Origin of the sequence: Loktanella sp. 3ANDIMAR09, from assembly GCF_001420005.1 — a bacterium.
Taxonomy (GTDB): domain Bacteria; phylum Pseudomonadota; class Alphaproteobacteria; order Rhodobacterales; family Rhodobacteraceae; genus Loktanella.
On record NZ_LJAK01000001.1, the window covers coordinates 509,443 to 551,427 of the forward strand.

The following is a 41,985-nucleotide window of genomic DNA, read 5'->3' on the forward strand; positions in this document are numbered from 1 at the left end:
TGCAGGAAGATGTACCACCAGTTCATCGCGAGGATCGGCGTTCACGATGCATCACCGGATTTGCTGTCTTGCGCCTTGAGCTGTTCGAGAAGCTGTTTGAAACGGTCAGGCAATTCAGCTTCTTCCTGAGCCTGAAAAACGCGCTTGAGATTCTCATCGATCTGCTGTCGCGCTTTTTCGCTGCTTGGGTCGTTGGACATTGGTTAGACCGTCTTTATGTTTGGTTTCTGCAATTGCTTGCGGAACCCAAACGCGCCACAGCGCGTTAGGTTCCCACGAACAGGGACAAGATTGGAATAATATATGGCGAGCGCGTCTGCCAACCAGGATATCACAACGGCAATTGGGACGTACCTCCCGTATCTGCGGCGCTACGCGCGGGCACTGACCGGATCGCAATCGAGTGGTGACGCCTATGCGGCTGCCACGCTCGAGGCCATTCTGGAAGATCGCAGCATTTTCGACATGCAGATTTCTGCCAAATCGGCGTTGTTCAAGACGCTGCACATGATGTGGTCCAGCACGGACCTGTCCGGCCCGGGCGAAAGCCCTGTCGGCATCGAAGGTGCAGCCCTGCGGCATCTGGCAAAGCTGACGACCAACACGCGCGAGGCGCTGTTGCTCAATACCATCGAAGAATTTTCCTTTGCCGAAATCGCCGACATCATGTCGATCGACGAGGCCGAGGCGGAACATCTGGTCAGCGTCGCGCATCGCGAAATGGCTGACAGCATCGCAGGCCGCATCCTGATCATCGAGGACGAGGCAATCATTGCCATGGATCTCGAGGCGTTGGTGTCCGACATGGGCCACAAGGTCACGGGCATCGCCCGCACCCATGAGGGCGCTGTCAAACTGGGCACGTCGGAAAAACCGGACCTGATCCTTGCGGATATTCAGCTGGCAGACAATTCCTCTGGCATCGACGCTGTGAACGAGCTGTTGCAGACGTTTGGTGACATGCCTGTGATTTTCATCACGGCCTTCCCGGAACGACTGCTGACGGGCGACAAGCCAGAGCCTGCCTTCCTGATCGCCAAGCCCTACACCGAAGAACAGGTCCGTTCAGCGGTCGCACAGGCGATGTTCTTTTCGTCGACCGAGACGCTGAACGCAGGCTGATCAGATCGGCAGGGCTGTCGTTGATCTGACGGTCCGCAACGCGAAACTCGACTGCATCTGCGCGACGCCGGGAAGGCGCGCCAGATGCCGTCTGTGGATACGGGCGAAATCCTCGGTGTCGCGCGCAACCACTTTCAGCAGATAATCCGCTGATCCTGCCATCAAATGGCATTCCAGCACATCCGGAATCAGACGCACGGCCCGTTCGAATGCGTCCAGCAGTTCGTCGGCCTGTCCGGACAGTGTGATTTCGACAAAGACCGTGGTCGACAGGCCGATGTTGCGCGCATTCACGATTGCGACGTATCCGCCGATCACCCCCAGTTTTTCCAGACGCTGCACCCTGCGATGGCAGGCCGAGGCGGACAGGTGCACCTTGTCCGCCAGTTCCGCGTTCGTCATGCGGCCGTCGCGCTGCAATGCCGCCATCAGCCGGAGATCTGTCGCGTCTAAATCCGTCATGCGCAAAAATGTCCCGAAATAATGCGACTAGACGCATGATTTTTCAAATGTGATCGCTATCAGCGGTAATGAATTCGACAAATTTTCGCAAGGGCGGCGCGACAGTGGTGCAAACGCAAACAGTGGAGTCCCCCATGCACATCGGCTGCCCCAAAGAAATAAAACCCCAAGAGTTTCGCGTCGGCCTGACGCCGAATGCCGCGCACGAGGCGGTGTTGCACGGTCACACGGTCACCGTCGAAACAGAGGCAGGTGTCGGGGCGGGTTTCAGCGACGCTGACTACATCGCGGCAGGTGTCCGGATCGCCGCAAACGCAGCCGATGTCTTTGCCGAAGCGAATATGATCGTAAAGGTAAAGGAACCCCAGCCGATCGAACGCCAGATGTTGCGCGAGGGGCAGATCCTGTTCACCTACCTGCATCTTGCGCCTGATGCGGCACAGACGCAGGACCTGATCGCCTCTGGTGCGACCTGCATCGCCTATGAAACCGTCACGGATCGCAACGGCGGCTTGCCGCTGCTGGCCCCCATGTCCGAAGTCGCCGGTCGGTTGGCCCCGCAGGTCGGTGCCTGGACCCTGCAAAAGGCGAATGGCGGTCGGGGTGTTCTGATGGGTGGCGTGCCGGGTGTCGGACCCGCGCGCGTTGCCGTCATCGGTGGCGGGGTCGTCGGGACGCAGGCCGCGCGGATCGCCGCTGGCATGGGCGCGGATGTGACGGTGCTGGACCGGTCGTTGCCGCGTCTGCGCTATCTCGATGACACCTTTGGCGGGGTGTTCAAGACCGGCTTTGCCAGCGCAGGCAACACGATCGAACTGGCGATGCAGGCGGATATGATTATCGGTGCCGTCCTCATTCCCGGTGCGGCCGCGCCCAAGCTCATCAGTCGCGCGCAGCTTTCTGATCTCAAGCCGGGTGCGGCTCTGGTCGACGTGGCGATCGATCAGGGCGGTTGCTTTGAAACATCGCGGGCAACGACACATCAGGATCCGATCTATGATGTGGATGGGATCATGCACTATTGCGTGGCCAACATGCCGGGTGCGGTTGCCCGCACCAGCACCATCGCCTTGGGAAATGCCACGATGCCATTCATGCTGGCGCTGGCAGACAAGGGGTGGCGGCAGGCTTGCAGTGACGATCCGCATCTGCTGGCGGGCCTGAACGTGCACGCAGGTCAGGTCACCTATGCCGCCGTAGGCGCTGCACTGGGGATCGACACCATCGACCCGCAGGATGCGCTTAGACAGTAATATCTTCTTCCGGCTGGTCGAGCGTTTCGACCAGCCGCTCCAGCCGATGTCGCTGGGCGTGGTCGGATGGCATCCGTTGGATCAGTGACTGGGCAAGGTCGCGGTGCCGCAAACGCGCCATGCGGTCCGTGACCGTATAGGGGGCCGCGCGTTCGAACGGCCCCAGAAGGTCGCCGAAATCGGTGTGATGGATCGCGACCCGCTGTGGCGTGATCGGGTGAAGTCCGCCTTTGTACAGCAGCCCGTCCATCAGTCCTGCATGCAGCCAGTTCAGGCAGTTCATCGCCGTGAACGGATCGTTGAACCCCGGCGACAGCGCGCGCGCAATCATCTCGCACAGCTGATCGCCGATAAATGGCGTCGCCTGATCCTCGGTGCGGGCATTTCCCGTCGCAAAGGCGTCGCGCAGCCCCTTGATTTGCGAATCCGTCAGCGCCTTGGACGATTTGACCGACGCTACCGATACATGGGGGCTGATAAAGCTACCGGGGGTGTGCATCACGTCGATCAGCCAGTCATGCCGTCGCGCCTGTTCGTTCAGCGCAGCCACATCCATCTGTTGGATGTAACCGGCTGTTTTCAGGTGCAGATCGGTCGTGATCTGGTCGGTGCGCGGTGAAATCTGTTCGATCTCGATGGTCGGGCGGGTCTCGATCAGCTGGCGAATGTCACGGCCGAAACGATGCCCCAGGTCGGACGCGATGTTCGATACGTTGATCGTCTCGGGGACATGGTGGACGTAGTATATCATTGTAAAGATGGCGATCACCATCAGCACCATTGCAACGACCATTGCATATTGCGCAACGAACGGTGCCTGACCGTCTATCGGCCCTTTCATCGCGCGCAGGATGAACATGTTGTAGGTAAAGACGCCCAACAGCAGGCCGAAGCTGATCTGCGTCCCGCGATCGCGCATGAAATTTCCGATCAACCGCGGTCCAAAGGTATCGGCAGCAAAGCTGACGGCGACCAGCGTCATTGAAAACATGACCCCGGCCACACCGATGACCGCGGTCGCCATGGTGGCAAGGGTCTGGCGGGCCCCGTCGCCTTGCGTGTCAATCCACGCATCGGGTAGCCCGAATGGCAGGTCTTGTGCGTTGCGGTCGATCCATTCCATGCCGAATGCGAGGATCAATGACGCGATGACGAAGCCCGATGGCACAGCCCAGTAGCTGGCGCGCACGTCATCCAGCAGCTTGCGCACCAAGGCGCGTCCCGGCACGGCGGACATCTAGCCCTGCGCCTTATTGGGTTGTGCTGTCGCAATCTGTTCGATCTGGAGGGGCTCGTTGAACGTCAGCGTCTGGTAGGTGAACGGAATCTCGATGCCGGCATCGTCCAGCGCGCGTTTGACTGCGCCGACGACCTGATCACGGCTGGTGCGAATGTCGATGGGCCGCGATCCGGTCCACCAGGTCACTTCGAAATCAATGGACGACGCCCCAAAGGCCTGCGCGAAAATCTGGACATCTTTGACGTCGTCACGCACCGATTCCACGTTCTTGACCGCCTGTGTAATGACGCTGCGCGCCTCGTCCACGTCAGCATCATAGGCCACGCCGCACATCACCGTCGTGCGGCGCAGATCCCGATTGGTGCGCACGGTCACGGGGTTTGAAAACAGCGTATGGTTCGGCATCACGATCAACTGGCCATCGGTCATGCGCACGCGGCTGTCCCGGATCGTGATGTCCTCGATCCGGCCTTCATGCCCGTCGACCTCGATGTAGTCGCCAATGCTGAAAGGTTCGCGCAGCAGGATCAGGATACCGGCGAGAAAGTTCTCGAATGTATCCTTGAACGCGAAACCGATCGCCACGGACCCAAGGCCCAGTGTCGTCAATGCCTTGCCGGGGGTGATGGACGGAAAAACAACGGCAAGCGCAATCAGGATGCCGATCAGCCAGATGGCAGTCGACGCGACGAGGGCGAACACGTCCTTGAGGTTCTGACGCAAATGCAGTCTGCGGCCGACCTTGCCGATCAGCAGCCGGACGATGGCGACAGCGCACCACGTCAGCAAGATCAGCACCAGCGCAAGTCCGATCCGGGGCGATGCCGCGATCAGCCCGTTGATGTAATTGCCCAAGGTTGCAAAGAGCGTTTCAGTCACGTCGATGTTATTCATGACAGCCAACGCGCCCTGACCCTGCTCGGTTCCGATGGTGCAAAACCAGCCTGCAGAAAAAACCTGACATTTTTTGGGAACCAAGCGTGGGGTCTGGTGTTCATGTCATATCAAGGCAGCGTCCCCTGTCTTGATAAAATGCGGCCGGTCCGGGTTCTCCTCCCCGATTATTGCCGGTTCGGCTGCTGCATTCCTCCCTCCGACGTTTCGTCGACTGATCCGGAACCCTCGTGGTTCCGGATCTTTGGGCGGTGACCACAGGAGAACATGACCATGTCAAACATCACCGAAGGCGACAAAGTGCAGTGGAACTGGGGCAATGGCACCGGCACCGGTACTGTGACCAAGGTTTATACACAAAAAAGAACCCTCAAGATCGACGGTGCCGAAGTGACGCGCGACGCCACCGAGGATGAACCCTCATTCTACATCGAACAGGAGGACGGAAGCGCTGTGTTCAAGTCCGTCACAGAGGTAGAGCGCGCCTGATGTCATTCGCGGACCTGCAAGGTCAGACAGACCTGATCTATTATCCTGACAGTGAACCGGGCATTCGTCGCAGGCGCGCGGGACGTGGATTCAGCTACCTTGCCCCCGACGGAACCCGCATTGATGACCGGGCAGAGCGCGCCCGGATCGGTGCCTTAGGCGTTCCGCCTGCCTATGATGATGTCTGGATCTGCCCGCTCACGCTTGGGCATCTTCAGGCGACAGGGTTCGACGAAAAGGGCCGCAAGCAATATCGCTATCATGCTGATTGGACTGAACTGCATGCGCGCCTGAAATTCGACCGCCTGACTGAACTGGCAGACAGGCTTCCTGCCTTGCGGCGCTGGATCGAAACACGGTTGCGCGGCGATGTCGGGAATTTCGAAACGGCGCTTGCCGCGACGCTGGCCCTGATTGATCGCGCATCGATGCGCGTCGGTCACAGCACCTATTCAACCGAAAACGGCAGCTACGGGGCAACGACGCTCTTGCCGGAGCACCTGGCGGTCGAGGATGGCCACCTGCGGCTGGACTATGCTGCGAAAGGCGGCAAACAGGTCGAAAAGGATCTGTATGCCCCGCGTCTGGCCGCGGTCCTCGAGGATTGTCAGGACCTGCCGGGGGCGACGGTGATCAGCTATCTGGACGATAGCGGTGCCGCCCATCCCATCCGATCAGAGCATATCAACGCATTGCTGCACGACATCTGCGGCGAGGACGTGACGGCCAAGACGCTGCGGACCTGGAACGGAACCCATGCTGCGTTTTGTGCGGCACAAGGCAACGATACCGTCACGATCAAGGCGATGAGCGAGGCTGCGGGCGCGCGATTGCACAATACGACGACCGTGGCGCGCAACAGCTACATTCATCCAGCGGTGATCGCATTGACCGAAATCACACCCGAGGCCCGGCAGAAACTGTTCGCGCGTCTGGATGATACGCCTTTGGTTGACGGGTTGCGTGCGGGCGAGGCCGCATTGGCGACATACCTGCGTAGCGGGTGATCACATCAGCGGGCGGCGCGGCACCAGATCGGTTTCCACACCGGCGACAGCCGCCAGTTTTTCCGTGTCGTTGATTGTCAGCTGACCGTCGGACCAGTTCACCAGCTGGCTTTCGCGCAGATGGCCCAGCGTCTTGTTGGTGTGAACCAGGGACAGGCCCAGTGCATCGGCGATATCCTGTTGCCTGAACGGCAGATCCATCGCGCGGTTGCGCACCAGCCCGATCATCCGGCCACGTTCGAAGATCCGCAGCAGCGCCCATGCCAGTGATTGTTTTGCCGTCCGTTGACCGACGGTCGTCAGGGCTTCGCCCAGGAAGTGTTCCTCGACTGCGGCGAGCCACGTGATGTCAAAGGCGCGTTCGGGGTGGGACTTGAAGAAACTGAACAGCTCTGACCGGTTGAACACGCATAATGTCATTTTCGACCGGGCCTCGACCGAATGTGACATTTCGTTCATCAGCCCGGATTGCAGACCGATGAAATCCCCCGGAAAAACAAAGTTCACGACCTGGCGCCGCCCGTCTGCCGTCGTTTTGTAGCGGATTGCCATGCCGCGCAGCGCCGTGAACAGCTGCGGACTGTTCGAGCCTTCGATCAGAAGGGGCGTACCGGGATCGACGGTCAATTCACCCACCTTGAATTTCTGCATTGTCTGCACGTCGCTGTCGGTCATGCCGACGAACAGCGCCTGTTTGCGCAGCGGGCAGTTTTCGCAAAGTGTCGCCATCGCCCGTCTCCTCGGTCACCGGTGCTGTTGTCACGGCGGGCCGTGCTGTCATGCGTATTGTGAGGACGCGGTGGGGCTTGTCCATGAAAAAACCCCCGCCCGTTGCCGGGCGGAGGTCAGTGCGTTCAGTCGAAAAAGGGGATGCCTTACAGCAAACCTTCGCGCTGGGCCTTTTTCCGTGCCAGCTTGCGCTGACGGCGGATCGCTTCGGCCTTCTCGCGTGCCTTCTTGACGGAGGGCTTCTCGAAATGTTGCTTGAGCTTCATTTCACGAAACACACCTTCACGCTGAAGTTTTTTCTTCAGAGCACGGAGCGCCTGATCGACGTTGTTATCACGAACACTAACCTGCATGTGGTTTTCACCACCTTTCTAGTCAGATTTGCATAAATTGCAGGAATTGGTCCTATAGCCGCGCTGCACTAACTTGTCTAGTCTGCTGACAGGCAAGGAGAACCGATGATGTATACCGATCCCGCCAAGCGCGCGCTACTTGACGCGATACTGCCGCATGTCGCCTTTGATGGCTGGTCCGAAGATGCGTTCAAGGCCGCCATCGCAGCGTCTGATGTGACGCCGGACCGTGCCCGGTCGCTGTGCCCGCGCGGTGCAACCGACCTTGCCGTGCTGTTTCACACCGAGGGCGATCGCAAGATGAAAGAGGCGCTGGCCGAGGCTGATCTGGCCGATCTGCGGTTTCGCGACCGGGTCGCCCGTGCATTGCGCATCCGCCTTGACGTGACAGAAGACAAGGAGGCGGTGCGCCGTGGCACGACGCTGTTTGCGTTGCCGCATCTGGCCCTCGAAGGTGCCAAACTGATGTGGGGCACGGCCGATGCGATCTGGACCGCGCTGGGCGATACATCCGACGACGTGAACTGGTACACGAAACGCGCGACGCTGTCGGGGGTCTGGGCGTCGGTTGTGCTGTACTGGCTGGGCGATCAGTCTGTGGATCATACGGCAACGGATGATTTCATTGACCGCCGCATCGATGAGGTCATGCAGATCGAAAAACTGAAGGCCAAGGTAAATGCCAACCCGTTGCTGAAACCGCTGACCGGCCCGTTGGGCCGGCTGGCCGGCATGGTCCGTGCGCCAGCGGCTCGGCGGGATTTCAAGGTGCCGGGCATGTGGCGCAAGGCCGGACCACGATGATGCAGGCCGTTGAAATCGCCAAACCCGGTGGCCCGGAGGTTTTGACCCTGACCGACCGCCCCGTGCCGGTGGCCGGGGCAGGGCAGGTGGTGATCAAGGTGGCCTACGCAGGCGTGAACCGCCCCGACGCCCTGCAACGCGCCGGGGCCTATGACCCGCCGCCCGGCGCATCCGACCTGCCGGGTCTGGAATGCGCGGGCGAGGTTTACAGCGTCGGGCCCAGTGTGACCGGGCTGTCGGTTGGTGATGCGGTTTGCGCGCTGTTGCCCGGCGGTGGCTATGCCGAATATGTCGCAACCCCCGCGGCACATTGCCTGCCCGTCCCAAAGGGGCTGAGCCTGAAACAGGCGGCCTGCCTGCCAGAGACTTTCTTTACCGTGTGGTCCAACGTGTTCATGCGCGGTGGGCTGCGGGCCGGTGAACGGCTGTTGGTACACGGCGGATCATCGGGCATCGGAACCACGGCCATTCAATTGGCCCATGCGTTCGGGGCGCGGGTGTTCACCACGGCCAGCACCACGGCCAAACTGGATGCCTGTCGTGACCTTGGGGCAGAGGTTCTGATCAATTACCGCGACGAGGATTTCGTCAAGATCGTGCGCCAGCACGGCGGGGCCGATGTCATTCTGGACATGGTGGGCGGTGCCCATATCCAGCGCAACATCAACGCGCTGGCTGATGATGGACGTCTGGTGCAGATCGCCTTCTTGGGTGGTGTAAAGGCCGATGTGAATTTCGTGCAGATGATGACCCGGCGATTGACCCTGACGGGCAGCACCCTGCGACCGCAAAGCGATCTGGCCAAGGCACGGATTGCCAGCGACCTGCGCGAACAGGTCTGGCCGTTGCTGGCGGCAGGCCGGATCGGTCCCGTGATGGACCAGGAATTTGACCTCGCAGACGCCCATGCGGCGCATGCCCGGATGGAAGCGGGCGACCACATCGGCAAGATCGTGTTGCGGGTCGGCTAGACGACGCGCGTGCATCGGGCTGCGCCCGGCACGACGCCCCGCCCGCCGTCCCCTATTGGCGGGGCGGAAAACCCTTGTAGACAGGCAGACGCCACCCCAGCGTGATGCTGCCAGCCCGCAGGGCGAAGGTCGTCATTGCGCAGACGAGCAATGGTGCAGCCCCATTCAGGCCGAACGCCTGACAGGTCACCGCAGCCCCCGCCCCCGCGAGGGCGCAGGTCACGTATAGCTCTCCTTGTTTCAGAACCAGCGGCACTTCGTTGCAGACAACGTCGCGCATCAGGCCCCCGAAACACCCCGTAGCGATGCCCATGATCAATACGATTGGCCAGTCCATGCCCATAGCGCGCGCGACGCCGACGCCTGCGGGCACGGCCACCGCCAGTGCCAGGGCATCGAACCAGACGATCCCGGCATAGCGGCTTTCGAGTCGGTGGGCCGTGAAGAAGACGATGATGGCCGCAATCCCCGCGACGGCGATATAGGTCGGATCCGCGATCCAGAACACCATGTCGCGGTTCAGCAAGACATCGCGAAGCGTGCCCCCGCCGGTCGCCGTCAATGCTGCAACAAAAACAAAACCCACCACGTCCAGCTGCGCGCGGCTGGCGACCAACGCACCGGTAATCGCAAAGATGAACACAGATGCATAGTCGAGTGCGACCAGAATCGGCATCAGGTCGGGCAGGTCTACCGCGATCATGGTTTGAAGGGTGCCATGCCGGCCCGCGCAAGCGCATCGGCGCGTTCGTTTTCAGGATGGCCCGCGTGCCCCTTGACCCATTCCCAGCTGACGTCATGGGATTGCGTGGCGGCATCAAGCCGTTTCCACAGCTCTTCGTTCTTGACGGGTTTTTTCGCGGCGGTTTGCCAGCCGCGTTTTTTCCAGCCGTGGATCCAGGTCGTGATCCCATCCTTGACGTACGAACTATCGGTTACGATCGTGATCGCACTTCGTTTCGTCAGGGACTCCAATGCGCTGATCGCGGCCAGCAGTTCCATCTGGTTATTGGTCGTCTTGGCGGCACCGCCCTGCAATTCGCGTTCCTTGATCACGGTGTCGCCTTCGCGTGCGATCAGCAGGCAGCCCCATCCGCCGGGGCCGGGATTTCCGGAACAGGCACCATCTGTATAGGCAAAAAGCTTGGTCATGGATCAGGTCTTTCGGCGGGTAAAGCTGCGCCTCTCATCACGGGATGTGGTCGCGGTGTCCAGTCCCGTGCGCGTTGCGTTACAGGATCAGCGGCAGGAAACTGATCACGACGATGCCCGTCAGCAGGCCGCGCAGTTTCATCCACCACGGTGGGGCCAATCCGGCCTGTGCGAATTGCCAGTCCAGCAGCAGCAGGCCGACGAAACCCGCAACAAGGTTCATCGCGGCCGTGGTCGGCCCACCACCGACCATGAAGAACGCCCAGAGCGCGGGGATGACTGACAACGCATAGGGCAACCAGCGGTCCTGTCGCGTGGCAAAGCCCCACAGGACACCGGACATGAACGACAGGATCACACTGCCGTATGACAGCTGCACAAAGGGTGCGGTGAATCGTCCGCCCAGCGTCAGAAGGGCCCAGTCGCCCAGTGCCGGCACCATTGCCGTCAACGCGCCCCAAAGAAACGGCAAAAGCCCGGCAAGGCCCAGAACAAGTGGTCCGGTCGGAATGCGAAACATCGGTGTCGGCCTTCGTGCTTGGTTTGGTCAGATGCGCTGGTGATAGATGATGTGCCGGGCTTTGCACAACGCGACACGTCGCTTTGTGGCCTTTGGTGTCGGAAATAGTGCGGACATGGCGATGAAACGCGATCCAAATGCCTGTGAGGATGAACCAGCGAGGAGGCGTTGGCATGGATTTTCTGACACAGGCGGTTGCGACCGTGGCAAATGCCGATCACGCACCGCTCGAGGCTTTTGATGACCCCCGGCACGGCACCGTGCAGTGGCGGACGTTGTTTTCCGGTGACCGGACCCAGACATCCAGCCTGACGCTGGGGGTGGCGGAATTCGGACCGGCAGGGACATTGCATTCGCACCGCCATTCGCCCTGCGAGTTCTACTTTTGTCTGTCGGGGCAGGGGATCGTAACGATCGACGGAATTGACCACGATCTGCGACCGGGCGTTGCCCTGTACATACCCGCCGATGCCGAACACTGCGTCGTGGCCGGAGAGGACGGGTTGCGGTTCCTGTATGGTTTTCCACAGGATCGGTTTTCAGACGTCGACTACCGCTTTTCCGCAGAGGCCGATCCGGTTCTGCAGGCGGCTGTCGCGATCTGATGAGGACGCGCCTCAGGCGGGTTCGCGCAGAACGCGTGGCACCTTGAATTCGACGTTCTCGACTGCGGTTTCGACCATTTCGACGGTCACCTCGTAACGATCCTTGAAGGCCTGAATCACCTCTTCGATCAGAGCCTCCGGGGCGGATGCCCCGGCGGTGATGCCCATAGACGTGATTCCGTCCAACGCGCGCCAGTCGATATCCGCCGCGCGCTGGACCAGTTGGGAATAGGGGCAACCGGCCTTGGTGCCGACCTCGACGAGGCGTTTGGAATTGGACGAATTCGGCGCACCGACAACCAGCATGGCGTCGCACTTCGGGGCCATCGCCTTGACCGCCTCCTGGCGGTTCGTCGTGGCGTAGCAGATGTCTTCCTTGTGGGGGCCGACGATTGCCGGGAATCGGGTTTTCAGCGCCTCGACGATATCGATGGTGTCGTCCACCGACAGCGTGGTCTGGGTGACGAATGCCAGCCTTTCGGGGTCGCGCACGTTGACCTGCGCTACGTCCTCGACCGTTTCGACCAGCAACACGTCGCCCTCTGGCAATTGTCCCATGGTGCCGATTGTTTCGGGGTGCCCCGCGTGGCCGATCATGATCATCTGCAACCCGTTGTCAGCGTGGCGCTGCGCCTCGATATGGACCTTGCTGACCAAGGGACAGGTGGCGTCCACATAGACCATCTCGCGTTTGGCGGCAGCGGCGGGGACCGCCTTGGGCACACCATGCGCCGAAAAGATGACGGGCCGGTCATCGGGGCATTCGTCCAGCGTTTCGACAAATACCGCACCCTTGTCGCGCAAGCCGTCGACCACGAATTTGTTGTGCACGATCTCGTGCCGGACGAAAACGGGCGCACCCCATTTGTCCAACGCCATTTCCACGATCTTGATCGCGCGGTCGACACCGGCGCAGAACCCGCGCGGCGCGGCCAGGTAGAGTGTCAGGGGCATCTTTGACATGGGGTGCCTTTCGGTCCGTGTGCCGTCTAGATAGGCGGGCAGATGCGGCAGGTCCAGTGTGCGGTTTTACCCAGACAAAAGGCCCGCAGGATCATGCTGCGGGCCTTGCATCGGTTATTCAGTCTGCGCGGGGCAATCCGTGTGTCATTCCACGTTTTCGTCTGCCTGGACGCGTGGCTCGCGCGCTGGACGTCCGATCACATCACGCAGTTCGTCCAGTTCGATGAAGTTATCGCACTGCCGGCGCAATTCGTCTGCGACCATCGGCGGTTGGCTGCGAATGGTCGAAACCACGGAAACGCGCACTCCCTTGCGTTGGAGCGCTTCGACAAGCGGGCGAAAATCACCGTCACCGGAAAACAGCACGATGTGATCGACATGCGGGGCCAGTTCCATCGCATCGACGGTCAGTTCGATGTCCATGTTGCCCTTGATCTTGCGACGGCCCATGGAGTCCGTGAATTCCTTGGCCGGCTTGGTCACCATGTTGAAACCGTTGTAGTTCAACCAGTCGACCAGCGGACGGATCGGAGAGAAGTCGTCGTTTTCCAAAAGCGCCGTGTAATAGAATGCGCGCAACAGTTTGCCGCGCCGCATGAATTCCGCGCGCAGCAGTTTGTAGTCGATATCAAAGCCGAGCGCCTTGGCTGCAGCATATAGATTCGCCCCGTCGATGAAGAGAGCCAACCTTTCGTCGCGATAAAACATCACATCGCCTTTTTGAAAGCCGTTTTAAATTTTCAGAAACAGAGGCTAGCACTTGCCAAAGTAATGAACAGACCGGCGCTATATGAGAACGGGTAATGAGGTTGCAAGCAGACCGTGACGGCACCAAGCAGAATCGCGCTTGTCGCATTGGGGGGCAATGGGTCTGACGCGCCGGGTGAGCGTCAGCAGGCTGTTTCAATTGCTGCGAGAGCCGTCGCTGCTGAATTGGCGGGGGATTCTGACGTGCGGCTGTCTGCGCTATATGACACGGAGGCCTATCCCGTTGGAATTGGTTCGGATTTTACGAATGCGGCAATGGCGATCCCGACGCTGCTGGAACCCCAGGATATTCTGACGCGCCTGCATGCGATCGAGGCTGATGCGGGTCGCATACGCCAGAAAAGATGGGGTCCGCGGCCGATTGACCTTGACCTGATCGGGTTGGGTGACCTGGTATTACCTTGCGTCACGACGCAATCGGCATGGCGCAACATGTCCTTGGCGGATCAGCAGGAACGTTGGCCGGCGGAACTGATCCTGCCGCATCCACGGGTTCAGGATCGGGGATTCGTGCTGATTCCACTGTGCGATGTGGCTCCCGACTGGGTGCACCCCGTGCTGGGTAAATCCGTCCGGCAGATGTGTGCCGATCTTCCGGCGGAACAACGCAAAGGTGTCGTGAGGTCGCCACGACAAGAGGCTTGACAGAACGGGAAATCGGGTTGTCTTTCGGGGCGATGCGTGGCAAGAGCAGGGCTTGCTATCCATTTCGGACAACAACAGGAGTGTGCCGATGGCCCGCGTTACCGTCGAAGATTGTGTCGACAAGGTCCCGAACCGGTTTGAACTCGTCATGCTGGCCGCGCATCGTGCGCGTGAAATCGCAGCAGGTTCGCCCGTGACCGTCAGTCGCGACAACGACAAGAACCCTGTCGTGTCCCTGCGCGAAATCGCAGATGAGACTCAGCAGGCCGACGATCTGCGCGAGCGCATGATCGAGGCGAACCAGACCCAGATCGAAGTCGATGAACCCGAAGAGGACCAGATGGCCCTGCTGATGGGTGCCGAATCGGACAAACCGGTCGAGGACGACATGTCCGAAGAAAAGCTGCTGCGCGCCCTGATGGAAGCGCAGGGTCAACGCTGACGGCCGGCCCCCGGCCCAGATATGAGAGTGCCGGACCACGATGACGACAGCCGATGACCTGATCGCACTGGTCCGCACCTACAACCCCCGCACGAATTCAGCATTGATCGCCGACGCCTATGCGTTCGGCGATCAGATGCACGAGGGGCAGTTTCGCCATTCCGGTGAAAAGTATTTCACCCATCCCGTCGCCGTGGCCGAATCGCTGGCCAAGATGCAGATGGATGATGCCACGATCATCACGGCCCTGCTGCATGACACGATCGAGGATACGCCAGCCAGTTTTTCTGTCGTGCAGAAACGGTTTGGTCAGGAAATTGCGGAACTGGTGGATGGCGTCACCAAGCTGACGAACCTCCAGCTGAACAGTCGCGAAACCAAAGAAGCCGAGAATTTCCGCAAGTTGTTCATGGCCACCAGCCGCGACCTGCGGGTGACCTTGGTCAAACTGGCCGACCGTCTGCACAACATGCGCACCATCAGGTCCATGCGCCCGGAAAAGCAGGCCCAGAAATCGCGTGAAACCATGGATATCTATGCGCCTCTCGCGGGGCGCATGGGGATGCAATGGATGCGAGAGGAGTTGGAGGATCTGGCGTTTCGCGTGCTGAACCCCGAGGCGCGCAATTCGATTATCCGCCGTTTCATCATGTTGCAGCGCGAATCGGGTGATGTGGTGAACCGCATTACATCCGACATCCGGGTCGAGTTGGAACGCGCCGATATCGAGGCCGAGGTCATGGGTCGCGCCAAGAAGCCCTATTCGGTCTGGCGCAAGATGCAGGAAAAGGATCAGGGGTTTTCCCGCCTGTCCGATATCTATGGATTTCGGATCGTCACTGCGACCGAGGGTGATTGCTACCGTATTCTGGGGGCGATCCATCAGCGTTGGCGCGCGGTGCCCGGACGGTTCAAGGATTATATCAGCCAGCCGAAAACCAACGGCTATCGGTCGATCCATACGACCGTATCGGGCCGCGACGGTCGCCGGGTCGAAGTTCAGATACGCACGCGCGAAATGCACGAAGTCGCCGAAACCGGCGTTGCCGCCCATTGGTCCTACAAGAACGGCGAGAGGGTTGAGAACCGATTTGCCGTCGACCCCGTCAAATGGATCAGCGCACTGACCGAACGACTGGAGGACGACGAGGATCACGACGCCTTTCTCGAGGCGGTCAAGCTCGAGATGTATACCGATCAGGTGTTCTGTTTCACCCCCAAGGGCGAGGTGATCAAGCTGCCGCGCGGCGCCACGCCGATCGACTTTGCCTATGCCATTCACACCCGCATCGGCACGACCTGTCAGGGGGCCAAGGTGGACGGCCTGCGGGTGCCGCTATGGACCCGTCTGAAAAATGGCCAATCGGTCGAAATCATCACGGCCGCCGGCCAGACGCCGCAATCGACATGGATCGACATCGCGGTGACGGGGCGTGCCAAGACGGCCATTCGCAAGTTCCTGCGCGAAGAGGACCGCGACCGCTACGTGCGACTGGGGCGTGAGCTGGTCCGTGTTGCCTTTGAAAATGCCGGCAAGAAGATGACGGAAAAGGCCCTGCGCACTGCGGCCAAGACGCTGGCGATGGGATCGGCCGATGACATGCTGGCCAGTCTGGGCAGCGCCGAGATTTCGGCACGCGACATCGTGCGTGCGATTTACCCCGATCTGGACACGCGCCCGACTGGTGAGGTTGATGCAAGCCGCGCTGTCGTGGGTCTGCGGGATGATCAGAAATTTCAGCGCGCGGCCTGCTGTCAGCCGGTTCCGGGCGAGAGGATCATCGGGATCACCTATCGCGGGCAGGGCGTGCGGGTGCATGCCATCGACTGCGAGGCACTGGTCGACTACGAGGATCAGCTGGACCGTTGGGTTGATCTGCGGTGGCAAGAGGGCCAACATAAACCCGTTCACGCCGTGACCCTGGACATCTCGATCACCAATGACGCGGGGGTGCTGGGACGGATTTGCACGTTGATCGGTGAACAGGACGCGAATATTTCCGACCTGAAATTCATCGACCGCAAGCCGGATTACTTTAGGTTGCTGATTGACGTGGATTTGCGGGACGCCGATCATCTGCACCGCGTCGTCACCGCCATCGAGGCGGATAGCAATGTGTCCAACCTGTCGCGGCAGCGTGATCCGGGGCAATCTGGCGCTTAACCGACGAGGCGAAGGGAAACCGGGTGTTCAAACGCAGGGACAGGCGATCGGCCTGGCGGGTCATGGCCTCTGCCGTGTATCCCGACGGCGGTTGGCGTCGGGCGTTCTGGTATGTCCAGCGTCGCCTGCAACGCCTGCCGGACACCCCCGAAAAAATCGGTCGCGGCGTCTGGGCGGGCGTATTCACCACATTCACCCCGTTCTACGGCCTGCATTTCGTCATTGCAGCGCTGATCGCACGTCTCATGCGCGGGAATATTCTGGCCGCGCTCATGGCGACGTTCTTTGGCAATCCACTGACCTACCTCCCGATTGCAGCGGCGTCGCTTGGGTTCGGGCGCTGGATTTTCGGGCTGGGTCCGCATCAGGACCCGCATTCCATCGGCACAAAGTTCATGAACGCGGGCAAGGACCTGAGCCATAACCTGTTGGCGCTGTTTACGCCGGCCAAGCCGGACTGGCACGGGCTGGCCATTTTTTACGACGATATTTTCCTGCCTTACCTCATCGGTGGCCTGGTGCCCGGCGCGATCTGTGCCACGCTTTGCTACTTTTTTGTGGTGCCTGTTCTGCGGGCACAGCAAAACCGGCGGCGCAAACGGCTTCAGGCCAAGCTTGAAAGATTGGCGCTGTCGCAATCCGGGGATGGCGAACCGGGGAATTCGGACTAGGTTCCGACCAGCACCGATTGGAGACAGTGATGACCGAAAAACTGCGTCTTGGCGTGAATATCGACCACGTGGCGACCGTGCGCAACGCGCGTGGCGGGGACAACCCCGACCCTCTGCGTGCGGCCCTGATGGCACAGGATGCTGGCGCAGACGGTATCACGGCACACCTGCGCGAGGATCGTCGCCACATCCGGGATGCCGATATGGCAGCCCTCAAGGACAAGCTTTCCATCCCGCTGAACTTCGAAATGGCGGCAACAGCCGAGATGCGCGACATCGCCTTGCGGACCAAACCGCACGCGGTTTGCCTTGTCCCCGAAAAACGCGAGGAACGCACAACCGAAGGCGGGCTGGAGGTCGCCCGGCAGGCAAATGTGCTGGCGGATTATTTCGCCCCCCTGCAAGAGGCGGGATGTCGTATCTCTTTGTTCGTGGCCCCCGACCGCGATCAGGTTGAGGCCGCACACCGCATCGGTGCGCCCGTGATCGAATTGCACGCGGGTGCATATGCCGACGCTTGGGCCGAGGGGCGCTGGGCTGACCGTGACGCTGAACAGAAACGTCTGGTCGATATGGCGATCTACGGGCATCAGCTGGGGCTCGAGGTGCATGTGGGCCACGGTCTGACGTTCGACAGCGTCGGTCCGATCGCGGCGCTGCCGCAGGTGCGCGAATTGAACATCGGACATTTCATCATCGGCGAGTCCATATTTCTGGGGTTGGATGGTGCGATCCGCGAAATGCGCGCCCGTATGGACGCAGCCCGCGCATGATTCCCACCGATGCCGAACGCGATGCCATGCGCGGCGTTGCCGATCACGCGCTGGACCTGCATGCGCAGGGCAAGGACATTGTTTTCACTGCGGCTGTGGTCAAAGACGGGCAGGTGATCGCCACGGCCCGAAACGAGGTTGGTGACACCAACGACGTGTCGCGCCACGCCGAGGTCGTCGCCATTGCCCGTGCTACCGACGTGCTGGGTGATCGCAGCCTCAAGGGGTGCACGTTGCTGGCGTCCTGTCAGCCCTGCGAGATGTGCCTGTCGGCGATGCGCTGGGCGGAAATCGATCGGGTGATCTTTGGCGCGCAACAGGCCAACAGTGCCGCTGCCTTCTTTCGGTTTCCAAAGCTGAAGATCAGCGATTTTCACGTCGCCTGCGACGGGGCATTCGATTACCTCGGCGGGGTCGAAGAGGACCGCCTGCACGTCATTTACGCGCCCGGAGGCGAGACATGATCCTCGGGATCGGGACGGATCTGGCCAATATCGACCGGATCGCGGGCACGCTGGCCCGATTTGGTGACCGGTTTCGCAACCGTGTCTTTACAGAAACCGAACAGGCCAAGGCTGAACGCCGCCACGACACCCCCGGCACCTACGCCAAGCGATGGGCGGCCAAGGAAGCCTGTTCAAAGGCACTGGGCACGGGGTTGCGCATGGGGATCGCGTGGAAGGACATGTCCGTCACCAACCTGCATACCGGTCAACCCGTGATGCAAGTGACCGGCTGGGCCAAGGACCGGCTGGACCAGATGACGCCACCGGGACACCGGGCCGTGATCCATGTGACGCTGACGGACGATCATCCCTGGGCACAGGCCTTTGTCCTGATCGAGGCGCTGCCGGTCACCGCAGACCCTGCGGCTTGACAGATGCAGGCCGTGCGATCATTTAGCCGTTCAGAATAAGGGACGGGATAGATCACATGGCCGAAAAGAATGGCATCGTCGCAAGCGTGATCGAGACCGTCAAAACCATTGTCTACGCGCTGCTGATCGCCGGCGTTTTCCGCACCCTGTTCTTTCAGCCATTCTGGATTCCGTCGGGGTCGATGAAGGACACGCTGTTGATCGGCGATTTCCTGTTCGTCAACAAAATGGCCTACGGGTATTCCTACGCCTCTTGTCCCTCGATCCTGATCCCGGCGCTGGGTGTTGACATCGGGGCCGATGATTTTTGCGGCATGTTCGAGGACAGCGACGATCGCCTGTTCGGGTCCGACCCCGAACGTGGTGATGTCGTCGTGTTCCGTCACCCCGTCACCGGGCGTGATTTCATCAAGCGCCTGATCGGCCTGCCGGGCGAGCGCATCCAGATTGTCGACGGTCAGTTGTTCATCAACGACGAAGCGGTGCCGCAGGTCGAGGCGGGGATCTTTTCCGAAATCATGGAACCGCAGGGGTCGGGTCGCCAGCGGCCGCAGTGTTTCAACGGTGCCGTCGGTGATGGTGCGGAATGCATCAAACAGAAATTCGTCGAAACGCTGCCGGGGGGCATCAGCCACGACATTCTGAACATCGGCAACCGGGCGCTGGACAACACGGGCGTGTTCACCGTGCCCGAGGATCATTTCTTCTTTATGGGTGACAACCGCGATAATTCGACCGACAGCCGCGTCGCACAGGTGGCGGGTGGTGTGGGCTTTGTCCCGCGCAAGGATATCGTGGGCCGCGCTGACCGCGTGATCTTTTCCTCGGCCGGGCGTTCGATGCTGGCGTTCTGGACATGGCGCGGCGACCGCTTCTTTGAGAAGATCGAGTGAAGGTCTCGGCGCAACTTGACGCGTTCCAAAAGCGCCTTGGGCACAGGTTTTCGGACGTGCGCCATTTGTTGCAGGCCGTCACCCACCCCTCGATGGCCAGCCCGCACCGTGACGACAACCAGCGGCTTGAATTTCTGGGCGACAGGGTTCTGGGTCTGACAATCGCAGAGGCGTTGCTGAGGGCGGATCCCGCCGCGGCAGAGGGGTTGCTGGCACCGCGCTATAATGCGCTTGTCCGCCGTGAAACCTGTGCAGAGGTCGCGCGCAGCATCGATCTGGGCGAGGTCATGAAACTTGGCCGGTCCGAGATGAAATCAGGCGGACGGCGCAAGGATGCGCTCTTGGCCGACGCGATGGAGGCCGTCATCGCGGCCGTTTACATGGACGGCGGGTTCGATGCCGCGCGCGATACGGTGCTGCGCCTGTGGGCCGACCGGATCACCAACGTCGCCGAAGACGCCCGCGACCCGAAATCTGCGCTTCAGGAATGGGCGCAGGCCCGTGGCGAGGCACCGCCCGTCTACACAGAGGTCGCCCGGTCCGGCCCCGACCATCAGCCCGATTTCACGATCGAGGCGCGACTCCAAAGCGGTCAGACGGCACGCGCCACCGCGCGCGCAAAACGACAGGCCGAACAAGCGGCAGCCGCCGCATTGCTGGAAAAGGTATCCCAATGACCGAAAACACGCGCGCCGGTTTCGTCGCCCTGATCGGGGAACCGAATGCCGGCAAATCCACCCTGTTGAACCGTATGGTCGGCGCAAAGGTCAGCATCGTCACACACAAGGTGCAGACCACCCGTGCCCGGATCCGGGGGGTGATGCAGGCGGATCAATCGCAGCTGGTCTTTGTCGATACGCCGGGTCTGTTCGCCCCGCGCCGCCGTCTGGATCGTGCGATGGTCGCCGCTGCGTGGTCGGGCGCAGGGGACGCCGATGTGGTCGTCCTGCTGATCGAGGCGCACCGTGGCCTGACGCCGGGTGTGCAGGCGATTCTGGATGTGCTAGCCGAACGCGTGGGCAAGGCGCGGGTGGCGCTGGCGATCAACAAGATCGACCGCGTGCAGTCGGAAACCCTGCTGGCCCTGACCGCCAAGATGAATGCGGCCTATGATTTCGCAGAGACCTTTATGATTTCTGCCGAACGCGGACATGGTTGCGACGCGCTGCGGGACTGGCTGGCATCCGAGGTCCCAGCGGGTCCGTGGCTGTATCCTGACGATCAGATCGCCGATGCGCCGCTGCGCAACATTGCCGCCGAGATCACGCGCGAAAAGCTGACCCTGCGCCTGCATCAGGAACTGCCCTATCAGTTGACGGTGGAAACGGAAAACTGGGAAGAGCGCAAAGACGGCTCTGCCAAGATCGACCAGTTGATCTACGTGATCCGCGATGGTCACAAGGGGATCGTGCTGGGCAACAAGGGCGAGACGATCAAGGCCGTGGGCCAGGCCGCGCGCGTCGAGATCGAGGAACTTCTGGGCCGCAAGGTGCACCTGTTCCTGCAAGTCAAAGTCCGGTCCAATTGGCTTGAGGACAAGGAACGCTACTCCGAGATGGGCCTCGATTTCAAAGACGGCGACACCTGAGCGATGCGTCTGACCGCTGACTTTTGGGTCGCGGCCTATCTGGCACGGTTGAGGGGCGCGGATATCCCCGCCTTTGTCGTGGCGCGCGGCGATGCGACGGCGGGTGCGGTGCTGGTGAAACTCAATACATTGGACGGGAACGCACAGGCGTTTCAGCGCAGTTTCGATCTGATGACCGGTGATCGGGTCTGGGTGACGCTGGCGGATGGTCCCGAAGCGGATGTCGATGCGTCCATCGCCAGACAACGTGGCTTTGACAGCGACCTGTGGGTGATCGAGGTCGAGGACCGCGCCGGGCGGCACCTGCTGGACCAGCCGGGATTGGAATAGGGGGCAGCGATGATCGCGTGGCGTGACGAAGGCATCCTGTTGTCGACCCGCCCGTTCGGCGAAACCTCTGCGATCATCGAAGTGTTCACCCCTGACATGGGGCGGCACGCAGGCGTCGTGCGTGGTGGTGTCAGCCGCAAGATCGCGCCGATCCTGCAACCCGGTGCGCAATTGTCCGTCGCATGGAAGGCGCGGCTGGGCGAACATCTGGGGTCCTTTACCGTCGAACCCGTCCGCAGTCGCAGTGTCGCGGCGATGGGCGACAGGCTGTCGTTGGCTGGGCTGAATGCAGTCTGTGCCTTGCTGTCACGCATACTGCCGGAACGCGAACCGCACGGCCCTCTCTATGTTCGGACGACGCAATTGCTGGATCTACTCGGTCAAACCGACGTCTGGCCCCTGGCCTATCTGCGGTGGGAACAAGCACTGCTGTCCGAGATGGGGTTCGGCATGGACCTGTCTGCCTGTGCCGTGCGTGGCACGAATGAGGATCTGGCCTTTGTGTCCCCGCGAACGGGACGCGCCGTCAGCAGGCAGGCCGCCGGCGAATGGGTGGACCGGCTGCTACCGTTGCCGCCGGTGCTGGCGGGGCAGGGTGATGCGACTAACGACCAGATCGTGATCGCCCTGACGACGACCGGCTATTTCATCGAACATCGGTTGCTTAAATCGCTGGGCAATGATCCGTTGCCGCCCGCCCGTGACCGGCTCGTTCAGGCCATGGAACGCGACACCTGAAAAGAGCCGACGGAACAATCGGCATTCCCGACCGGTTGAACGGTATAAATGGGGGACCGATCATGGACGATATTTTCAACATCCTGCTGCGATGCGCCATCATGGTGCCGGTGGTTGTCGCACTGACGCGGATTGCAGGGCTGCGGTCATTTTCAAAGATGTCTGGCTTTGATTTTGCGGTGACGGTGGCGATCGGTTCGGTGCTGGCCGCGACCGTCATGACACCCTCGACGCCGATCTCGCACGGGATCGCTGCATTGATCGGCCTGTTTGTGGTTCAAATGTTGATCGCACGGGTGCGGGCCAAGTCAGAGCGCGTGCGCAACGCCGTCGACAATGATCCGCTGTTGATCATGCGCGACGGCGAATTCCTCATGCACAACATCCACAAGGCGGGCATGACCAAGGCAGACCTGATCGGCAAGCTGCGCGAGGCGAACGCGCTGGAATTTTCAAAGGTGCGCGCCGCGATCTTTGAGCCGACGGGCGATGTCAGCGTCCTGCATGGCGACCGTTTTGACGATCGCCTGCTGGATGGTGTGCACGACAGCCTGTAATCAGGCCAACAGCCGCCGCGCGATCACCTGCGCCTGAATTTCAGCCGCCCCTTCAAAGATGTTGAGGATGCGGGCGTCGCACAGGATTCGGCTGATCTTGTATTCCAGTGCAAAACCGTTGCCACCGTGGATTTGCAGCGCGTTGTCCGCGCAGGCCCATGCCACGCGTGCGCCCAGCAGCTTGGCCATCCCGGCCTCCAGGTCGCAGCGGCGGTCGGCGTCTTTTTCGTGGGCACTGAAATAGGTCAGCTGTCGGGCGACCATGATTTCGACCGCCATCATGGCCAGTTTGCCGGACACGCGGGGAAAATCGATCAGCGATTGGCCGAACTGTTTGCGGTCCTGCGCATAGCGCATCCCTTCGTCCAGCGCGGATTGCGCGACACCGATGGCGCGGGCGGCCGTCTGGATGCGGGCCGATTCGAATGTCTGCATCAGTTGCTTGAACCCCTTGCCGGTCTCGCCGCCCAGCAGGTTCTCACCGCTGACCTTGAACCCGTCAAAGGCAAGCTCGTATTCCTTCATGCCGCGATAACCCAGCACCTCGATTTCACCGCCAGTGATGCCCTCGTCGGGGAATGGGGCCTCGTCCGTGCCGGGGGTTTTCTCTGCCAAGAACATCGACAGCCCGCGATAGTCGTCTGTGTCGGGTTCAGTGCGGGCAAGGACGGTCATCACATGGGTGCGGGCAGCGTGGGTGATCCAGGTCTTGTTGCCGGTGATCTGCCAGTCGTCGCCGTCGCGTGACGCCCGTGTGCGCAGCGCGCCCAGGTCGGACCCGGTATTCGGTTCGGTAAACACGGCCGTTGGCAAAATCTCACCTGATGCGAGGCCGGGCAGCCATTTTGCCTTTTGGGCATCGGTGCCGCCGCAGATGATCAGTTCTGCCGCGATTTCGGATCGGGTGCCAAGCGACCCGACGCCGATATACCCGCGCGAGAGTTCCTCTGACACGACACACATCGCAGCCTTGGACAGGCCGAAACCGCCGTGCTCTTCGGGGATGGTCAGGCCAAATACGCCCATCTCGGCCATCTCGTTGATGATCTCCATCGGGATCAGGTCATCATTGAGGTGCCAGTCATGGGCATGGGGTTCGACGCGTTCGCGGCTAAAGCGGCGAAACTGGTCGCGGATCATCTCGAGCTCTTCATCCAGACCGCTGCGGCCCACGGTCAGATCGGCGATGCGGTCCTGCATCAGCTGGGCCAATGCCGTGCGGGCGGCCTGCGTATTGCCATGCGCCATCAAGTGCTGAACCGGCGTCGTCAGGAATGCGGTCTGGTCGTCTTGGCCAAGGCCCAGATCCGCGAGGCGCAGTACCTCGGTCTGGTTCATCGGGATCCCGCCCGCAATCTGGGACAGATATTCACCAAAAGCGATTTGGTGAATCAGCTGTTCGACCTCGGTGAGGGTGCCGTCCGACGCCAATCTGTCCGCCCAGTGCTGCATCTGGTGCAGGGCTTGCGCATAGGTCGCAAGCCAGGCCAGCCCGTGGGTCGCGGTCTGCTGTGCCTCGATCAGGCGGGCCGACACACGTCCGTCCAGCGTGACGCGCGCGCCGACAACGGCCTTGGCGCGGTCCAGAACGGCATCCACGGCAGTCAGTGCCGCGCGCGTGGTGTCCAGCAGGTTGATCAGTACCGGGTTTGTGTCCAGATCCAGCGTTTGTCCATCGTGCGGCATCGGGTGCTCCGTCATTTGTGCATGCGCAGCACTACCGCCTTTGCGACCGCAGCGCAATATTGATGCGAATAAATATCCACTTTCGCACAAAAGTGTCGCACGCAATTCGCGGTGGCGTGTCCTGTCGGTCTGGCGCAATGTGCGGCCATGTCATTGTTCACAGATATCCTCCCCCTCGGTCTGATCCTGTTTGCCTGCGGCGTCACGTTACTGGGCGGCTTTGTCAAAGGTGCGGTCGGCTTTGCCATGCCGCTGATCATGATTTCCGGAATGGGCATTCTGATCGACCCGAAACTGGTGGTGGCGGGCATCATCTTTCCGATCGTGGTCAGCAATGGCTGGCAGGTGCTGCACGCCGGACTGGGGCAGGCGCGCGAGGCGGTGCGCGACCACTGGCGCTATGTGCTGGTGGTCTGCGTGATGATCCTGATTTCGGCCCAGTTCCTGACGCTGATCCCGACGCGGGTGATGTTCATTATCTTGGGCGTTCCTGTTGTCGTTCTCTGCGCGATCCAGTTGCTTGGCTGGCGGCCCCGGATTTCTGCGCAGCGCCGTAGGGTGTTCGAATGGGGGGCCGGATTTGCCGCCGGCACTTTGGGCGGTCTGGCGGGCACGTGGGGGCCGCCGACGGTGCTGTATCTGCTGGCGCTGGATACGCCACGCGCGCGGCAAATGGCGGTGCAGGGGGTCATCTATGGGGCGGGTTCAGTCATGCTGTTGCTGGGGCATCTGCAATCGGGCGTGATGAATGCCCGGACCTGGCCCTTGTCGGCGTTGCTGGTTTTGCCTGCGCTGGTTGGGATGTGGCTGGGTTTCAAGCTGGGTGACAGGTTCGATCAGAACCGGTTCCGGCGCATGACCTTGCTGGTGCTGATCGTCGCCGGCGCAAACCTGATCCGGCGGGGCGTGATGGGCTGAATGTCAGGACAGCAGGTGTTCGAACCCGCAGACCTGTGCCAGCCCCGGAACCAGTTCGGGTGCGACGACCTCGAAGGTGGTGCGATACAGGATTTCGCCGTTTTTTGACGCCTCGATCTGCCAGACGCCCTGAACCAACTCGTAGTCATAGTCGAACTGGTAAAATGTCAGCGACGGTTCCACGGAATCGATGCGCGACAAGAAGGTTTGCCGCACCGTGTTGTCAGGACCCATCGGCGGGTGGGTCACCATGATCGTCACATCGGGAACGCCCAGCAAACCCCCGGTGGTCGATTTGACGCCGAACCCTATCCCCAGAACAGCCGGAACACGCCGCGACTGCGCGACAAAGGGCGGCTCTTCCTCGATCAGATGTGTCGTGCCTGCGACCGTGCCGGGGGCTTCGACCTCGCCGACCGAGGGTGGTGGGCAGATGATCCCTGCCTCGAAATAGGACAAGAGCGGACTTGTCTTGTCCGGGGCCTGTGCCCCCAGAGGTGTCGCAAGGATCAGGCAAAGAAAAAGGGTCAGGCGCATGGCCTGACCCTAGCAAATGATCGGTGCTGCGTCACGGCCTAGCCGATGGCGGCCGCTTTCACGTCATCGTCAATGAACGGCACGTATTTGGCAAAGTTCTCGGAGAACATCTCGACTAGCTTTTGCGCCTGCGCGTCATAGGCCGCGGGGTCCGCCCAGGTGCGACGTGGGTCCAGCAGCATGTCGTCGACGCCGTCGGCGGCCAACGGCACATCAAACCCGAAATTCGGATCCTTGCGGAAGGTGCTGTCGACCAGCGTGCCATCCAGTGCCGCCGACAACAGGGCGCGGGTTGCCTTGATCGGCATGCGGCTGCCGGTGCCATAGGCCCCGCCGGTCCAGCCGGTGTTCACCAGCCAGCACGTGGCCCCGTGGCTTGCGATCTTGTTGCGCAGCAGCGCACCATAGGCTTCGGGGCGGCGCGGCATGAACGGCGCGCCAAAGCAGGTCGAGAACGTGGGTTCCGGTTCGGTCACGCCACGTTCGGTTCCTGCCACCTTGGAGGTGAAGCCGGACAAGAAGTGATACATCGCCTGTGCCGGGGTCAGGCGGCTGATCGGTGGCAGCACGCCAAAGGCATCACAGGTCAGCATGATGATGTTCTTGGGGTGCCCCCCCAGTGCAGTATCCGACGCGTTCGGAATGTAGTGCAGCGGATAGGCGCAACGCATGTTGGCTGTCAGGCTGTCGTCGTTGAAATCCAGTTCCATCGTCGCCGGGTCGTGGACCATGTTTTCGATGACCGTGTTGGGCATCGCGCAGGTCGCATAGATTTCCGGCTCGGCCTTGGGGTCGAGGCCGATGGTCTTGGCGTAGCAGCCGCCTTCGAAGTTGAATACGCCACGGTCCGACCAGCCATGTTCGTCGTCACCGATCAGCGTGCGGCTGGGGTCGGCGGACAGTGTCGTCTTGCCCGTGCCGGACAGGCCAAAGAATACGGCCGTATCGACCGGGTTGTCCTTGGCGTGGTTGGCCGAGCAGTGCATCGGCATGATGCCTTGGTCGGGCAACAGGTAGTTCAGCAGCGTGAACACCGATTTCTTGTTTTCGCCGGCATATTCCGTTCCGGTGATCAGGATGATCTTCTTTTCGAAATTCAGCGCGATCACCGTGTCGCTGCGGCACCCGTGCCGCGCCGGGTCCGCCTTGAAGCTGGGGCAGTTGATGATCGTGAAATCGGGGGTGAACGTCGCCAGTTCTGACACGTCCGGACGCCGCAGCAGGTGGCGGATGAACAGGCCGTGCCATGCCAGTTCGGTCACGACGCGCACGTCCAGCCGGTAGGCGGGGTCCGCACCGCCGAACAGATCCTGCACATAGGCCGTGCCGCCCGACATATGCGCCAGCACATCGGTGTAGAGCGTGTCGAAATCCGCCGGGTCCATCGGCGGGTTGTTGTCCCACCAGATCGTATCCTCGACGTCCGGGGTCCGTACGACGAACTTGTCCTTGGGGGACCGGCCCGTGTGTTTTCCGGTGGTCACGAGAAATGTGCCACCCTTGCCCGTGATACCCTCGCCGCGGGCCACGGCGGCTGCATGCAGCGCGTCTGCATCGTCGTTATAATAGACCGCTGCCAGTCCGCTGATGCCTTGATCTTCAAGTCTCATCTTGGGGTTGACCGTGCCGTGGTCCATTGGGAAATCTCCTGTAAATGCCTGATTTGGCTAAATCCCACTAGCATTGCTGCCCGACTGGCGCATACCCCATCCTGCCAAAGTTAGCGCAACCAAGGTGATGTTAACGCAATCAGTCACCCCCGCGGCGCAGGATTATTTCGTTGTGAACCCTTCTTTACCGTTTAGGGGCGCAAATAAGGCACACTCTGTTTCCGATTCGTTATCCGGGGGTTGATTCGACATGCGAACCAAGGGAAAGATTCAGAAAAAAGCAGGCAATAATAACATAGAGCAGTAGGGGAAAACCCATGTCTAAAATCGCTTTGGTGGACGACGACAGGAATATCCTGACGTCCGTATCCATGACTCTCGAGGCCGAAGGTTTCGAGGTGGAAACATATAACGACGGTCAATCGGCACTCGACGCCTTCAATCGCAGCATGCCCGACATGGCGGTCCTTGATATCAAGATGCCGCGCATGGACGGCATGGATCTGTTGCAGCGTTTGCGTCAGAAAACCTCGATGCCCGTCATTTTCCTGACGTCCAAGGATGACGAGATCGACGAGGTGCTTGGCCTGCGCATGGGTGCTGACGATTATGTCAAGAAACCGTTCAGTCAGCGTCTGCTGGTTGAACGCATCCGCGCGCTGCTGCGCCGTCAGGATGCAATCGGCGGCGAAGTCATCGACGAAACCGAAGAAACGAAAGTCATGGTGCGCGGTGATCTGACGATGGATCCGCTGCGGCACGCCGTGAAATGGAAAGGCCGTGACGTCTCCCTGACCGTGACGGAATTCCTGTTGCTTCAGGCACTTGCGCAGCGTCCAGGCTTTGTCAAATCGCGCGATCAGCTGATGGACGTCGCCTATGACGATCAGGTCTATGTCGACGATCGCACGATCGACAGCCACATCAAGCGTCTTCGCAAGAAGATGCGCACCGCCGACGATGAGTTTTCGGCGATCGAGACGCTTTACGGTATCGGTTATCGCTACAACGAAGACTGATCCGATGACCGATGCATCCGGCCACATCGACGTGCGTGACCTGAATTCGGTGCGTCAGGCAGCCCAACAGCCACGTTTGCTGTTGGGCGACGACTGGGTTGCGCCGCAATCGTTGCTGGAACGCGAAATCGCGGATCGACGCCGGGGGCGGCACATCCTGAACCTGCGCAGGTCACCGATCGCGCGCAAGATCATCACGTTCAACCTCTTTGCCATGATCCTGCTGGTTGCTGGGGTCCTGTATATCAACCCGTCGCGCGAAAACCTTGCGTTTCAACGGGCCAATGGTCTGATCAGCGAGGCCGAACTGATCGCCGACGTGCTGGAGGTGCGGCTGCCGGCCTCTGCTGCCAGCGACCTGAGCCGCGGAAATGGCCTTGATGTCGCGTTGACCTTGCAGGATATCGCGCTGCGCGGTGGCATCGATGTCAATGTCTACAACACGACCGGCACGTTGGTCGCGCAGTCGGCGGGTGCGGTCTCGGATACCATCGCTGACGATCGGACATTCATCCTCGATCTGTTTACGTCGATCTGGGGCGGACTGCAGAAAATCGTGACCCCCGTCACGACGCAGACCAGCGATACGACGCTGACCGCGGACGATATTGCGTCCGTGTTGTCAGACGGCACTGATTTGCAGACATTGCAGACCGTGTCCGGCATGAATTTCCTGGTTGTGACACCGATCATGCAGGCCGGGCAGCCGATCGGCGTGGTGTCTGTCAGTAGCGCGCCGGGCGAGCTGGACGCATTTCTGCGGCGCGAACGCGAACAGGTCTTGCGGCTGTTCTTTGTCAGCATCCTGATCAGTGTCTCGCTCAGCCTTGTTCTGGCTTCGACGATCGCGAACCCGCTGGCTGATCTGGCTGCGGCTGCCGAACTGGGGCGGGACAAGAACGCACGCAAGATGGCACCGACCCGCATCCGCATTCCCGATCTGACAGCCCGCCCCGACGAGATCGGGCGTCTGTCGGGCGCACTGCGCGGCATGGTTCAGGCGCTGTACGAAAGGATCGAAGGCAACGAGCAGTTCGCGGCTGACGTGGCCCACGAAATCAAGAACCCGCTGGCATCCCTGCGGTCGGCGGTCGGGACGATGCGTGTCGCCAAACGCGACGATCAACGTGAAACCCTGCTCAAGGTGATCGAGCATGACGTGAACCGGCTGGATCGTCTGGTCAGCGACATTGCCAATGCATCGCGGCTTGATTCAGAACTGGTCAAGGAAGAAGAAGAAACCTTTGACCTGGTCAAGATGCTGGGCAACCTGAACGAGTTTCTGGCCAAGGAAGCCGCCGAGAAGAAGGTTGACTATATTTCTGATCTCCCTGACCAGCCGCTCCTTGTTCAGGGCCTTGAGGGGCGTCTGGCGCAGGTCTTTGTGAACCTGATCACCAACGCGATTTCGTTCTGCGAGGATGGCGACGCGATCCGTGTCTGGGTGCGCCGCCGCGAAAACCGTGTCTTGGTCGTTGTCGAGGATACGGGCCCCGGCATTCCAGACGGTGCGCTGAAAAAGATATTTACCCGATTCTATTCCGAGCGCCCCGCGGGTCAGTTCGGAAACAACTCGGGTCTAGGACTGGCGATCAGCAAGCAGATCGTCGAGGCGCACAACGGTGTGATCTGGGCCGAAAACATTCGCCCCAGGCAAGCCGACATCACGTCAGAGCCGCTGGGCGCGCGTTTTGTCGTCGGTCTTCCGATCTGATGCGCATTGCGCGTCAGGACTGACAATGACGAGCGTTCTCTGGCACGCCAGCAGCGTTGCACTGGCTGGCCGTGCAATCCTGATCGTCGGGGCGTCAGGACGCGGTAAATCCGCGCTGGCGATCCAGCTGATGGCGCTGGGCGCAGGTTTGATTTCCGATGATGCGACCCGGCTCAGCCTGCGGGATGGCAGCCTTTACGCCGCCGCACCGCCGCGTCTTGCAGGGTTGGTCGAGGTCCGTGGCATCGGCATTCTGTCCGTCCCGTCCGCGCTGTCGGCGCAGGTGGCGTTGATCGTCGATATGGACATTGATGAAACCGATCGCCTGCCACCGCACCGCACGCGAGAGGTGCTGGGCTGCGCACTGCCCTTGATCTACCGCGGTGACCCGACCACATTTGCCAGTGCATTGTTCCTTTTGTTGCAGGGCCACCGCCATGCCTGATCTCGCCGACACACCGGCCCAGACCGATCGCAGTGTGCAGACGCTGTTGGTGACCGGGCCCTCCGGCGCGGGCCGCTCGACCACGATCAACGCACTCGAAGACATCGGTTTCGAGGTGATCGATAACCTTCCGCTGTCGCTGTTGCCAATCCTGCTGAGGCGCAAGGCCAAGGTGCCTCTGGCGCTGGTTCTGGACGTCAGGAACCGCGATTTCAGTGTCGACGCCCTGATCGGGGCCATCGATCAACTGACGCTGGATCTGGGGGATGCAGGGCAGGTTCTCTATCTGGATGCCGAAAACGCCGTTCTGGAACGCCGCTATTCCGAGACCCGCCGACATCATCCGATGGCCCCGGCTGGCCCGCCGCTTGTCGGGATTACCGCTGAAAAAGAGCTGCTGGCCCCGATCCGCGCGCGTGCAGACCAGTTGATCGACACCTCAAACATGAGTCCCCACGACCTGAGAGCCGAGATCGAGGCACATTTTGCCCCCGGACACGGCAAGCTGCTGGGGGTATCGGTGCATTCGTTTTCCTACAAACGCGGGCTTCCGCGGGGACTGGACATGGTTCTGGACTGCCGTTTTCTGCGGAATCCGCATTGGGATGCTGCGTTGCGCCCGCTGGATGGCCGGGATGCGCGTGTCGCAGCCTACGTCGGTCAGGACCCGCGCGCGGATGAATTCTTTGGCCGGGTCAATGATCTCGTCGCGCTCTTGCTGCCCGCGCACAAGGACGAGGGTCGCGCACATCTGGCGATCGGTTTTGGCTGCACCGGAGGGCAACACAGGTCGGTCGCCATGGCCGAAAGACTCGCTGCATCCCTTGCGCAGGCAGGCTGGCCCGTGTCTATTCGCCACCGAGAGTTGGAGCGTCGCGCACAGGTTGGCGCCGGCACAAATCAAGGATCGTCAACTTGATCGGTATCGTGATCGTGGCACATGGCAATCTGGCCAGGGAATACCTGTTGGCCGTCGAACATGTCGTGGGCCGTCAGGATGGCATGATCGCGGTCACCATAGGCCCCGAGGACGACCGCGCAGCCAAGCAGCAGGAAATCTGCATTGCCGCCGATGACGTTGATACCGGTGACGGTGTCGTCGTCGTCACCGATATGTTCGGCGGTTCGCCCAGCAATCTGTCACTGCGCGCATGCAGTGTCGACAACCGCCAGATCCTCTATGGGGCGAACCTGCCCATGTTGATCAAGCTCGCGAAATCCCGCCGCAAATCAGTGCCGGACGCCGTCAGCGCGGCCATAGACGCGGCACACCGATACATCAACGCGCACAGCGTAGGACCAAAGTAATATGGCCAGCCGACATCTGGAAATCACCAATATCAAGGGCCTGCACGCCCGCGCATCTGCAAAACTGGTCGAGGTGGTCGAAAACCATGACGCGACGGCAGTGGTGCGCAAGGATGGCATGAACGCTGGTGGCGACAGCATCATGGGCCTGCTCATGCTGGCGGCAACAATCGGCACGTCAATCGAGGTTGAAACCAGCGGTCCAGAGGCTGACAAGCTGATGGATGCCATTGACGCCCTTGTTCGGGACAAATTCGGCGAAGGTGACTGAACCTGTTTCGGACCAGCCGCGCAGATCCGACACGGTCACCTATGACCGTCGCGCGCTCAGCTATGCCGCGTCATTTGACAGCCCGGCCCGTCAGGCCTTTGTGTGGGGCATGGAGTGGCTGACGGGCAAGTTGGTCGTGCTGCGCATGGTGCGGAAATTCGAACGGATGGGGGCCGTGACCGGGCCGGGTTTCTGGCAGGCGGCTTTGCAGGCGCAGGGCATCACGATCACCACCCCGCCCGAACAGATCGCACGCATTCCCGCATCGGGTCCTGTTGTTCTGGTGGCAAACCACCCGCACGGCATGGTCGATGGCATGGTGTTGGCCGCGCTGATCGCTCAACGTCGGGGTGATTTCAAAATCCTCAGTCGATCGCTCTTGGCGGGGCTCGACGCAGAGGCGGCCCGCCATATGATCCCGGTCCCGTTTCCCGATCATCCCGACGCGCATCTGGACATGATCGCAATGCGCCGTGCGACAATGGCCCATCTGGCAGATGGCGGTCTCATCGCCCTTTTTCCGGCGGGGGTTGTTGCAACGTCGGACAGTCTGCTCGGGCCTGCAATCGAGGCCGACTGGAAGGTTTTTACTGCCAAGATGATCCGACTGTCGGGGGCAACGGTCGTGCCGTGCTATTTCCCCGGTGCCAATTCGCGTGCCTATCAGATGGCGAACCGCATCTCGCCATTACTGCGTCAAAGCCTGCTGCTGCATGAAATCGTACGTCTGCGAAATACTGCGATGGCACCTGCGATCGGTGCGCCGATCCCCTTTGCGCAGCTGGCACCCCGCCTGCGTGATCCGCGCAGCCTGATGGCCTGGCTGCGTACGCAGACACTGGCATTGGGTCAGCGGGTCGGTACGGGCACGTCACCGCGGTAGTCATAGAAACCACGCTTGGATTTGCGTCCCAGCCAGCCAGCCTCGACATATTTGGTCAGCAGGGGGCAGGGGCGGTATTTCGTGTCGGCCAACCCGTCATGCAGCACGTTCATGATCGCAAGGCAGGTATCAAGCCCGATGAAATCCGCCAGTTCCAGTGGCCCCATCGGGTGATTGGCCCCCAGTTTCAGGGATGTGTCGATGGATTGCACCGACCCCACGCCCTCGTACAGCGTATAGATCGCCTCGTTGATCATCGGCATCAGGATACGGTTCACGATAAAGGCTGGGAAATCCTCTGATGCGGTGCTGGTTTTCCCAAGGCGTTCCACGACCTGTTCGCAGGCGGCAAAGGTGTCCTGATCGGTTGCGATGCCGCGGATCAATTCCACAAGCTGCATGATCGGGACCGGGTTCATGAAGTGGAACCCCATGAACTTTTCGGGCCGGTCGGTGCGGCTGGCCAGGCGCGTGATCGAAATGGAAGAAGTGTTCGATGTCAGGATCGTGTCGGGTTTGAGATGCGGGATCAGATCTTCGAAAATGGCCTGCTTGATCGTTTCGCGTTCGGTTGCGGCCTCGATGATCAGATCGGCGCTGCCCAGATTGGTCAGTTTCGGTGTCGTGGTGATCCGCCTCATCGCGGCGACCTTGTCCGCATCGCTGATCATGTCGCGCGTGACCTGCCGCGTGAGGTTGCGGTCAATCAGGGCGACCGCCTTGGTCAAGGCATCCTCGCTGACATCGGTCAACAGAACGTCATAGCCTGCGACCGCGAAAACATGCGCAATCCCATTACCCATCTGACCGGCACCGACGATTCCGACTTGTTCGATTGCCATCAATTCACCCCAGCTGCTTTGGCGTACCATAGGCCGCGGTGGCTACTGCCTTCAAGGCATCATGGCTGACGCATCCGCCTTAGGGATTTGGCAATGGGTTTCCCCCAGTCTGGCAAAAGATGTTGCTGGGCGAACGGGATCTGCCGATGAAACAGGATGTGTTCGATACGGAAAATCTGGACAGGTTGTCGTGTCGATATGGCATGTCGCGGCTGCAATGCCGCGGCCCGCAACGCAGTCTGGACGGGGATTACATCGCATTCGTGGGCGGGACGGAAACCTATGGCAAACTGATAGACCAGCCATTCCCGGTCCGTGTGGAACATCGTTTAGGCATGACCTGTGTGAATTTCGGATCTGTCAACGCGGGTGTTGATGCCTTTGTCAACGATCCGACGGTCATGCGGGCGTGCGCACAGGCGCGGATGACGGTCGTTCAGGTGATGGGTGCCAATTACCTGTCCAACCGTTTCTATTCGGTCCATCCGCGCCGAAATGACCGGTTCTTGCGGGCGTCCACCGTCTTGCAGGCCATCTATCCAGAGGTGGATTTTTCGAATTTCACCTTTACGCGGCACATGTTGGGTGACTTGCTGGACAAATGCGCCGACCGATTTGACATCGTCGTCAGCGAACTGCGTGCGGCCTGGGTGGCCCGCATGCAAAGTCTGCTGGGACAAATCGGACCGAATGCGGTCCTGCTGTGGTTTTCGACCGAAACGCCGGACGACACGCCCTGGCAGGATCGGTCCGCCTTGCTGAGTGCGGAACCGTTGTTCGTGAACGCTACCATGATCGACGCCTTGCGTCCGCTGGTGCGCGATCTGGTGGTTGTCCAGCCGCCGCGCCGCGGGGGGCCTGTCGGAATGCGTGGCATGTTTTTCTCGGCTCAACAGCGGCAGGCGGTGTCGGAACTGATGGGCCCGTCTGCCCATGCGGATGCAACCGTTGCACTGACACAAAAACTGGGGGCCTTGCTGGGCGATACCGCCACATGAAAAAGGGGCGCACCGTTTCCGGCACGCCCCCTTGGGACACTTATGGCGGTGAACCTACAATTTGCCGGTCAACTCGGGCACGGCGTCAAACAGATCCGCGACAAGTCCGTAGTCGGCAACCTGAAAGATCGGTGCTTCTTCGTCCTTGTTGATCGCCACGATGATCTTGCTGTCCTTCATACCGGCAAGGTGCTGGATCGCGCCGGAAATGCCGACAGCAACATACAGATCAGGTGCCACGACCTTGCCTGTCTGACCAACCTGCCAGTCGTTCGGCGCGTAGCCGGAATCAACCGCCGCGCGCGATGCGCCAACGGCGGCACCCAACGTGTCGGCCAGTTTCTCGATCATGGCAAAGTCTTCTTCGGACCCGACGCCACGGCCGCCGGACACAACGATGCCGGCGCTGGTCAGTTCGGGGCGGTCACTTTCCGCGACCTTGTCCTCGATCCATGCCGACAGGTCGGATGCGTTTGCACCGTCGATGTTTTCAACGGCTGCGGACCCACCCATGCCGGCGGCGTCGAATCCGGCAGTGCGGATCGTCATGACCTTTTTGGCATCAGTGGATTTCACGGTCTGCACGGCGTTGCCCGCATAGATCGGACGTTCGAACGTGTCGGCGTCAACCACGCCAGTCACCTCGGAAATGATCTGCACGTCCAGCAGGGCCGCCACACGTGGCATGACGTTTTTCGCATCCGTTGTGCCCGGTGCGGCGATATGGCTGTAGTCGGCGGCCAATTTCACGATCAGGTCCGCAGTCGGTTCCGCCAGACGGTGACCAAGTGCTGCATCCTCGGCGCAGAGCACGCGGGCCACGCCGTCGATCTTGGCAGCATCAGCGGCGGCGGCACTGGCAGAGGCACCAGCGCACAGCACGGTCACATCGCCCAGACCAGCGACAGCGGACACGGCCTTGCCGGTCGCATCAACGTTCAGTGCACCATCGGTCACTTCGGCAATCAGAAGAACAGCCATTACACAGCCCCCGCTTCTTTGAGTTTCTCGACAAGTTCATCGACAGACTTCACCATGATCCCGGCTGCACGTTCCGCGGGTTCGGTGGTCTTGATGATTTCCAGACGCGGGCTGACGTCGACGCCGTAGTCTGCAGGCGTCTTTTCATCCAGAGGCTTTTTCTTGGCCTTCATGATGTTCGGCAGCGACGCATAGCGCGGTTCGTTCAGGCGCAGATCGACAGTCACGATCGTCGGCATCTTGACCTTGATGGTCTGCAATCCGCCATCGACCTCACGCGTGACGGTCGCATGATCGCCGTCAACATCGACCTTGGACGCAAAGGTCGCCTGCGACCAGCCCAAGAGCGCCGCCAGCATCTGACCCGTCGCGTTCATGTCGTTGTCGATCGCCTGCTTGCCGCACAGCACAAGGCCGGGCTGCTCTTCGTCGACGATCCCCTTGAGGATCTTGGCGACAGCCAGCGGTTCGATGTCGTTGTGCACATCGTCAGAGGCAAGCACGAGGATCGCACGATCAGCACCCATTGCGAGCGCGGTGCGCAGCGTCTCTTGGCACTGCTTGACGCCGATGGATACGGCGACGACTTCTTCGACCTTGCCCGCCTCGCGCAGACGGATCGCCTCTTCGACGGCGATCTCATCGAACGGGTTCATCGACATTTTGACGTTGGCCAGATCGACACCCGAACCGTCCGCCTTGACGCGGACCTTTACGTTATAGTCGATGACGCGTTTGACCGGTACCAGCACCTTCATCGCGGCTCACTCCCATGCAATTTTATCTCGCACCTTTGAGATAACGACAGGGCGCAAATTACAATAGGACAAAGCGCCGTTTCCGGGTTTCGGACGCGACGTTGTTTACGCGCACGTCAACGGATGCGGGCGTTTGCGGTCTTAGCGGTTTGCGCCTGGCACCCACAAAACGTCGTCGCGGCCGTCGTCGTTGGCAATGCGGCTGGCCTGGAAAAACCAGTCCGACAGCCGGTTGAGGTATTTGGTGGCGGCGGGATTCACGTCCTCGGCCGCGGCCAGTTCGACGCACAGACGTTCGGCGCGGCGGCTGACGGTCCGGCACAGATGCAGATGCGCCGACAGGGCCGACCCACCCGGCAGGACAAAACTGCGCAGCGGTTCGACCGCTTGGGTCATCGCGTCGATTTCCTGTTCCAGACGGTCGACCTGCGCATCGCTCATGCGCAGCGGCGGGTATTCCGCATCCGCGTCCTTGGCCATGTCCGGGCGGCACAGGTCAGCGCCCAGGTCGAACAGGTCGTTCTGGATGCGCGCCAGCTGCGCGTCGACATCGCCGGTGGCATGCAGGCGGGCCATCCCGACGGTGGCGTTCACCTCGTCCACGGTGCCGTAGGCGTTGACGCGATCCGCGTATTTCGGAACGCGTGTGCCATTGCCCAACGCAGTGTCACCCTTGTCGCCGGTGCGGGTATAGATCTTGTTCAATACAACCATGTTCAGTTGCCTCCACGCAGAAATACGAACAGCAGAATCAGCAAGACGGCGACGAATTGTGCGCCGATCCGCCAGCGCATGATCTTGTTCGCGTTGCGTCGGTTGAATTCGCCGCCCTTGCCAAAGGACCCGACGCCCAGAATCAAGATGCCCAGCACGATCAGACAGGCGAGGGCTGCGAGAAGAAAGAGGGGGTCACTGGCCATGGGCGCTCCTATCGTTGTAGGCGGGACATAGCAGGCACATCGTCAAAGACCAGCGGATCATCCGCGCGAAATCACCGCATCCAGCCACCGCGTAGACAGCATGCGGCGCGCGATGCCTGCAAAGTAGGTCGGCGTTGTCACGTAATAGCGTGGTTTCGGGCGCGAATGTTCAAGCGCGTGGCGCAGCTTGGCGGTCACGGCGCTAGCGGGCAGTTGGAACGTGTCGGCACCGTCGTGGTACAACCGCTGTTTGAGTGCGTCGTACTGCGTCCGGCGTGCCGAATTTTCGGTATCGAACCAACGCTCAAAGTGCGGGATCGCGTTCTCACGGATGCGGCTGGCGATCGGCCCGGGTTCCAGCAGGATAACCTTGATCGGGGTATCAGCCATTTCCAGCCGCAGCACGTCGGTCAGCCCCTCCAGCGCGAATTTCGTGGCGACATAGGCACCGCGCCATTTCATGCCCACCAGCCCCAGAACAGACGAACAGTTTACGATGCGGCCATGTCCCTGCGCCCGCATGACCGGGATGACCTGCACGGTCAGGTCGTGCACGCCAAACAGATTGGTCTGGAAAATCGCCTCCAGCCCGCCGCGCGGCAAATCCTCGACAGCACCGGGGCAGGCAAAGGCGCCGTTGTTGTACAGCGCATCCAGCGTACCGCCGGTGGCGTCCAGCACCGCGGCCAGTCCGTCGCGGATGGTCTGCGGATCGGCATAGTCGATCAACGGTGCGTCAAAACCCATGCCGCGCAACCGGTCGCAATCGGATTGTTTGCGGCACGATGCAAACACACGCCAGCCTGCGTCGCGCAGGCCAATCGCAGCGTCGTAGCCAATGCCGGACGAACAGCCTGTGATGAGGACGGTTTTTTGCGTCATGCCGCTTGATGCCGGGACAACAGCCCCGGCGCAAGGGGTCAGCCGGTTGTCAGCAGGCGTTCGGCCATCCAGCCTGTCTGACCGGTGCCCGGAATATAGACCCGCACCCATCCGGTGCCGTCGCTGTCCATGATTTCCGCCTGCGTGCCCTGCGGCAGCGTGTCGATCACGTCAAAGGCCGTGCTGGGGCCGGACCGCATGTTCACGGCGCGCGCTGCCACCTCGCGGATCGGGTTGATCGTGCCAAGATCGGCACCCCCCGTCCCTGACAGGGACGCAAAGGTAGGCTGCGTGTCGATGCCGATGACCTCGGTCGTGCTGCCTGTCGATGGCGTGGCCACGGGCAGGGTTGCGGCCTCTTGCTGGGATGCGGTGACCGGTTGTGCGGCGACCTGTGTCAGTTCGGCGGTGTCGGCGCGGGTGGGTTGTTCCGGCAGATCCGGTGCGGGCGCCACGGCGACGGTCTGGGTGTCTGGCGCTGCCGTCTGGACTGCGGGGGCCTGCGCGATCCGTTCCTCGGGCACAAAGTCCGCGCCACCCGACAGTTCGTAGAACGCGAATGCGAGTATGGCAAAGGTGCCGATGATGAATTTGCCCATGAGGCCCCCCGGTCGAATCGATCTTTGGCAGTTGCAGTCCAAACACCATATCGTGATTCTTTGTTCCCGGTCGTCAGAAAATGCGCCCATGCTGCGCTTGCGTTGCCTTTACGCACCGCTGCGGCTTCGCTAGACCGTCGCCATGACAGACCCCACCGATGACACGCTTGGCCCGAATGATGTGACGGAAACGCTGCGGAGCGCCATTGGCGACCGCTATCTGACCTATGCGCTGTCCACGATCATGCATCGCGCCTTGCCGGATGCGCGCGACGGTCTGAAACCCGTGCACCGCCGCATCCTGTATGCGATGCGCGAATTGCGATTGTCCGCTACGGGCGGTTTCCGCAAGTCGGCCAAGATTTCGGGCGATGTGATGGGTAACTATCACCCCCACGGCGACGCTGCGATCTATGACGCGATGGCGCGTCTGGCGCAGGATTTCAACGTCCGCTACCCGCTGGTGGACGGCCAGGGCAATTTCGGCAACATCGACGGCGATAACCCCGCTGCCGCCCGTTATACAGAGGCGCGGATGACAGCCGCAGCCGAGGCCCTGATGGAAGGGCTGGCTGAAAACGCGGTGGATTACCGCCCGAACTATGACGGCACGCTCGAGGAACCGGTCGTGTTCCCCGCGGCCTTTCCGAACCTGCTGGCAAACGGATCGTCCGGGATTGCCGTCGGCATGGCGACAAACATCCCGCCGCATAACCTGCATGAATTGATCGACGCCTGCCTGCATCTGATCAAATCGCCCAACGCAGGCGACGACACCCTGCTGCAATATATTCCGGGTCCGGATTTTCCGACGGGTGGCGTGATCGTCGAATCGTCCGAAAATATCGCCAATGCCTATCGCACCGGGCGCGGGTCGATCCGCCTGCGCGCCCGCCACGAGGTCGAGGACCTGGGCCGCGGGCAATGGCAGATCGTCGTCACGGAAATCCCTTATCAGGTTCAGAAATCCAAGCTGATCGAAAAGCTGGCCGAGATCATCCAGACCAAAAAGGTCCCCTTGCTGGCCGATGTGCGCGACGAATCCGCCGATGACGTGCGTATCGTGCTGGAACCGCGTGCGAAAACGGTCGATCCCGACATGCTGATGGGCATGCTGTTCCGCAATTCCGATCTGGAAACGCGATTCAGCCTGAACATGAACGTGCTGATCGACGGCCTGACGCCCAAGGTATGCAGCGTCAAGGAGGTGCTGCGTGCATTCCTCGATCACCGTCAGGATGTGTTGCTGCGCCGGTCCCGGCACCGGCTGGCCAAGATCGACCACCGGCTTGAGGTGCTCGAAGGTTTCATCATCGCGTTCCTTAATCTGGACCGCGTGATCGACATCATCCGCTACGATGACGACCCCAAACGCGCCTTGATGGCCGAGGATTGGGCGCAGAGCCATGTCAGGGCGACTGACGAAAAAGACTATGTCTCGCCGCTGGTTGCGGGTGCTGACCCCGAGGTCAGCCTGTCCGAAGTGCAGGCCGAAGCCATTCTGAACATGCGGCTGCGCAGCTTGCGCCGCCTCGAAGAGCTGGAACTGATCGCCGAACGCGACGCCTTGATGGAGGAACGTGCCGGGATCGAGGATCTGCTGGAGGACGAGGGCCTGCAGTGGAAACGTATCGCCGAACAACTGCGCGAAACCCGCAAGCAATTCGGCAAGGACAGCCCCGGCGGCGCGCGGCGCACTACATTCGGCGAGGCTGGAGAGGTCGCAGACGTCCCGATCGAGGCGATGATCGCGCGCGAACCGATCACCGTCGTCTGTTCGCAGATGGGCTGGATCCGCGCCATGACGGGTCACGTCGCGCTGGACAAGGAGCTCAAGTTCAAGGACGGCGACGGGCCGCGTTTTGCGTTCCACGCCGAGACAACCGACCGGCTGCTGGTCTTTGGTTCGCTTGGGCGGATCTATACCTTGCAGGCCAGCCAGCTACCGGGCGGGCGCGGTATGGGCGAACCCCTGCGCCTGATGATCGACCTGCCCAACGATGCCGCAATCATCGATATTCTCGTGCATCGTCCGGGCGAAAAACTGCTCGTTGCCTCGACCGAAGGTGACGGTTTTGTCGTGCCGGAAAACGACGTGATCGCGCAGACCCGCGCTGGCAAACAGGTGCTGAACGTCAAGGAAGGTGCGGCCAAGGTCATTCGCCGCGTTCAGGGCGATACTGTTGCCGTGGTATCCGAGAACGGTCGCTTCCTTGCGTTCCCGCTGGCAGATCTGCCGGAAATGGGGCGCGGTAAAGGCGTGCGGTTGCAGAAATACAAACGGGTGTTCGGCAAGCAGGGCACGCTGGAACTGGACGGCGGTCTGGGTGATGTCACGACCTTTGACTGGGACAAGGGGTTGTCGTGGACGATGGGCGGCGGGAAAACCCGGACCCAAGAGGATATGTCCGAATGGAAGGCCGCACGCGGCAGCGTCGGCAAGCGGGCACCACACGGTTTTCCCAAATCCAACCGGTTCGACTAGCACGGACCTGGTTCAGGTCTGTGGGGAAACCTGCGCTTGATTTCCCCTGCGATCCACAATACATCGCCCGCGATGTTCAAAACGGGCCAGCAGCGGCCCCGTAAATCAAAAGGTGCCCG

Annotated in this window: 52 protein-coding genes (1 of these 52 only partly in view); 30 read left to right on the forward strand and 22 right to left on the reverse strand. The window is 61.0% G+C overall.

From position 1 onward, the window contains the following. On the reverse strand, positions 1–48 hold the beginning of the coding sequence (locus AN189_RS02540; protein WP_056030461.1) for an RNA polymerase sigma factor. The gene continues 510 nt to the left of window position 1, outside the view; the window shows 48 of its 558 coding nt (coding positions 1–48); it begins with the start codon at positions 46–48; the stop codon falls past the left edge of the window. After that, the gene (locus tag AN189_RS19715; protein WP_083484211.1) at positions 42–200 is read right to left on the reverse strand and encodes a NepR family anti-sigma factor; all 159 of its coding nucleotides are present in this window, start codon (positions 198–200) and stop codon (positions 42–44) included. The genes AN189_RS02540 and AN189_RS19715 overlap by 7 nt, the downstream gene beginning before the upstream one ends. Positions 201–303: 103 nt before the next feature. Between AN189_RS19715 and AN189_RS02550 the strand changes: the two genes are divergently transcribed. Beyond that, positions 304–1,122 carry a response regulator gene (locus AN189_RS02550; protein WP_056030466.1) on the forward strand — a complete coding sequence of 273 codons (819 nt, stop codon included), beginning with the start codon at positions 304–306 and terminating at the stop codon, positions 1,120–1,122. Here AN189_RS02550 and AN189_RS02555 read toward each other — a convergent pair whose 3' ends face one another. Then, entirely contained in the window at positions 1,123–1,584 is a 462-nt protein-coding gene (locus AN189_RS02555) for an Lrp/AsnC family transcriptional regulator (RefSeq protein ID WP_056030470.1), read from the reverse strand. A 134-nt stretch (positions 1,585–1,718) separates the two neighbouring features. On the opposite strand from AN189_RS02555, the gene ald reads away from it, so the two are divergent. After that, the gene (ald, locus tag AN189_RS02560) at positions 1,719–2,837 is read left to right on the forward strand and encodes an alanine dehydrogenase (RefSeq protein WP_056030747.1); all 1,119 of its coding nucleotides are present in this window, start codon (positions 1,719–1,721) and stop codon (positions 2,835–2,837) included. On the opposite strand, the gene AN189_RS02565 is transcribed toward ald, so the two are convergent. Both AN189_RS02565 and AN189_RS02570 read right to left on the reverse strand, forming a co-directional pair. After that, entirely contained in the window at positions 2,827–4,074 is a 1,248-nt protein-coding gene (locus AN189_RS02565; protein ID WP_056030473.1) for a DUF2254 domain-containing protein, read from the reverse strand. The two genes, ald and AN189_RS02565, sit on opposite strands and share 11 nt — an antisense overlap. Next, positions 4,075–4,971 carry a mechanosensitive ion channel family protein gene (locus AN189_RS02570; protein ID WP_083484226.1) on the reverse strand — a complete coding sequence of 299 codons (897 nt, stop codon included), beginning with the start codon at positions 4,969–4,971 and terminating at the stop codon, positions 4,075–4,077. It lies immediately after the preceding gene. A gap of 273 nt (positions 4,972–5,244) precedes the next feature. On the opposite strand from AN189_RS02570, the gene AN189_RS02575 reads away from it, so the two are divergent. Both AN189_RS02575 and AN189_RS02580 read left to right on the forward strand, forming a co-directional pair. Beyond that, positions 5,245–5,460, forward strand: a complete 216-nt coding sequence (locus AN189_RS02575) for an HVA1 family protein (protein WP_056030753.1) — start codon at positions 5,245–5,247, stop codon at positions 5,458–5,460. Continuing rightward, complete coding sequence (locus AN189_RS02580) at positions 5,460–6,467, forward strand: DNA topoisomerase IB (protein WP_056030476.1); 1,008 nt, start codon at positions 5,460–5,462, stop codon at positions 6,465–6,467. The genes AN189_RS02575 and AN189_RS02580 overlap by 1 nt, the downstream gene beginning before the upstream one ends. On the opposite strand, the gene AN189_RS02585 is transcribed toward AN189_RS02580, so the two are convergent. After that, entirely contained in the window at positions 6,468–7,196 is a 729-nt protein-coding gene (locus AN189_RS02585) for a Crp/Fnr family transcriptional regulator (protein ID WP_056030479.1), read from the reverse strand. 146 nt (positions 7,197–7,342) lie between these two features. Next, positions 7,343–7,549 carry a 30S ribosomal protein S21 gene (gene rpsU, locus AN189_RS02590; protein WP_056030482.1) on the reverse strand — a complete coding sequence of 69 codons (207 nt, stop codon included), beginning with the start codon at positions 7,547–7,549 and terminating at the stop codon, positions 7,343–7,345. Between the two features lie 105 nt (positions 7,550–7,654). On the opposite strand from rpsU, the gene AN189_RS02595 reads away from it, so the two are divergent. Together AN189_RS02595 and AN189_RS02600 are read left to right on the forward strand one after the other, a co-directional pair. Then, the gene (locus AN189_RS02595; RefSeq protein WP_056030483.1) at positions 7,655–8,353 is read left to right on the forward strand and encodes a COQ9 family protein; all 699 of its coding nucleotides are present in this window, start codon (positions 7,655–7,657) and stop codon (positions 8,351–8,353) included. Further along, entirely contained in the window at positions 8,350–9,324 is a 975-nt protein-coding gene (locus tag AN189_RS02600; RefSeq protein ID WP_056030756.1) for an NAD(P)H-quinone oxidoreductase, read from the forward strand. Before AN189_RS02595 ends, AN189_RS02600 begins: the two co-directional genes overlap by 4 nt. A gap of 52 nt (positions 9,325–9,376) precedes the next feature. Here the strand turns inward: AN189_RS02600 and AN189_RS02605 are convergent, their stop codons facing one another. The 3 genes from AN189_RS02605 to AN189_RS02615 form a co-directional block, all read right to left on the reverse strand. Next, complete coding sequence (locus AN189_RS02605) at positions 9,377–10,000, reverse strand: trimeric intracellular cation channel family protein (RefSeq protein WP_056030760.1); 624 nt, start codon at positions 9,998–10,000, stop codon at positions 9,377–9,379. Between the two features lie 23 nt (positions 10,001–10,023). After that, entirely contained in the window at positions 10,024–10,476 is a 453-nt protein-coding gene (rnhA, locus tag AN189_RS02610; protein WP_056030486.1) for a ribonuclease HI, read from the reverse strand. Positions 10,477–10,555: 79 nt separating this feature from the next. Beyond that, complete coding sequence (locus AN189_RS02615; protein WP_056030490.1) at positions 10,556–10,996, reverse strand: DUF3429 domain-containing protein; 441 nt, start codon at positions 10,994–10,996, stop codon at positions 10,556–10,558. Positions 10,997–11,169: 173 nt separating this feature from the next. Here AN189_RS02615 and AN189_RS02620 point away from each other — a divergent pair, with 173 nt between their 5' ends. Continuing rightward, positions 11,170–11,601 (forward strand): cupin domain-containing protein, encoded by a 432-nt coding sequence (locus tag AN189_RS02620; RefSeq protein WP_056030493.1) that lies wholly within the window; start codon positions 11,170–11,172, stop codon positions 11,599–11,601. A gap of 12 nt (positions 11,602–11,613) precedes the next feature. On the opposite strand, the gene ispH is transcribed toward AN189_RS02620, so the two are convergent. Continuing rightward, positions 11,614–12,564: a 4-hydroxy-3-methylbut-2-enyl diphosphate reductase gene (gene ispH / locus AN189_RS02625; protein WP_056030496.1), complete on the reverse strand. Its 951-nt coding sequence runs from the start codon at positions 12,562–12,564 to the stop codon at positions 11,614–11,616. Positions 12,565–12,708: 144 nt separating this feature from the next. Then, on the reverse strand, positions 12,709–13,272 hold the full coding sequence (locus tag AN189_RS02630; protein ID WP_056030499.1) for an NYN domain-containing protein: 564 nt from the start codon (positions 13,270–13,272) through the stop codon (positions 12,709–12,711). 114 nt (positions 13,273–13,386) lie between these two features. Here AN189_RS02630 and folK point away from each other — a divergent pair, with 114 nt between their 5' ends. From folK to AN189_RS02695, 13 genes are all read left to right on the forward strand, one after another. Next, on the forward strand, positions 13,387–13,977 hold the full coding sequence (gene folK, locus AN189_RS02635) for a 2-amino-4-hydroxy-6-hydroxymethyldihydropteridine diphosphokinase (protein ID WP_056030502.1): 591 nt from the start codon (positions 13,387–13,389) through the stop codon (positions 13,975–13,977). Between the two features lie 88 nt (positions 13,978–14,065). Further along, positions 14,066–14,419, forward strand: a complete 354-nt coding sequence (gene rpoZ, locus AN189_RS02640) for a DNA-directed RNA polymerase subunit omega (protein ID WP_056030505.1) — start codon at positions 14,066–14,068, stop codon at positions 14,417–14,419. A gap of 40 nt (positions 14,420–14,459) precedes the next feature. Beyond that, positions 14,460–16,583 (forward strand): bifunctional (p)ppGpp synthetase/guanosine-3',5'-bis(diphosphate) 3'-pyrophosphohydrolase, encoded by a 2,124-nt coding sequence (locus tag AN189_RS02645; protein ID WP_056030508.1) that lies wholly within the window; start codon positions 14,460–14,462, stop codon positions 16,581–16,583. A 23-nt stretch (positions 16,584–16,606) separates the two neighbouring features. Beyond that, the gene (locus AN189_RS02650; protein WP_367379426.1) at positions 16,607–17,254 is read left to right on the forward strand and encodes a DUF2062 domain-containing protein; all 648 of its coding nucleotides are present in this window, start codon (positions 16,607–16,609) and stop codon (positions 17,252–17,254) included. A gap of 29 nt (positions 17,255–17,283) precedes the next feature. Beyond that, complete coding sequence (locus AN189_RS02655) at positions 17,284–18,027, forward strand: pyridoxine 5'-phosphate synthase (protein ID WP_056030514.1); 744 nt, start codon at positions 17,284–17,286, stop codon at positions 18,025–18,027. After that, the gene (locus AN189_RS02660; RefSeq protein WP_056030517.1) at positions 18,024–18,491 is read left to right on the forward strand and encodes a nucleoside deaminase; all 468 of its coding nucleotides are present in this window, start codon (positions 18,024–18,026) and stop codon (positions 18,489–18,491) included. The genes AN189_RS02655 and AN189_RS02660 overlap by 4 nt, the downstream gene beginning before the upstream one ends. Continuing rightward, positions 18,488–18,904 (forward strand): holo-ACP synthase, encoded by a 417-nt coding sequence (gene acpS / locus AN189_RS02665; protein WP_056030520.1) that lies wholly within the window; start codon positions 18,488–18,490, stop codon positions 18,902–18,904. The genes AN189_RS02660 and acpS overlap by 4 nt, the downstream gene beginning before the upstream one ends. A 56-nt stretch (positions 18,905–18,960) precedes the next feature. Beyond that, on the forward strand, positions 18,961–19,797 hold the full coding sequence (gene lepB / locus AN189_RS02670) for a signal peptidase I (protein ID WP_172794841.1): 837 nt from the start codon (positions 18,961–18,963) through the stop codon (positions 19,795–19,797). Then, complete coding sequence (gene rnc, locus AN189_RS02675) at positions 19,794–20,474, forward strand: ribonuclease III (protein WP_056030523.1); 681 nt, start codon at positions 19,794–19,796, stop codon at positions 20,472–20,474. The genes lepB and rnc overlap by 4 nt, the downstream gene beginning before the upstream one ends. After that, a complete protein-coding gene (gene era, locus AN189_RS02680) occupies positions 20,471–21,385 on the forward strand; it encodes a GTPase Era (protein WP_056030527.1) in 915 nt (304 codons plus the stop codon). Before rnc ends, era begins: the two co-directional genes overlap by 4 nt. Before the next feature lie 3 nt (positions 21,386–21,388). After that, positions 21,389–21,715, forward strand: coding sequence for a DUF1491 family protein (locus AN189_RS02685; RefSeq protein WP_056030530.1), 327 nt, complete (start codon positions 21,389–21,391; stop codon positions 21,713–21,715). Between the two features lie 9 nt (positions 21,716–21,724). Further along, a complete protein-coding gene (recO, locus tag AN189_RS02690; protein WP_056030533.1) occupies positions 21,725–22,453 on the forward strand; it encodes a DNA repair protein RecO in 729 nt (242 codons plus the stop codon). Between the two features lie 62 nt (positions 22,454–22,515). Continuing rightward, a complete protein-coding gene (locus AN189_RS02695) occupies positions 22,516–23,010 on the forward strand; it encodes a DUF421 domain-containing protein (RefSeq protein ID WP_056030536.1) in 495 nt (164 codons plus the stop codon). Here AN189_RS02695 and AN189_RS02700 read toward each other — a convergent pair whose 3' ends face one another. Further along, positions 23,011–24,696 carry an acyl-CoA dehydrogenase family protein gene (locus AN189_RS02700; protein WP_056030539.1) on the reverse strand — a complete coding sequence of 562 codons (1,686 nt, stop codon included), beginning with the start codon at positions 24,694–24,696 and terminating at the stop codon, positions 23,011–23,013. It abuts the gene before it with no gap. 147 nt (positions 24,697–24,843) lie between these two features. Between AN189_RS02700 and AN189_RS02705 the strand changes: the two genes are divergently transcribed. Further along, positions 24,844–25,614, forward strand: a complete 771-nt coding sequence (locus AN189_RS02705; RefSeq protein ID WP_056030542.1) for a sulfite exporter TauE/SafE family protein — start codon at positions 24,844–24,846, stop codon at positions 25,612–25,614. Positions 25,615–25,617: 3 nt separating this feature from the next. On the opposite strand, the gene AN189_RS02710 is transcribed toward AN189_RS02705, so the two are convergent. Next, positions 25,618–26,151: a DUF3859 domain-containing protein gene (locus tag AN189_RS02710; RefSeq protein ID WP_056030545.1), complete on the reverse strand. Its 534-nt coding sequence runs from the start codon at positions 26,149–26,151 to the stop codon at positions 25,618–25,620. A 38-nt stretch (positions 26,152–26,189) separates the two neighbouring features. Next, positions 26,190–27,788, reverse strand: a complete 1,599-nt coding sequence (locus tag AN189_RS02715) for a phosphoenolpyruvate carboxykinase (protein ID WP_056030548.1) — start codon at positions 27,786–27,788, stop codon at positions 26,190–26,192. Between the two features lie 290 nt (positions 27,789–28,078). Here AN189_RS02715 and AN189_RS02720 point away from each other — a divergent pair, with 290 nt between their 5' ends. Genes AN189_RS02720 through AN189_RS02750 form a run of 7 tightly spaced genes read left to right on the forward strand, consistent with a single transcriptional unit; the run spans position 28,079 to position 33,401 of the window. Further along, positions 28,079–28,780 carry a response regulator transcription factor gene (locus AN189_RS02720; RefSeq protein ID WP_056030551.1) on the forward strand — a complete coding sequence of 234 codons (702 nt, stop codon included), beginning with the start codon at positions 28,079–28,081 and terminating at the stop codon, positions 28,778–28,780. 4 nt (positions 28,781–28,784) lie between these two features. Beyond that, positions 28,785–30,494 (forward strand): sensor histidine kinase, encoded by a 1,710-nt coding sequence (locus AN189_RS02725; protein WP_056030554.1) that lies wholly within the window; start codon positions 28,785–28,787, stop codon positions 30,492–30,494. Positions 30,495–30,519: 25 nt separating this feature from the next. Further along, the gene (locus AN189_RS02730; protein ID WP_056030558.1) at positions 30,520–30,939 is read left to right on the forward strand and encodes an HPr kinase/phosphorylase; all 420 of its coding nucleotides are present in this window, start codon (positions 30,520–30,522) and stop codon (positions 30,937–30,939) included. Continuing rightward, positions 30,932–31,858, forward strand: a complete 927-nt coding sequence (gene rapZ / locus AN189_RS02735; RefSeq protein ID WP_056030561.1) for an RNase adapter RapZ — start codon at positions 30,932–30,934, stop codon at positions 31,856–31,858. Before AN189_RS02730 ends, rapZ begins: the two co-directional genes overlap by 8 nt. Continuing rightward, positions 31,855–32,247: a PTS sugar transporter subunit IIA gene (locus AN189_RS02740; RefSeq protein WP_056030564.1), complete on the forward strand. Its 393-nt coding sequence runs from the start codon at positions 31,855–31,857 to the stop codon at positions 32,245–32,247. The genes rapZ and AN189_RS02740 overlap by 4 nt, the downstream gene beginning before the upstream one ends. Before the next feature lies 1 nt (position 32,248). After that, the gene (locus AN189_RS02745; protein ID WP_056030568.1) at positions 32,249–32,518 is read left to right on the forward strand and encodes an HPr family phosphocarrier protein; all 270 of its coding nucleotides are present in this window, start codon (positions 32,249–32,251) and stop codon (positions 32,516–32,518) included. Beyond that, entirely contained in the window at positions 32,511–33,401 is an 891-nt protein-coding gene (locus tag AN189_RS02750; RefSeq protein WP_157057353.1) for a lysophospholipid acyltransferase family protein, read from the forward strand. Before AN189_RS02745 ends, AN189_RS02750 begins: the two co-directional genes overlap by 8 nt. On the opposite strand, the gene AN189_RS02755 is transcribed toward AN189_RS02750, so the two are convergent. Then, positions 33,368–34,243: a 3-hydroxybutyryl-CoA dehydrogenase gene (locus tag AN189_RS02755; RefSeq protein ID WP_056030764.1), complete on the reverse strand. Its 876-nt coding sequence runs from the start codon at positions 34,241–34,243 to the stop codon at positions 33,368–33,370. The two genes, AN189_RS02750 and AN189_RS02755, sit on opposite strands and share 34 nt — an antisense overlap. Before the next feature lie 119 nt (positions 34,244–34,362). On the opposite strand from AN189_RS02755, the gene AN189_RS02760 reads away from it, so the two are divergent. Then, positions 34,363–35,241 carry a DUF6473 family protein gene (locus AN189_RS02760; protein WP_253279532.1) on the forward strand — a complete coding sequence of 293 codons (879 nt, stop codon included), beginning with the start codon at positions 34,363–34,365 and terminating at the stop codon, positions 35,239–35,241. Between the two features lie 54 nt (positions 35,242–35,295). Here the strand turns inward: AN189_RS02760 and AN189_RS02765 are convergent, their stop codons facing one another. From AN189_RS02765 to AN189_RS02790, 6 genes are all read right to left on the reverse strand, one after another. Further along, entirely contained in the window at positions 35,296–36,222 is a 927-nt protein-coding gene (locus tag AN189_RS02765; protein WP_056030573.1) for an electron transfer flavoprotein subunit alpha/FixB family protein, read from the reverse strand. Beyond that, positions 36,222–36,980, reverse strand: a complete 759-nt coding sequence (locus AN189_RS02770) for an electron transfer flavoprotein subunit beta/FixA family protein (protein WP_056030575.1) — start codon at positions 36,978–36,980, stop codon at positions 36,222–36,224. The genes AN189_RS02765 and AN189_RS02770 overlap by 1 nt, the downstream gene beginning before the upstream one ends. A gap of 141 nt (positions 36,981–37,121) precedes the next feature. Further along, the gene (locus tag AN189_RS02775; RefSeq protein WP_056030578.1) at positions 37,122–37,694 is read right to left on the reverse strand and encodes a cob(I)yrinic acid a,c-diamide adenosyltransferase; all 573 of its coding nucleotides are present in this window, start codon (positions 37,692–37,694) and stop codon (positions 37,122–37,124) included. Positions 37,695–37,696: 2 nt separating this feature from the next. Beyond that, positions 37,697–37,900: a twin transmembrane helix small protein gene (locus AN189_RS02780; RefSeq protein ID WP_056030581.1), complete on the reverse strand. Its 204-nt coding sequence runs from the start codon at positions 37,898–37,900 to the stop codon at positions 37,697–37,699. Between the two features lie 57 nt (positions 37,901–37,957). After that, entirely contained in the window at positions 37,958–38,782 is an 825-nt protein-coding gene (locus AN189_RS02785) for an SDR family NAD(P)-dependent oxidoreductase (RefSeq protein WP_056030584.1), read from the reverse strand. A gap of 38 nt (positions 38,783–38,820) precedes the next feature. Then, positions 38,821–39,381, reverse strand: coding sequence for an SH3 domain-containing protein (locus tag AN189_RS02790; protein WP_056030587.1), 561 nt, complete (start codon positions 39,379–39,381; stop codon positions 38,821–38,823). A gap of 142 nt (positions 39,382–39,523) precedes the next feature. Here AN189_RS02790 and AN189_RS02795 point away from each other — a divergent pair, with 142 nt between their 5' ends. Next, entirely contained in the window at positions 39,524–41,866 is a 2,343-nt protein-coding gene (locus AN189_RS02795) for a DNA topoisomerase IV subunit A (RefSeq protein ID WP_056030590.1), read from the forward strand. Positions 41,867–41,985 lie beyond the last annotated feature (119 nt).

What these genes read in the sequence shown, in the direction of transcription:
- AN189_RS19715 (WP_083484211.1), bottom strand. Translation starts at nt 200, where the DNA reads ATGTCCAACGACCCAAGCAGCGAAAAAGCGCGACAGCAGATCGATGAG.
- AN189_RS02550 (WP_056030466.1), top strand. Translation starts at nt 304, where the DNA reads ATGGCGAGCGCGTCTGCCAACCAGGATATCACAACGGCAATTGGGACG.
- AN189_RS02555 (WP_056030470.1), bottom strand. Translation starts at nt 1,584, where the DNA reads ATGACGGATTTAGACGCGACAGATCTCCGGCTGATGGCGGCATTGCAG.
- ald (WP_056030747.1), top strand. Translation starts at nt 1,719, where the DNA reads ATGCACATCGGCTGCCCCAAAGAAATAAAACCCCAAGAGTTTCGCGTC.
- AN189_RS02565 (WP_056030473.1), bottom strand. Translation starts at nt 4,074, where the DNA reads ATGTCCGCCGTGCCGGGACGCGCCTTGGTGCGCAAGCTGCTGGATGAC.
- AN189_RS02570 (WP_083484226.1), bottom strand. Translation starts at nt 4,971, where the DNA reads ATGAATAACATCGACGTGACTGAAACGCTCTTTGCAACCTTGGGCAAT.
- AN189_RS02575 (WP_056030753.1), top strand. Translation starts at nt 5,245, where the DNA reads ATGTCAAACATCACCGAAGGCGACAAAGTGCAGTGGAACTGGGGCAAT.
- AN189_RS02580 (WP_056030476.1), top strand. Translation starts at nt 5,460, where the DNA reads ATGTCATTCGCGGACCTGCAAGGTCAGACAGACCTGATCTATTATCCT.
- AN189_RS02585 (WP_056030479.1), bottom strand. Translation starts at nt 7,196, where the DNA reads ATGGCGACACTTTGCGAAAACTGCCCGCTGCGCAAACAGGCGCTGTTC.
- rpsU (WP_056030482.1), bottom strand. Translation starts at nt 7,549, where the DNA reads ATGCAGGTTAGTGTTCGTGATAACAACGTCGATCAGGCGCTCCGTGCT.
- AN189_RS02595 (WP_056030483.1), top strand. Translation starts at nt 7,655, where the DNA reads ATGATGTATACCGATCCCGCCAAGCGCGCGCTACTTGACGCGATACTG.
- AN189_RS02600 (WP_056030756.1), top strand. Translation starts at nt 8,350, where the DNA reads ATGATGCAGGCCGTTGAAATCGCCAAACCCGGTGGCCCGGAGGTTTTG.
- AN189_RS02605 (WP_056030760.1), bottom strand. Translation starts at nt 10,000, where the DNA reads ATGCCGATTCTGGTCGCACTCGACTATGCATCTGTGTTCATCTTTGCG.
- rnhA (WP_056030486.1), bottom strand. Translation starts at nt 10,476, where the DNA reads ATGACCAAGCTTTTTGCCTATACAGATGGTGCCTGTTCCGGAAATCCC.
- AN189_RS02615 (WP_056030490.1), bottom strand. Translation starts at nt 10,996, where the DNA reads ATGTTTCGCATTCCGACCGGACCACTTGTTCTGGGCCTTGCCGGGCTT.
- AN189_RS02620 (WP_056030493.1), top strand. Translation starts at nt 11,170, where the DNA reads ATGGATTTTCTGACACAGGCGGTTGCGACCGTGGCAAATGCCGATCAC.
- ispH (WP_056030496.1), bottom strand. Translation starts at nt 12,564, where the DNA reads ATGTCAAAGATGCCCCTGACACTCTACCTGGCCGCGCCGCGCGGGTTC.
- AN189_RS02630 (WP_056030499.1), bottom strand. Translation starts at nt 13,272, where the DNA reads ATGTTTTATCGCGACGAAAGGTTGGCTCTCTTCATCGACGGGGCGAAT.
- rpoZ (WP_056030505.1), top strand. Translation starts at nt 14,066, where the DNA reads ATGGCCCGCGTTACCGTCGAAGATTGTGTCGACAAGGTCCCGAACCGG.
- AN189_RS02645 (WP_056030508.1), top strand. Translation starts at nt 14,460, where the DNA reads ATGACGACAGCCGATGACCTGATCGCACTGGTCCGCACCTACAACCCC.
- AN189_RS02655 (WP_056030514.1), top strand. Translation starts at nt 17,284, where the DNA reads ATGACCGAAAAACTGCGTCTTGGCGTGAATATCGACCACGTGGCGACC.
- AN189_RS02660 (WP_056030517.1), top strand. Translation starts at nt 18,024, where the DNA reads ATGATTCCCACCGATGCCGAACGCGATGCCATGCGCGGCGTTGCCGAT.
- acpS (WP_056030520.1), top strand. Translation starts at nt 18,488, where the DNA reads ATGATCCTCGGGATCGGGACGGATCTGGCCAATATCGACCGGATCGCG.
- lepB (WP_172794841.1), top strand. Translation starts at nt 18,961, where the DNA reads ATGGCCGAAAAGAATGGCATCGTCGCAAGCGTGATCGAGACCGTCAAA.
- era (WP_056030527.1), top strand. Translation starts at nt 20,471, where the DNA reads ATGACCGAAAACACGCGCGCCGGTTTCGTCGCCCTGATCGGGGAACCG.
- AN189_RS02685 (WP_056030530.1), top strand. Translation starts at nt 21,389, where the DNA reads ATGCGTCTGACCGCTGACTTTTGGGTCGCGGCCTATCTGGCACGGTTG.
- recO (WP_056030533.1), top strand. Translation starts at nt 21,725, where the DNA reads ATGATCGCGTGGCGTGACGAAGGCATCCTGTTGTCGACCCGCCCGTTC.
- AN189_RS02695 (WP_056030536.1), top strand. Translation starts at nt 22,516, where the DNA reads ATGGACGATATTTTCAACATCCTGCTGCGATGCGCCATCATGGTGCCG.
- AN189_RS02700 (WP_056030539.1), bottom strand. Translation starts at nt 24,696, where the DNA reads ATGCCGCACGATGGACAAACGCTGGATCTGGACACAAACCCGGTACTG.
- AN189_RS02705 (WP_056030542.1), top strand. Translation starts at nt 24,844, where the DNA reads ATGTCATTGTTCACAGATATCCTCCCCCTCGGTCTGATCCTGTTTGCC.
- AN189_RS02710 (WP_056030545.1), bottom strand. Translation starts at nt 26,151, where the DNA reads ATGCGCCTGACCCTTTTTCTTTGCCTGATCCTTGCGACACCTCTGGGG.
- AN189_RS02715 (WP_056030548.1), bottom strand. Translation starts at nt 27,788, where the DNA reads ATGGACCACGGCACGGTCAACCCCAAGATGAGACTTGAAGATCAAGGC.
- AN189_RS02720 (WP_056030551.1), top strand. Translation starts at nt 28,079, where the DNA reads ATGTCTAAAATCGCTTTGGTGGACGACGACAGGAATATCCTGACGTCC.
- AN189_RS02725 (WP_056030554.1), top strand. Translation starts at nt 28,785, where the DNA reads ATGACCGATGCATCCGGCCACATCGACGTGCGTGACCTGAATTCGGTG.
- AN189_RS02730 (WP_056030558.1), top strand. Translation starts at nt 30,520, where the DNA reads ATGACGAGCGTTCTCTGGCACGCCAGCAGCGTTGCACTGGCTGGCCGT.
- rapZ (WP_056030561.1), top strand. Translation starts at nt 30,932, where the DNA reads ATGCCTGATCTCGCCGACACACCGGCCCAGACCGATCGCAGTGTGCAG.
- AN189_RS02745 (WP_056030568.1), top strand. Translation starts at nt 32,249, where the DNA reads ATGGCCAGCCGACATCTGGAAATCACCAATATCAAGGGCCTGCACGCC.
- AN189_RS02755 (WP_056030764.1), bottom strand. Translation starts at nt 34,243, where the DNA reads ATGGCAATCGAACAAGTCGGAATCGTCGGTGCCGGTCAGATGGGTAAT.
- AN189_RS02760 (WP_253279532.1), top strand. Translation starts at nt 34,363, where the DNA reads ATGTTGCTGGGCGAACGGGATCTGCCGATGAAACAGGATGTGTTCGAT.
- AN189_RS02765 (WP_056030573.1), bottom strand. Translation starts at nt 36,222, where the DNA reads ATGGCTGTTCTTCTGATTGCCGAAGTGACCGATGGTGCACTGAACGTT.
- AN189_RS02770 (WP_056030575.1), bottom strand. Translation starts at nt 36,980, where the DNA reads ATGAAGGTGCTGGTACCGGTCAAACGCGTCATCGACTATAACGTAAAG.
- AN189_RS02775 (WP_056030578.1), bottom strand. Translation starts at nt 37,694, where the DNA reads ATGGTTGTATTGAACAAGATCTATACCCGCACCGGCGACAAGGGTGAC.
- AN189_RS02780 (WP_056030581.1), bottom strand. Translation starts at nt 37,900, where the DNA reads ATGGCCAGTGACCCCCTCTTTCTTCTCGCAGCCCTCGCCTGTCTGATC.
- AN189_RS02785 (WP_056030584.1), bottom strand. Translation starts at nt 38,782, where the DNA reads ATGACGCAAAAAACCGTCCTCATCACAGGCTGTTCGTCCGGCATTGGC.
- AN189_RS02790 (WP_056030587.1), bottom strand. Translation starts at nt 39,381, where the DNA reads ATGGGCAAATTCATCATCGGCACCTTTGCCATACTCGCATTCGCGTTC.
- AN189_RS02795 (WP_056030590.1), top strand. Translation starts at nt 39,524, where the DNA reads ATGACAGACCCCACCGATGACACGCTTGGCCCGAATGATGTGACGGAA.